Origin of the sequence: Winogradskyella sp. PE311, assembly GCF_046545555.1 — a bacterium.
In the GTDB taxonomy this organism is placed as follows: domain Bacteria; phylum Bacteroidota; class Bacteroidia; order Flavobacteriales; family Flavobacteriaceae; genus Winogradskyella.
On the sequence record NZ_JBHZTH010000001.1, the window covers coordinates 519045 to 576715 of the forward strand.

56 protein-coding genes (2 of these 56 cut by a window edge) are annotated in these 57671 nt (G+C 32.2%); 42 read left to right on the forward strand and 14 right to left on the reverse strand.

From position 1 onward, the window contains the following. From ACFWU4_RS02250 to ACFWU4_RS02275, 6 genes are all read left to right on the forward strand, one after another. Positions 1–342 carry the end of an O-antigen ligase family protein gene (locus ACFWU4_RS02250; RefSeq protein ID WP_411124448.1) on the forward strand. It extends 873 nt beyond the left edge of the window, so only the last 342 of its 1215 coding nucleotides appear in the window; its start codon lies off the left edge, out of view; it ends in the stop codon at positions 340–342. Continuing rightward, positions 339–1424, forward strand: a complete 1086-nt coding sequence (locus tag ACFWU4_RS02255; RefSeq protein WP_411124450.1) for a glycosyltransferase family 4 protein — start codon at positions 339–341, stop codon at positions 1422–1424. Before ACFWU4_RS02250 ends, ACFWU4_RS02255 begins: the two co-directional genes overlap by 4 nt. A 2-nt stretch (positions 1425–1426) precedes the next feature. Next, positions 1427–1978 (forward strand): putative colanic acid biosynthesis acetyltransferase, encoded by a 552-nt coding sequence (locus ACFWU4_RS02260; RefSeq protein WP_411124451.1) that lies wholly within the window; start codon positions 1427–1429, stop codon positions 1976–1978. Positions 1979–1985: 7 nt separating this feature from the next. Continuing rightward, positions 1986–3191 (forward strand): WcaI family glycosyltransferase, encoded by a 1206-nt coding sequence (locus ACFWU4_RS02265; protein WP_411124453.1) that lies wholly within the window; start codon positions 1986–1988, stop codon positions 3189–3191. A 169-nt stretch (positions 3192–3360) separates the two neighbouring features. After that, positions 3361–4716: an exopolysaccharide biosynthesis polyprenyl glycosylphosphotransferase gene (locus ACFWU4_RS02270; protein WP_411124455.1), complete on the forward strand. Its 1356-nt coding sequence runs from the start codon at positions 3361–3363 to the stop codon at positions 4714–4716. Between the two features lie 7 nt (positions 4717–4723). Beyond that, positions 4724–5491 (forward strand): glycosyltransferase family 2 protein, encoded by a 768-nt coding sequence (locus ACFWU4_RS02275; RefSeq protein WP_411124457.1) that lies wholly within the window; start codon positions 4724–4726, stop codon positions 5489–5491. Here ACFWU4_RS02275 and ACFWU4_RS02280 read toward each other — a convergent pair. Continuing rightward, positions 5481–6788, reverse strand: coding sequence for a phenylacetate--CoA ligase family protein (locus ACFWU4_RS02280; protein WP_411124459.1), 1308 nt, complete (start codon positions 6786–6788; stop codon positions 5481–5483). The genes ACFWU4_RS02275 and ACFWU4_RS02280 overlap by 11 nt on opposite strands. Before the next feature lie 83 nt (positions 6789–6871). On the opposite strand from ACFWU4_RS02280, the gene purD reads away from it, so the two are divergent. Next, positions 6872–8143, forward strand: a complete 1272-nt coding sequence (purD, locus tag ACFWU4_RS02285) for a phosphoribosylamine--glycine ligase (protein ID WP_411124461.1) — start codon at positions 6872–6874, stop codon at positions 8141–8143. On the opposite strand, the gene ACFWU4_RS02290 is transcribed toward purD, so the two are convergent. Further along, positions 8138–8365, reverse strand: coding sequence for a DUF6341 family protein (locus ACFWU4_RS02290; protein WP_411124462.1), 228 nt, complete (start codon positions 8363–8365; stop codon positions 8138–8140). The genes purD and ACFWU4_RS02290 overlap by 6 nt on opposite strands. Before the next feature lie 74 nt (positions 8366–8439). On the opposite strand from ACFWU4_RS02290, the gene ACFWU4_RS02295 reads away from it, so the two are divergent. Beyond that, positions 8440–9357, forward strand: coding sequence for a DUF6427 family protein (locus ACFWU4_RS02295; RefSeq protein WP_411124464.1), 918 nt, complete (start codon positions 8440–8442; stop codon positions 9355–9357). Here ACFWU4_RS02295 and upp read toward each other — a convergent pair. Beyond that, the gene (gene upp, locus ACFWU4_RS02300; protein ID WP_411124466.1) at positions 9346–10005 is read right to left on the reverse strand and encodes a uracil phosphoribosyltransferase; all 660 of its coding nucleotides are present in this window, start codon (positions 10003–10005) and stop codon (positions 9346–9348) included. The genes ACFWU4_RS02295 and upp overlap by 12 nt on opposite strands. A 70-nt stretch (positions 10006–10075) precedes the next feature. Here upp and ACFWU4_RS02305 point away from each other — a divergent pair, with 70 nt between their 5' ends. Together ACFWU4_RS02305 and ACFWU4_RS02310 are read left to right on the forward strand one after the other, a co-directional pair. Next, positions 10076–10684: a DUF4254 domain-containing protein gene (locus ACFWU4_RS02305; protein WP_411124468.1), complete on the forward strand. Its 609-nt coding sequence runs from the start codon at positions 10076–10078 to the stop codon at positions 10682–10684. 53 nt (positions 10685–10737) lie between these two features. Further along, positions 10738–11769, forward strand: coding sequence for a glycosyltransferase family 9 protein (locus tag ACFWU4_RS02310; protein ID WP_411124470.1), 1032 nt, complete (start codon positions 10738–10740; stop codon positions 11767–11769). Here ACFWU4_RS02310 and ACFWU4_RS02315 read toward each other — a convergent pair. Together ACFWU4_RS02315 and ACFWU4_RS02320 are read right to left on the reverse strand one after the other, a co-directional pair. Continuing rightward, positions 11758–12201 (reverse strand): hypothetical protein, encoded by a 444-nt coding sequence (locus tag ACFWU4_RS02315; protein ID WP_411124472.1) that lies wholly within the window; start codon positions 12199–12201, stop codon positions 11758–11760. The genes ACFWU4_RS02310 and ACFWU4_RS02315 overlap by 12 nt on opposite strands. Before the next feature lie 212 nt (positions 12202–12413). Next, positions 12414–13472: an FAD-binding oxidoreductase gene (locus ACFWU4_RS02320; RefSeq protein ID WP_411124473.1), complete on the reverse strand. Its 1059-nt coding sequence runs from the start codon at positions 13470–13472 to the stop codon at positions 12414–12416. 110 nt (positions 13473–13582) lie between these two features. Here ACFWU4_RS02320 and ACFWU4_RS02325 point away from each other — a divergent pair, with 110 nt between their 5' ends. The 23 genes from ACFWU4_RS02325 (at position 13583) to ACFWU4_RS02435 (ending at position 34839) form a co-directional block, all read left to right on the forward strand. Next, on the forward strand, positions 13583–13915 hold the full coding sequence (locus ACFWU4_RS02325) for a PadR family transcriptional regulator (RefSeq protein ID WP_411124475.1): 333 nt from the start codon (positions 13583–13585) through the stop codon (positions 13913–13915). After that, complete coding sequence (locus ACFWU4_RS02330) at positions 13916–14545, forward strand: hypothetical protein (protein WP_411124477.1); 630 nt, start codon at positions 13916–13918, stop codon at positions 14543–14545. 3 nt (positions 14546–14548) lie between these two features. Then, positions 14549–15244: a hypothetical protein gene (locus ACFWU4_RS02335; protein ID WP_411124479.1), complete on the forward strand. Its 696-nt coding sequence runs from the start codon at positions 14549–14551 to the stop codon at positions 15242–15244. A 61-nt stretch (positions 15245–15305) separates the two neighbouring features. Next, entirely contained in the window at positions 15306–16784 is a 1479-nt protein-coding gene (locus ACFWU4_RS02340; RefSeq protein WP_411124481.1) for a DUF5687 family protein, read from the forward strand. 20 nt (positions 16785–16804) lie between these two features. Further along, the gene (locus ACFWU4_RS02345; RefSeq protein WP_411124483.1) at positions 16805–17527 is read left to right on the forward strand and encodes an ABC transporter ATP-binding protein; all 723 of its coding nucleotides are present in this window, start codon (positions 16805–16807) and stop codon (positions 17525–17527) included. Between the two features lie 187 nt (positions 17528–17714). Beyond that, positions 17715–20321, forward strand: a complete 2607-nt coding sequence (locus ACFWU4_RS02350) for a tetratricopeptide repeat protein (RefSeq protein WP_411124484.1) — start codon at positions 17715–17717, stop codon at positions 20319–20321. A 13-nt stretch (positions 20322–20334) separates the two neighbouring features. Continuing rightward, positions 20335–20784 (forward strand): bactofilin family protein, encoded by a 450-nt coding sequence (locus ACFWU4_RS02355; protein WP_411124486.1) that lies wholly within the window; start codon positions 20335–20337, stop codon positions 20782–20784. Next, positions 20720–20983 carry an AtpZ/AtpI family protein gene (locus ACFWU4_RS02360; protein ID WP_411124488.1) on the forward strand — a complete coding sequence of 88 codons (264 nt, stop codon included), beginning with the start codon at positions 20720–20722 and terminating at the stop codon, positions 20981–20983. Before ACFWU4_RS02355 ends, ACFWU4_RS02360 begins: the two co-directional genes overlap by 65 nt. 5 nt (positions 20984–20988) lie before the next feature. Continuing rightward, complete coding sequence (locus tag ACFWU4_RS02365; RefSeq protein WP_411124489.1) at positions 20989–21384, forward strand: hypothetical protein; 396 nt, start codon at positions 20989–20991, stop codon at positions 21382–21384. A gap of 146 nt (positions 21385–21530) precedes the next feature. Beyond that, positions 21531–22634, forward strand: coding sequence for a F0F1 ATP synthase subunit A (gene atpB, locus ACFWU4_RS02370; protein WP_411124491.1), 1104 nt, complete (start codon positions 21531–21533; stop codon positions 22632–22634). Positions 22635–22653: 19 nt separating this feature from the next. After that, a complete protein-coding gene (gene atpE / locus ACFWU4_RS02375) occupies positions 22654–22863 on the forward strand; it encodes an ATP synthase F0 subunit C (RefSeq protein ID WP_034042296.1) in 210 nt (69 codons plus the stop codon). A 73-nt stretch (positions 22864–22936) separates the two neighbouring features. Next, complete coding sequence (locus ACFWU4_RS02380) at positions 22937–23431, forward strand: F0F1 ATP synthase subunit B (protein ID WP_411124493.1); 495 nt, start codon at positions 22937–22939, stop codon at positions 23429–23431. Between the two features lie 5 nt (positions 23432–23436). Further along, entirely contained in the window at positions 23437–23973 is a 537-nt protein-coding gene (gene atpH, locus ACFWU4_RS02385; RefSeq protein ID WP_411124495.1) for an ATP synthase F1 subunit delta, read from the forward strand. A 27-nt stretch (positions 23974–24000) separates the two neighbouring features. After that, complete coding sequence (gene atpA, locus ACFWU4_RS02390; RefSeq protein WP_411124497.1) at positions 24001–25581, forward strand: F0F1 ATP synthase subunit alpha; 1581 nt, start codon at positions 24001–24003, stop codon at positions 25579–25581. Positions 25582–25629: 48 nt separating this feature from the next. After that, on the forward strand, positions 25630–26490 hold the full coding sequence (atpG, locus tag ACFWU4_RS02395; protein ID WP_411124499.1) for an ATP synthase F1 subunit gamma: 861 nt from the start codon (positions 25630–25632) through the stop codon (positions 26488–26490). 241 nt (positions 26491–26731) lie between these two features. After that, positions 26732–27265 carry a hypothetical protein gene (locus tag ACFWU4_RS02400; RefSeq protein ID WP_411124501.1) on the forward strand — a complete coding sequence of 178 codons (534 nt, stop codon included), beginning with the start codon at positions 26732–26734 and terminating at the stop codon, positions 27263–27265. Positions 27266–27380: 115 nt separating this feature from the next. Next, entirely contained in the window at positions 27381–28838 is a 1458-nt protein-coding gene (locus ACFWU4_RS02405; protein ID WP_411124503.1) for an oligosaccharide flippase family protein, read from the forward strand. A 10-nt stretch (positions 28839–28848) separates the two neighbouring features. Next, a complete protein-coding gene (locus ACFWU4_RS02410; RefSeq protein WP_411124505.1) occupies positions 28849–29598 on the forward strand; it encodes a DUF6090 family protein in 750 nt (249 codons plus the stop codon). Positions 29599–29693: 95 nt separating this feature from the next. Beyond that, positions 29694–30128 carry a dUTP diphosphatase gene (gene dut, locus ACFWU4_RS02415; RefSeq protein ID WP_411124507.1) on the forward strand — a complete coding sequence of 145 codons (435 nt, stop codon included), beginning with the start codon at positions 29694–29696 and terminating at the stop codon, positions 30126–30128. A gap of 145 nt (positions 30129–30273) precedes the next feature. Continuing rightward, entirely contained in the window at positions 30274–31293 is a 1020-nt protein-coding gene (locus tag ACFWU4_RS02420; protein ID WP_411124509.1) for a sugar nucleotidyltransferase, read from the forward strand. A 124-nt stretch (positions 31294–31417) separates the two neighbouring features. Then, the gene (locus ACFWU4_RS02425) at positions 31418–32779 is read left to right on the forward strand and encodes a tetratricopeptide repeat protein (protein ID WP_411124511.1); all 1362 of its coding nucleotides are present in this window, start codon (positions 31418–31420) and stop codon (positions 32777–32779) included. Positions 32780–32815: 36 nt separating this feature from the next. Continuing rightward, on the forward strand, positions 32816–33616 hold the full coding sequence (locus ACFWU4_RS02430) for a DUF4292 domain-containing protein (RefSeq protein WP_411124513.1): 801 nt from the start codon (positions 32816–32818) through the stop codon (positions 33614–33616). Further along, entirely contained in the window at positions 33616–34839 is a 1224-nt protein-coding gene (locus ACFWU4_RS02435; protein ID WP_411124515.1) for a murein hydrolase activator EnvC family protein, read from the forward strand. The genes ACFWU4_RS02430 and ACFWU4_RS02435 overlap by 1 nt, the downstream gene beginning before the upstream one ends. A 5-nt stretch (positions 34840–34844) precedes the next feature. Here ACFWU4_RS02435 and ACFWU4_RS02440 read toward each other — a convergent pair whose 3' ends face one another. Together ACFWU4_RS02440 and ACFWU4_RS02445 are read right to left on the reverse strand one after the other, a co-directional pair. Then, positions 34845–35354 carry an acyl-CoA thioesterase gene (locus ACFWU4_RS02440; protein WP_411124517.1) on the reverse strand — a complete coding sequence of 170 codons (510 nt, stop codon included), beginning with the start codon at positions 35352–35354 and terminating at the stop codon, positions 34845–34847. Between the two features lie 61 nt (positions 35355–35415). Then, on the reverse strand, positions 35416–36354 hold the full coding sequence (locus tag ACFWU4_RS02445) for an SPOR domain-containing protein (RefSeq protein ID WP_411124519.1): 939 nt from the start codon (positions 36352–36354) through the stop codon (positions 35416–35418). Between the two features lie 106 nt (positions 36355–36460). Here ACFWU4_RS02445 and dprA point away from each other — a divergent pair, with 106 nt between their 5' ends. Then, on the forward strand, positions 36461–37564 hold the full coding sequence (dprA, locus tag ACFWU4_RS02450; protein WP_411124521.1) for a DNA-processing protein DprA: 1104 nt from the start codon (positions 36461–36463) through the stop codon (positions 37562–37564). Here the strand turns inward: dprA and trpS are convergent. Beyond that, a complete protein-coding gene (gene trpS, locus ACFWU4_RS02455) occupies positions 37561–38532 on the reverse strand; it encodes a tryptophan--tRNA ligase (RefSeq protein ID WP_411127212.1) in 972 nt (323 codons plus the stop codon). The two genes, dprA and trpS, sit on opposite strands and share 4 nt — an antisense overlap. Positions 38533–38655: 123 nt before the next feature. Between trpS and ACFWU4_RS02460 the strand changes: the two genes are divergently transcribed. Continuing rightward, complete coding sequence (locus tag ACFWU4_RS02460; RefSeq protein ID WP_411124523.1) at positions 38656–39417, forward strand: lysophospholipid acyltransferase family protein; 762 nt, start codon at positions 38656–38658, stop codon at positions 39415–39417. A gap of 57 nt (positions 39418–39474) precedes the next feature. On the opposite strand, the gene ACFWU4_RS02465 is transcribed toward ACFWU4_RS02460, so the two are convergent. The 4 genes from ACFWU4_RS02465 to recA all read right to left on the reverse strand — a co-directional run bounded on the left by ACFWU4_RS02465 (position 39475) and on the right by recA (position 43144). Next, entirely contained in the window at positions 39475–41049 is a 1575-nt protein-coding gene (locus ACFWU4_RS02465) for a hypothetical protein (protein WP_411124525.1), read from the reverse strand. A gap of 2 nt (positions 41050–41051) precedes the next feature. Beyond that, entirely contained in the window at positions 41052–41597 is a 546-nt protein-coding gene (locus ACFWU4_RS02470) for an RNA polymerase sigma factor (RefSeq protein ID WP_411124527.1), read from the reverse strand. A 30-nt stretch (positions 41598–41627) separates the two neighbouring features. Next, the gene (locus tag ACFWU4_RS02475) at positions 41628–42041 is read right to left on the reverse strand and encodes a hypothetical protein (protein WP_411124528.1); all 414 of its coding nucleotides are present in this window, start codon (positions 42039–42041) and stop codon (positions 41628–41630) included. 98 nt (positions 42042–42139) lie between these two features. After that, positions 42140–43144, reverse strand: a complete 1005-nt coding sequence (gene recA / locus ACFWU4_RS02480; RefSeq protein WP_411124530.1) for a recombinase RecA — start codon at positions 43142–43144, stop codon at positions 42140–42142. Positions 43145–43807: 663 nt separating this feature from the next. Between recA and ACFWU4_RS02485 the strand changes: the two genes are divergently transcribed. From ACFWU4_RS02485 to ACFWU4_RS02510, 6 genes are all read left to right on the forward strand, one after another. Beyond that, on the forward strand, positions 43808–44878 hold the full coding sequence (locus tag ACFWU4_RS02485) for a rhodanese-related sulfurtransferase (protein ID WP_411124532.1): 1071 nt from the start codon (positions 43808–43810) through the stop codon (positions 44876–44878). Between the two features lie 149 nt (positions 44879–45027). Next, positions 45028–46212 (forward strand): stage 0 sporulation family protein, encoded by a 1185-nt coding sequence (locus ACFWU4_RS02490; RefSeq protein WP_411124534.1) that lies wholly within the window; start codon positions 45028–45030, stop codon positions 46210–46212. Continuing rightward, positions 46196–46702, forward strand: a complete 507-nt coding sequence (locus ACFWU4_RS02495; RefSeq protein WP_411124536.1) for a gliding motility lipoprotein GldH — start codon at positions 46196–46198, stop codon at positions 46700–46702. Before ACFWU4_RS02490 ends, ACFWU4_RS02495 begins: the two co-directional genes overlap by 17 nt. A 2-nt stretch (positions 46703–46704) precedes the next feature. After that, positions 46705–49065, forward strand: coding sequence for a penicillin-binding protein 1A (locus ACFWU4_RS02500; protein ID WP_411124538.1), 2361 nt, complete (start codon positions 46705–46707; stop codon positions 49063–49065). Positions 49066–49138: 73 nt separating this feature from the next. Further along, positions 49139–49840: a CoA transferase subunit A gene (locus tag ACFWU4_RS02505; protein WP_411124540.1), complete on the forward strand. Its 702-nt coding sequence runs from the start codon at positions 49139–49141 to the stop codon at positions 49838–49840. Positions 49841–49842: 2 nt separating this feature from the next. After that, positions 49843–50496 carry a CoA transferase subunit B gene (locus tag ACFWU4_RS02510; protein WP_411124542.1) on the forward strand — a complete coding sequence of 218 codons (654 nt, stop codon included), beginning with the start codon at positions 49843–49845 and terminating at the stop codon, positions 50494–50496. Between the two features lie 200 nt (positions 50497–50696). Here the strand turns inward: ACFWU4_RS02510 and ACFWU4_RS02515 are convergent, their stop codons facing one another. Then, positions 50697–50825 (reverse strand): hypothetical protein, encoded by a 129-nt coding sequence (locus tag ACFWU4_RS02515; RefSeq protein WP_411124543.1) that lies wholly within the window; start codon positions 50823–50825, stop codon positions 50697–50699. 1 nt (position 50826) lies between these two features. Continuing rightward, positions 50827–52518: an ABC transporter ATP-binding protein gene (locus tag ACFWU4_RS02520; RefSeq protein WP_411124545.1), complete on the reverse strand. Its 1692-nt coding sequence runs from the start codon at positions 52516–52518 to the stop codon at positions 50827–50829. 222 nt (positions 52519–52740) lie between these two features. Here ACFWU4_RS02520 and ACFWU4_RS02525 point away from each other — a divergent pair, with 222 nt between their 5' ends. Next, positions 52741–57671, forward strand: partial view of a M14 family zinc carboxypeptidase gene (locus ACFWU4_RS02525; protein ID WP_411124547.1) — the 5' portion only. Its footprint extends 289 nt past the window's final position; only the first 4931 of its 5220 coding nucleotides appear in the window; it begins with the start codon at positions 52741–52743; its stop codon lies beyond the right edge, outside the window.

Here is a 57671-nt window from a genome sequence, read left to right on the forward strand (position 1 = left end):
ATGATTGGAGTTGGCATCGGTGATGTTAAACAAGCTTTAAATGATTGTTATTTATCAAATGAAGAAGTTTTTAAAGGAAAATATTTTAACTCTCATAATCAGTTTCTGAGCGTTTCGTTAGCTTCAGGTTTTGTTGGTCTTCTGGCCTTCTTAACGATGTTTTATCATAATATTAAAATAGCAATAAAAAATAAAAGTTTTGTGCATACATCAATTACTATACTTTTTATAACGATAATGTTCACTGAGAATATTTTAGAAAGACAAGATGGTGTAATGCTTTTTTCCTTTTTTATCAATTTCTTTGCATTTCAAAAGATAGAGCAGAAAACTTCGGAATGAAAAAAATACTATTAATTGGGCCATTGCCAGAGCCAACTACTGGTGTCTCTTTAGCAAATAAAGTGGTTGCTGAAAATTTAGATAAAGACGAGGCTTACACTATCTCTACAATTAATACATCTTACGATAGATTTGACGAAAATATTGGAGCCTTTTCAATTTCAAAGGCATTATTTTTTATAAAGCAGAATTTTTTAGCGTATAAAATTTTTGGCGTAAACGCAGTTTATTTAACCCCTGGGCAAACCTTTTTTGGGGTCATTAAGTATGCGTTTTTCATTCTTTTATCTAGAGTATTGAATAAAGAAATTATAATACATATCCATGGAAATTATCTTGGCACAGAATACAGTTTACTTAAAGGTATAAAGAAAAGGTTGTTTAAGTTTTTATTATCAAAATCTAATAAAGGTGTAGTTCTCTCTGAATCGTTAAAGGGCAATTTATCACCCTTTATACAACAAGATAATATTTATGTACTCTACAACTTTGTAGAGGATTATTTATTTAAAGAGAAAAGTGTACCAGACAAACAAGAAATATTAATTCCTAAAATTATTTTTTTAAGCAATTTAATGGAAGAAAAGGGGATTTTTGATCTATTAGATGCGCTAAGAACTCTTGAAGATTCCGGTTTTAATTTTGAAGCAAAAATTGCTGGTAATATAGATAAATCAAATCAGGCAAAATGTAAAACCTATTTCACTAAATTAAAGAAGGTAAGTTATGTTGGTGTAGTTAAGGGAGGGGAAAAGAAATCATTACTAGAATGGGGTAATATTTTTATTTTACCTACTTATTATAAAATGGAGGGACAGCCAATATCTATTTTAGAAGCGATGTCTACCGGAAACATAGTCTTAACTACTAAACACGCCGGAATACCAGATATTTTCACAGATTCAAAAAACGGGTTTTATGTTGAAAAAAGGAACCCAAATGATATTGCTAATAAAATTAAACAAGTAGCTGTTAATGATGATCTTTCAAGAGACATAATTGATCAAAACTTAATATTTTCTGAACAAAAGTATAGAGTTTCTAATTTTATTAATAATCTTAAGACTATTTTTGAAGCTTAATAATGACTGAGAATATTCAAAACCTTAATAATTATAAAAACCCAGATGGTTTTAGAGGCAGGTCTAAATGGACTGTTCAGCTATGGTGGATTGTGTATGCTTTATTTTTTAAACTTTCGCCTCAGGTAATGTATGGTTGGCGACGTTTTTTACTAAGATCGTTTGGGGCAAAAATTGGAAAGAATGTAATTATACGACCATCAGCCCAAATTACATATCCTTGGAAAATTTCTATTGGTGATTTTAGTTGGGTTGGTGATGAGGTTGTTCTTTATTCTTTGGGCGAAATAGAAATAGGTTCTAATACTGTTATTTCTCAAAGAAGCTATATATGTACAGGTTCTCACCATTATAATTCGGAAAATTTTGAGATTTATGCTCAAAAAATCAAAATAGGGAATAAGTGTTGGTTAGCCTCAGATGTTTATGTTGCGCCTTCAATTACTATTAATGATTTTACGGTAGTTGGTGCTAGGAGTAGTGTGTTTTCTAACTTACCAGCGAATAAAGTATGCGTTGGGAGTCCTGCAAAGCCTATTAAAGATAGAATATAAAAAATTTGTGAAAATTAAAAACATAACTTTTATAAGCCTTAATTACGCGCCAGAGGATACAGCTATTGGCTTATATTCCACGCAATGGGTAAGTTTTTTAAAAGATGCTGGGTTTAAAGTTACAGTAGTTACAGCGTTTCCTTATTATCCAAAATGGGAGATTTCTGATGGTTACAAAAAGAAAAAGGTATTTTTACAAGAAGAGTTATTTGGCACTAGAGTTTTGAGATATAAGCAGTACGTCCCCAAAAATCCTAATTTTTTAAAGCGAATAATACATTTATCCGATTTTACTTTTGGATCATTCTTCAATCTTTTTAAGATTAAAGAATGTGATTTAGTGATTTCAGTTGTTCCTTTTACTACCTCTGTATTATTAGGTTATATTCAAAAAAAAAGATTCAAATCGAAGTTATGGGTTCATGTTCAAGATTTTGAATTTGATGCGGCACTTCAGACTGGTGTTGGAAAAAAGAAAAATATTATTTTTAAAGCGCTTTTTAAATTAGAAAAGTGGTTGTTTTCAAAAGCAGATTTAGGAAGTACAATAAGTCACAGTATGCTTAAAAGATTTTCAGAGAAAACTACTTCTGAACAATTTTTTTTACCAAACTGGATTGATGAAGAAAAAATAAATCCCCTAAATTCTGAGCCGCACAAGTACTTAAGTTCTAACAAAATTAAAATCTTATATTCTGGTAATATTGGAGATAAACAAGATTGGGATGTTTTTATCAAATTTTGTAACGATATTAATCCAGGTATTTACGATGTAGTTGTTGTGGGTGATGGAGCAAAAAAAGATTGGTTGTTAGAAAAAATTAGCGCCTTTTCAAATGTTCATTACTATCCTCCTGTACCTTTTGAAGAATTATCTGATTTATTATGCAGTGCGGACGTACATATTTTATTTCAAAAACCAGAAGTAATAGATACAGTTATGCCTTCTAAAGTCCTAGGTATGATGGCAAGCGCAAAACCATCAATTATAATAGGAAATGAAAACTCTGAAGTAAAATCTATTTTTGAAGCTTCAGATGCTGGCTTATATTTCTCTAAGTACAGCTCTATTCTTGTTACAGATTTGCAACACCTTACAAATAACAAGGAAAAGCTACAAAAACAAGGCGATAAGGCGCGAAGCTATGTAATTGAAAATTTTTCGAAAGACAAAATATTGTCTAATATGTTAGAAAAGTTGAAAGAATTATAATGAGTGCTACCTAAAAAACAAATTTTCTATTTTTTCACTTTCTCCTAATTTTGCAAATAATCTTGTATATATTCGGTTTTTATTCTAAATTTAAATTAGTAAAATCATTAACCAATTAAAGCTATAAACTCAGGAAAAAAACTACTTTTGCTAACTATTTTTGCACGATTTGAGTTTATTTAAACACGGAAGATATTCAGGGTATTTAAGACCTATTTCATATATACTTGACTTAAGTATTATTAATGGAATAGCTATCATCTATTTAATACAGGGGAAAGACCCTATTATATTTACATTATTTATATCTATTGGCTGGGTACTTTTATCTGTTTACTCAAAATTTTATGAAGTTTATAGATATACAAGACCAGTAAACATTCTGTCTTTAATTATAAAACAGCTAGTTCTATTTTTACTTTTTGTATTTGCTTTTTCTGGCCTTTATCATGAGTTAACCCTATACCCTAAACCCATTATAAAGTACACTTTTATTTGCTTTTTAATAATTACAGTACTAAAGTTTACAATCTACTACTTACTTCAAAAATATAGAGTTTCATTTGGTGGTAACTTTAGATCTACGGTAATATTTGGCCTTAATAAAAAGACAATGGCCCTAGAGAACTTCTTTAATAAGAACTTAGAGTATGGTTACATACATAAAAAGACTTATAATTTTAAAAATAAAGATATATCCTTAAATGAATGTTTTGAATATATTTTAGACGAGGATATTGATGAACTTTATTGCTCTATCTCTGAACTTACAAATTCAGAGATTGCTGATATTGTGGATTTTGCTGATAATAATTTAAAAATTCTAAAATTTATACCAGATAGTAAAGAGATATATTCAAAAAAACTACGTTACGAATACTATGATTACATACCTATTCTTACCCTTAGAAATATTCCGCTTGAAGATTCTGTCAACACTATCTTAAAGCGTGGTTTCGATATTTTATTCTCTAGTATGGTTATTATATTTATTTTGTCTTGGCTAACGCCACTTATAGCCATTTTAATAAAATTAGAATCTAAAGGAACAGTGTTTTTTAAACAGTCTAGGAATGGTTTTAACTTTAAAGAATTTGATTGTTATAAGTTTCGTTCAATGACACCTAATAGGAATGCTAATTTATACCAAGCCACAAGAGATGACCAGCGTGTAACTAAAGTAGGTAAGTTTATAAGAAAAACAAGTATAGACGAGCTTCCGCAGTTTTTTAATGTATTGTTTGGTGATATGTCTGTAGTTGGACCAAGACCTCACATGGTTAGTCATACCAATATGTATGCAAAAAAGATTGATAAGTTTATGGTAAGACATTTTGTTAAACCAGGTATTACAGGTTTAGCTCAAGTAAGTGGTTTTAGAGGTGAGGTAGAGACAGATAAAGATATTATAGGACGTGTAAAATATGATATTTTCTATATAGAAAATTGGTCGCTATTGTTAGATATTAAAATAATTTCTCAAACATTTCTTAACGCTGTGAAAGGAGAAGATAAAGCTTATTGATTATTAGATGAAACCTCTTGTTTCTATTATAACACCAATGTATAATAACGAAGATGTTATTAAGGAGACTATAGATAGCGTAAGTAATCAGTCTTATTCTAATTGGGAATTAATTTTAGTTGACGACTTTTCTTCAGATGAAACAGTGAAAACAGTGCAACCACTAGTTTTAGAAAATTCAAGAATAAAACTTTTTCAACACTCTAAAAATAGAGGAGCTGCAAAAGCCAGGAACTTTGGAACAGAGATGGCTAAGGGCAGCTACATAGCCTTTTTAGATGCCGACGACCTTTGGTGCAGTAACAAATTAGAACTACAATTAGAAGCGCTAAAAAGAGCTGATGTTTGTTTTGGCAGTTACGAACTTGTAGATGCTAACACAAAGCCCTTAAAAGTTAAGGTTAAAGCCATAAAATTACTTTCATATAAAAAACTAATAAAGGCAAATTATATAGGAAATTTAACAGGTATATACAATAGCAGTAAATTAGGTAAGATTTATACAAAGGATCTAAAAAAACGTCAAGATTGGTTATTATGGTTAGAAGCTTTAAAAAGAAGTAAAATGCCAGCAATAGGTATATCCGATACAATTGCCTACTACCGTATTACTGAAGGATCACTATCTTCAAATAAGGTTAATTTAATTAAGTATAATTTTGATGTTTATAGAAATGGTTTAGGGTTCTCTTTTCCCAAATCAATACTATACATGATAGGCTTTCTTTTTGAGCACTTAATCGTTAAGAAGCGATTAATAAAAACTATACCCTAGAAATAAATTGTTTTAATTTTCCTGCCTTGGTTCGTTTTAATTGTTTTACCCGTTCAAAACTTACTAAAATTCCAGTTTCTAAATAACGTTTTACTTCAGAGGATATAAGTTCCTTTTTTTCCACAGAAAGTGCCTCCTTGCTTACATAAAAGATTTTAAATGTATCTAACGTGGGTTGTTCAATGATAAATTCAGAAACATTACCATCATTTTCTATTACACTTTTAGTGATATAATAGAATGTTAATCCGGCAGCCTTTTTTCCACTTGGTAAAGTAACAATATCATTTGTTCTGCCAGTTAAAGATTTTAAAATTGGTTTTCTATTCGTGCTTGTTTTAGATAAAACACCAATATCACCAATATCATAACGAATAAAAGGATGTGCTTTATTGTAAAAAGAAGTAATTACTATTCTCCCTTCTTTTCCATATGGTAAAACATTATCGTTTTCATCCAAGATTTCTATATACAACGTTTCGCTATTAACCTGCCACTCGCCTTTTTTGTTTTCAAATGCTATTAAATCTAATTCAGACGCACCATATTCATTTATAATTGGCACGCCAAACTGTTTTTCCATCAAAGCTTTATCATCTTCAAACAACATTTCAGAAGTAACAATACATACTTTTAGACTTGGACAGATATTGATGAGAATAATGTCTTTTTGTTTTAAGTATTTAGCAAACTGAACTATTGGACTTGTGTAGCCGTTTATATATTCAAAAGCAGATCTAGTAAATCTAGAAAGCGCATTATCAAAAGCGGAAGAGCTCAAATCAAAAACTGAGAATCTAAATCGATTACCCAGCCAATCCTTTAATCGTTCTTTGTAATAGCTTTTTTTATCTAGAGGTATACCATAAAAACGAGCTTGTTTAGAAGAATTTATGTCAATATTATACCATGAAAAGCGATCCATTATTTCTGCCCATGTCATTGCATGGCACCATTTGTCTTTAGCAAAAACAAAAGGATGTCCAGAGCTGCCAGACGTTTTATTTATATAGACATTTTTAGAGGTAAACCCATCACTTAATCGTTTTTCTATTGGTTGCTGTAAATTGTGCTTTGTTATTATGGGTATAGTACTCCAATCATTTACATCAGCAGTTCTCCCATGTGATTTATAAAATGAATTATGCTTTAGATGATAAGTTATAATTTCTTTTTTCTTTTTCTCTACATAAACGTTAAACTCTAAATCATTTTGCCCTTTAATATCAGATAAAACGGTTTTTGCTTTGTTTATATCAAAGCCATTTACTTTCAAAGAAAAATCAAATAGTCTCAAGAGAAATGTCTATTTAAGGTTTATGTAAATTAATTGTTTTTTCAACTGAAAACCAATTATTTTTGCCCAAACAAAATTTAACCATGAATATTTTAATATTAGGCTCAGGCGGAAGAGAACACACATTTGCATGGAAAATTGCCCAAAGCAAACGTTTGAATAAACTATTTGTTGCGCCAGGTAACTCAGGAACTGAAGCTATTGCTGAAAATTTAAATTTATCGGTTACAGATTTTGAAGGGATTAAAACAGCAGTAATTCAAAAAAATATTGATTTGGTTGTGGTTGGTCCAGAGGATCCCTTAGTACAAGGTATTCATGATTTCTTTTTGCAAGATGAAGCTATAAAACACATTTCTATAATAGGTCCTCAAAAAGCAGCGGCCGAATTAGAAGGGAGTAAAGAATTTGCAAAAGAATTTATGATGCGTCATAATGTCCCAACGGCTGCGTATCAAAGTTTTACCAAAGAGACTGTAGAAGCTGGGTATAAGTTTTTAGAGTCTTTAAATGCGCCTTATGTATTAAAGGCAGATGGATTGGCTGCAGGAAAAGGTGTGTTGATATTAAATGATTTAGATGAAGCAAAAGCGGAATTAAAAAGTATGCTTGTAGACGCTAAATTCGGTAATGCTAGCAATAAAGTTGTTATTGAAGAATTTTTAGATGGTATAGAATTAAGTTGTTTTGTTTTAACTGATGGAAAGGATTATAAAATATTACCAACAGCAAAAGACTATAAACGAATTGGCGAAGGAGATACGGGTTTGAATACAGGAGGAATGGGTGCAATTTCACCGGTTCCATTTGCGACAAAAGATTTTTTAGATAAAATTGAAAGTAGAATAGTTAAGCCAACAGTAGAAGGATTAAAGAAGGACAACCTTCCTTATGTAGGCTTTATATTTATAGGAATTATTAAAGTTGGTGATGAGCCAAAAGTTATTGAGTATAATGTTAGAATGGGTGATCCGGAAACCGAAGTTGTTCTTCCTAGACTTAAAACTGATTTGGTAGAAATTTTGCAGGCTATGGCTAATCAAACCTTATTTGAAGTTAAAATAGAAATTGATGATCGAGCAGCTACTACAATTATGTTAGTTTCTGGTGGCTATCCCGAGACTTATGAAAAAGGTAAAAAAATTACAGGATTGGATACTATTGAAGATTCTATCATTTTTCATGCAGGCGCAAAATTTCTGGATGGCAATGTAGTAACTTCTGGTGGTCGAGTTATGGCTATAACATCTTATGGTGAAACTTACCATGAGGCTATAAAAAAATCCTACCAAAGTATAGAAAATCTAAATTTTGATAAGATGTATTATCGAAAGGATATTGGGTTTGACTTATAAATAAGAGTGTGCAGAAACACTTTTATCCTCCTCATTATTGTCATTATATTTTTTCAATTGAAGCATCCAATAGGTAAATGCTACAAAGCCTATTGCCATAAAAATCCAAGACATACCATTGGCAGCAAACCAGTTGCTTAGCTCTAATTCTCTTAATTCATCAAATGGGGTAAATAAGCCTCCAACAAATAAATCTTGTATTCCGTAAAAGAAATCTTTCATAAGTTTATAAATTTACAACGCAAAAGTACAAAAAGAGGTGTTATAATCCAATTGAAGTATTTTAAATAATACCCATGATCACAAGCATTTTTAGTAAATCTAAACCGATAAACTTCATTATAATATTGATTTTTATCATTTTAACGTTTGTTTTCACAAACATTAGCTTGCTATTCAATGATTTAGATACAACTTTAAAGGCAGTTTTTAAATTAGTTATTGCAGTTTTTTTTATTTTTCTCTTAGATTTTATTGTCTCAAAAAATAGTATTACAAAAAAAAATAGTTATGCTATTATGACTTTTGGATTGCTTATCGGAATGTTTCCAGAAGCTCTAAAACACTCAGATTTATTGTTTTCAAACCTATTTGTACTATTCGCTTTAAGACGACTCATTAGTTTACATTCTAACCTAAGTATAAAGAAAAAACTGTTTGACGCGGGCTTTTGGATAATGCTAGCAGCATTATTTTATTTTTGGGCAATATTATTTTTCTCTTTAGTTATAGTTGCTTTAATTTATCATTCTCAAAATGATATAAAGAACGCCATAATTCCATTTATGGGTATTGCAGTAATTTTAGTTTTATTAGTCATTTATAATGTTTTTGTTTATAATGTTTATATACAACCAACCAATTTTGAACTTTATGCAAGTCTAGACTATACACCATATAATAGTGGGGAAAACATTTTAAGATTTACTGTTTTATTCACATCCTTTATATGGGTAATCGTGTACTTCTTCAGAACTTTACAAGACAAGAACAAAAAGTTAAGACCTTCTTATTTTTTAATTGCTTGGTCCTCAATTATTGCTTTGTTGGTTGCGGTAATTTCACCTCTAAAAAATGGAAGTGAATTTATATTTTTGTTTGCACCATTCTCAATAATTATGGCAAATTATATCGAAGTCATTTCAGAACGTTGGTTTAAAGAAGTGTTTGTAGTGCTATTAGTTATTACACCGATTATTGGATTATTGTTGTAGTTTATTACCAAAAGCTAAATCACCAGCATCACCTAGACCAGGAATAATATAACCTTTATTATTAAGAGTGTCATCTATAGCTGCAATCCAGAGATGGGTGTCTTTACCAAAAGCTTCAGAAACATAATTAACACCACTTTGAGCGCCAATAACGCCAACTAAATGAATTTCTTTTGGGGTTCCAAATGGTTTCAAAGCTTCAAAAGTTGTTACCATAGATTGGCCAGTTGCCAGCATAGGATCTGCGAGTATTAAAGTCTTACCCTCTAAACTTGGGCATGCTAAATATTCAACTATAATTTCAAAACTTTCAGGATTATCTTTATGCTGCCTATAAGCTGAAATAAATGCGTTTTCTGCACCATCAAAATAATTTAATAGACCATTGTGAAGCGGTACACCTGCTCTTAAAATAGAACAGAGTACAATATCGTTTTTGTGAGTAACCGTATTAGAAATGCCTAAAGGGGTTTCAATATTTTTGTCTTCAAAATCTAAAGATTTGCTTAACTCATAACCTATAATTTCACCAATACGCTCAATGTTTCTTCTAAAGCGCATACTGTCTTTTTGTATAATTTCATCTCTTATTTCAGCAATAAAAGTATTTAGTATCGAAGGGGTTTTAGATAAGTTATGAATTTGCATAGAATAGCTTTAGTTGAGATGCTAAGTTAATAATTCAAACTATATTTGCATATTCAAAATTATTTTAAGCATGTTTTCAGAAAAAGCGAACACTATATTTCAAGATGTTATAAAAACCTATAAGGTTTTAAATACAGTAGATCAGCCATTTAAAAATAAGTTTGATAAAAATGACGACTTAATAGCGCACTTGTTATATAGAAAATCTTGGATTGATACTGTTCAATGGGCTTACGAGGATATTATTAGAGACCCAAATATAGATCCTGTTGCAGCCTTAAAGCTAAAGCGAATGATTGATGCCTCTAACCAAGACAGAACAGATACAGTTGAGTTTATAGATAGCTATTTTTTAGAAAAATATAATGATGTCGATGTAAAGCCTAATGCAAAAATTAATTCTGAAAGTCCGGCTTGGGCAATAGATCGCCTATCGATTTTAGCCCTTAAAATTTATCATATGCATATTGAAACTGTGAGAGAAGATGCTAGTGAGGCTCATAAATCAGCTTGCCAAATAAAACTAAATGTTTTATTAGAGCAACGTACAGACTTAAGTACTGCTATTGATGATTTATTAGAAGACATTTCTAGTGGTGATAAATACATGAAGGTTTATAAGCAAATGAAAATGTATAATGATGATGAACTAAATCCTGTTTTAAGAGGACAAAAGTAATGCGTTAATTACCTGTCAGTCTGAGCTTGTCGAGGACTTTTTAATTGAGCTCGATGCAACACCCAAAACACATACTAGTTATTAGGTTTTCTGCCATGGGAGATGTGGCGATGACAGTGCCTGTTTTAAGAGCATTAACAGAGCAATATCCCGATTTAAAAGTTACAGTACTTACCAGAGTTTTTTTTAAACCGTTTTTTAATGATTTAAAGAATGTTGAGTATTATTCAGCAGATCTCAAAGGAAAGCATAAGGGTATTTTAGGACTTTATAAACTTTCAAAAGAACTAAAAGATTTAAATTTTGATGCTGTTGCAGATGTACATAATGTTTTAAGAACTAAAATTTTAAAATTCTTTTTTACAGGAAAAAAAGTTGTGCAACTAGACAAAGGCAGAGCTGAAAAGAAGGCACTTATTGCTGGTAAAACATTTAAACAATTAAAAACAATGCATCAACGTTATGCTGATGTCTTTGAAGGTTTAGGTTGTAAAATTGACTTATCAGACCCAAGTTTTCCTAAACCAAAAACACTATCTACAAAATTAAAAGGGTTTATATCTAATAAAGAATTAAAGACGATTGGTATTGCACCTTTTGCTGCACACAAGAGTAAGATGTATCCTTTAGACCAGATGGAAGCAGTAATTTCTAGGCTTTCTCAAAAAGATAATATTATTCTGTTTGGTGGAGGAGAAGAAGAAATCAAAACTTTAAATCAGTTTGAAGAAAAGTACAATAATGTTAGTTCAGTAGCAGGTAAATTGAGTTTAGAGGAAGAGCTCATAATTATTTCTAATCTAGATGTGATGTTATCTATGGATTCTGGGAACGCACATTTAGCAGCAATGCTTGGTAAAAAAGTAATTACTATTTGGGGTGTAACACATCCTTTCGCTGGCTTTGCTCCTTTTAATCAGCCATATGATTATGCACTTTTAGCTGATAGAGAACAATTTCCGTTGATACCAACTTCAGTTTATGGTAACAAACAACCTGATGGTTATGAAAATGCTGCCAAAAGCGTTGCTGTAGATGTGGTTGTAAATGAGATAAATGAATCTTTTCAACTCTCAGAATACTGACTTGTAATAAGGTGTCATTTTAAATGATTCACTACCAAATTTATTATGAATGATGATTTCCTCAATCTCTAAATCAATATATAAAATTGCAAAAGAGTTTTTAGAATTTTCACAACAGTAATCATTATAACTTTTTGACATTGACAACTGTATGTTGCCGAAATCTGTGTTATAAACTTTTTTAGTGTTTAAATCTAGGACTAAAACATTATCTCTTTTTACAGAAGCTGGGCCTGCTGCCCAACAGTCATCTTTAAAAATCAATAAGAAGTTTTTCTTAAAAATTTCAATATGATGACAAATCCCCTTACCAGTTGAGGTTTTTGGACTTTTGGATTCAAAGCTTATTATTTTTTTGTTAGAAAACCAGAATTCTGTTTTTCTATCAAACTTCATTCTTTTTAAATTGATGTCTTCATAATTAGTTTTCAAAATTTTATTTTCAAAAATTCTTGAAGATTCATAAAAGGATAGATATCTAAAATCACTCCTAATGTTGTTCGTGTCACCAAAATTGTAAGTTTTTGGCGCGCAACTAAAGAACAAAAGCAGTATTATAGATAAAATATACGTATAATTTTTCACGCTTTTAAAGAAAAGTATTTTCTTTCCTAGGGGTAGATTAAAGATATACTTTTTATTTTTTACACATCATCATAATCAACAACAATACTATTTGAAGTAGGACATGCCTGGCACGTTAAAATTAAGCCTTCTGCAACCTCACCCTCTGTAAGTATATTATTTTGTCGCATTGTGGCTTCTCCCTCTATTACTTTTGCAATACAACTGCTGCATATACCACCTTGGCAAGAATATGGCGCATCGATATCTTGTTTTAGAGACGCTTCAAGAATAGTTGTTTCTTTAGACATACTAAATTCAAATTCTTCCTCATCAACAATGACTTTAATTTTTGAATCTCCCGATAGTATTTCTGTTTCAGAATTAGATTCAGTTTCGACGGGTGCTGTAAATAATTCGAATAAAATGGACTTTTCTTTCACGCCATTTTCAACCAATACATCTTTAACAGTATGTATCATTTGTTCTGGTCCACAGAGGTAAAATTTCTCTATGCTAACACCTTTGTATTTGTTTTTTACAATAAGGTTAACAGTACTTTTTTCTATACGACCAAAAAGGGCATCTGCTTCTTGTGATTGACTATAAATAAAATGAACATGAAAACGATTACCGTAAACGGTCATTAACTCTAGTAAATCTTTTACAAACATGGCGTCTGCTATAGACTTATTTCCATAAACTAAGATAAAATTGCTAAAAGGCTCGTCTTCTAAAAGTGTTTTGGCAATGCTAAGAATTGGGGTTATTCCGCTACCTGCTGCAAAAGCAGCAATAGTTCTAGTTTTTACTTCATTTGCTTCAAAAACAAAGCGTCCATTAGGTTCTGCAACCTCTATGGCGTCGCCAGTTTTGAGTTCTTCATTAGCATAAACAGAAAAGGTTCCGTTCTCAACAGCTTTAACTCCAACTGTAACCTCTCCGCTATTTTTTGAAGAACAAATAGAGTAATCTCTACGTATATCTTCTCCATTAATTGTAGTTTTTAAAGTGATATATTGACCAGCTTTAAAATCGAAATTTTCTTTTAAATTTTCAGGTATATCAAAAGATAAAGCAACTGATTTATCCGTTACTTTTTCCACCGATTTTATATTTAGCGAATGAAATTGAGCCATTAAAAATAATTTTATACAAAAATAAGAAAGCGGTCTTTTTTTAGCTAGAAATTAAGATTAAAATAATACCTAAGTTTATTATGCATAAGAAAATTATGTATATTTGCTGTATGAGTAATTCAAAATTATATAAGGGCAGTTTAACCACTATCATCCTTAAGTTGCTTAACGAGCAAGATAAAATGTATGGTTATGAGATTACCCAAAAAGTAAAAGCTTTAACAAAAGGCGAGCTTAATATTACAGAAGGTGCTTTATATCCGGCATTACATAAGTTAGAAGCAGAAGGCCTGCTAGATGTTGAGGTAGCAAAAGTAGATAATCGTTTGCGCAAGTACTATAAACTTACAGAAACAGGAACAAAAGAAACGGTTAATAAGCTCGAAGAGTTAGCAGAGTATATTAAGACAATGCAAGTGCTAGTAAACCCTAAATTGGCTTAAATGAAACTTACTCCAGAAAAGATAAAAATAGTAGATGATTTTTTAATAAATCAAAATATTAAATACCTAGATATTCGTTCTGAGCTATTAGATCATTTAGTTACTGAGTTTGAAGAGCACTCTAATTACGGTTTACTCGAAGATTATCTTCACGGTAAAATAAAATTCATAAAAGAATTTGCAAAAAAACAACAAAAAACAATTCACTGGACTTATCAAAAACAATTATGGGTTCAATTTGCTAAGTTCTTCTTTGAACTTAAGTATATATTACTCTTGGCTGTTTTAATTAGCCTAGGTTATGTTTTATTACAATATGTAACTCTAAAAACATTTACGTTTGTTTGCTTTTTCTTCTTGGCTGCTTTAGTTCTCTATCCATTATTTTATCAAATAAAATATAGTAAAGCAGTTAAAAAAGTACAATCGATGCAATCCTTATTTACGGTTACTTCGCTACCATCAGTTTTTTTGTACATGTTTAACGTAGTTAATGATATATTAATTGAGAATTTTGTTTTAGGACTAATCTATTTTTCATTTGCAATAGTATTAGGAATCTCTGCTGTGATAATTATTGAAAAAGACAGAAAAAGAGTTTTAAAAAAATATTATCAACTCATAGGTTAGAAAATGAAATTAGCAGAACCTCAAATAAACCAACTTTACACGTTTACACAAAAGCACTATGTAGACTGGTACGATGTGCAAACAGAACTTGTTGATCATTTGGCAAACGGCATAGAGGAACAATTGGAACAAAACCCTAATACAACTTTTGAATCTGCACTAAATTCAGAATTCAAAAAGTTCGGAATCATGGGATTCAACGATGTTATTGAAGAAAAAACAAAGGCCTTAAATAAGTATTACAGAAAATTAGTTTGGACGTATTTTAAAGACTTCTTTAAGTTGCCTAAGATTATTCTAACGTTATTTTCAGTTTGGTGTTATTACAACCTCTTATTAATTATTGAAAACAGATTTTTATTTCTACTAATTACCTGTGTAGTTTTAGTGGTAGTTCCTATTTGGTTTTTTTACAACCAAGCAAAACGGGTTAAATACTTAAAAAAACAAACAGGAAAAAAATGGTTATTTGAGTCTACTGTAATGCAATTGGGTGGTTTATCGCAAATTTTTAATATAGGCATATATGCGTCTGTAATTTTAGATGTAGAACGAAGAACCCTAAGCACTACTGCACTCATTATATTTTCATTAGTTATAGTCTTATTTGCTTTAGTGCTCTATATTTCGATCTTTATAGTAGCTCCGAAACTCCGAAAAGCTATGGCAAAGCAGCATCCTGAGTATAAAATTGTATAACTTGTGTAACATATTGAATTAGTTTTATACTAATTCAAAGTAATAACTAACCAAAACCACTATGATAAAGCATTTTTTAAATCTAGAATGGAAGCAATATTTTCGCTCATCCTATTGGCAAAAAAGTATTGCGATAAATATTCTTATGGTGTTTTTTGCCCTTTATTTTATTGCTATGTTTTTAGGATTGGGATTTGGTCTTCTCTTTATTTTAAAGAAAGCATTTCCTGAACAAGACGCTTTTGTAATTGCCAATGGCTTTTTATTTTATTGGATTATTGGAGACTTAATGATGCGTTTCTTTCTGCAGAAACTACCTGTAATGAGTGTAAAACCGTTACTAACTTTACCCATAAAACGTTCAACAATTGTTAATTTTGTTTTAGGCAAATCTGCAATTTCCTTTTTTAATTTTTTACCACTCTTTGCGATTATTCCGTTTAGCATAATGCTTATTAGAGAAGGTTATGGGACATCTATGGTTTTAACCTGGATGTTTACCATGATTATTACCGTACTGATAATAAATTTCTTAAACTTTATTATTGAAGCTTTTTCTGCTGAAAAAGAATTATCCTTCCTTCCTATAATAGCGGTGGCAGGAACATTATTTGGATTAGATTATTTTAATATACTTCCAATGAAATCTCTTATTGGAGATGGTCTCATCTATATTGCGAATAACCCGATTTTCATTTTGATTCCTCTAGCAATATTAGCAGTTTTTTACACTTATAATTTTAAAATACTTAGGGATAAGCTGTTTTTAGATAGCTCGTTAAAATCTAAAGTAACTGAAGTAAAAGCGGCTGATTTATCTTGGACAAATCGTTTTGGTGACATCGCCCCTTTTATGCAATTAGATTTAAAGTTAATATGGCGAAATAAACGGACTAAATCTATGGCGATGCTTTTAGTAATTGGTGTACTTTATGGTTTGTTCTTTTATCCGCAACCTATGTATAGAGAGATGGAATTTATGTTTGCTTTTATAGGCATATTTTCTACCGGATTTTTTCTAATCAATTTTGGTCAATTTATTCCTGCTTGGGATAGTGGATATTATAAAATGCTAATGAGTCAAAATATAAAGTACGAGCAGTATTTACGCTCTAAATTTATACTCATGGTAATGAGTGTAGCAATCTTATTCATTCTAGGAATTCCTTACGTTTATTTTGGCTGGAAAATTTTAATAGCACATTTTGCAGCAGCTGTATATAATGTAGGAGTAAACTCTCACGTCATTTTATATGGTGGTTCTTTCAACAGAAAAAAAATAGACTTAGATAAAAAAGCTGCGTTTAATTATCAAGGAACAGGCGCTGTACAATGGATAATAGGCATCCCTTTAATGATTCTGCCTATGGGATTATTTGCACTTGTCAATTGGTTAGTAGGTTTTGAAGCAGCAATAGCATTATTGATGATTCTGGGTATTCTAGGCATAGTTCTTCATAAAAAACTAATGAAAGTTATTACCAAAAAATATCTCGATTCAAAATATAAAATGATTAACGCGTTTAGTCAAGATAGTTAATAATATACAAGACACAGATTATGATACATACAAAAGACCTTTCAAAATCATATAGCGGAACAACAGTTCTTAATGTAGAAGAGTTAAACATTCCTAAAGGCCAAAGTTTTGGTTTAGTTGGAAATAATGGAGCAGGAAAAACCACTTACTTTAGTTTACTACTCGATTTAATTAAACCAACAACAGGAAGTATCACCAACAATAGCGTAGTTGTTGATCAAAGTGAAGAATGGAAACCTTTTACCTCGTCATTTATAGATGAAAGCTTTTTGATTGGCTACCTAACACCAGAAGAGTATTTCTATTTTATAGGTGACTTAAGAGGTCAGAATAAAGCAGATGTAGATGCTTTAACTTCTAAGTTTGAAGACTTTTTTAATGGCGAAATCATTGGTAAGAAAAAATACCTCCGAGATTTAAGTAAAGGAAATCAAAAGAAAGCAGGAATTGTAGCGGCATTAATTGGCAACCCAGAAGTGATTATTTTAGACGAACCTTTTGCTAATCTAGATCCAACAACTCAAATCCGTTTAAAGCAAATTTTAAAGAATTTAGCAGAAAAACAAGGTGTAACTGTATTGGTCTCTAGTCACGATTTAATGCATGTTACAGATGTATGCGAGCGTATTGTTGTTTTAGAAAAAGGAAATGTGATAAAAGATTTAGAAACTAACCCTGCAACATTGAAAGAACTCGAAGCTCATTTCGCGAGTGGAGCAATGGTTTCGTCGAAAGAAGAATAGAAATTAGATTAAAACAAGTGAGCCCGTAAATAAATTAATATTTACGGGCTTTTTTGTGAAGTTAAAAAATGCGCCACCTCGAAAAACCTTTAAATAACAGCTAAAATTCAAAAAGATGCTTATTTTTACCACGTAACACACTAAAAACCTAACATTTTAGTTATCTATTAATCAAATAGAACCAACGTTGAGAACCTATCATAAATTAATATTATCTCTTTTTTGCGTAGCATTTATAGCCCAAGGTTGCTCGCGAAAAAAAGACACTTTTATCAACAGAAATTTCCATGCTTTAGGTACTAAATACAATATTCTTTACAACGGAAATATAGCTTTAGAACGAGGCAAACTAGGTGTAAATGACGAATTCACTGAGAATTTTTGGGAGCTTTTGCCAATAGAACGTATGAAGATTAGTGAAGATGTTTTTCTTCCAGGACAAAGTAAAAACGCAGATTTTGAGCGTGCAGAAGAAAAGGCTATTAAAGCCATTCAGAAGCATGGGATGAATATAGATGGTAAAGAAAAGAATTATCAAATAGATGAAGCTTACTTGCTTTTAGGGCAGTCAAGATATTTCGATCAACGTTTTGTGCCAGCCCTTGCAGCCTTCAATAATATCCTAAACAAATATCCGACAAGTGATAAAATCAATCAAGTAAAGATTTGGCGCGAAAAATCTAATATGCGATTAGATAATAATGTTGGTGCAATAAAAAAATTAAAACGATTACTAGACGAAGAAGACATTGAAGGCCAAGATTTAGCTGATGCTACAGCTGCACTTGCACAAGCTTATATTAATTTAAAATCTAAAGATAGCGCGCTAGTACAATTAGGCATTGCAGCAGAAAACACAAAAGTAAAAAGCGAGAAAGCACGCTATCATTTTATAAGAGGTCAATTATATAATGAATTTAAGGAAAAGGACAGTGCTAATATGGAATTCGATGCTATTATTGATATGCATAGGCAAATTCCCAGATCTTTTTATATAAATGCACATCTTGAAAAATCTTATAATTTTGATGAATTAGATGGCGATGTTCTAATGTTTCAAGAATACCTAACAGAACTTGAGGAAAACAGAGAAAACAGACCCTTCTTAGACAAAATATACTATCGTATAGCAGAATTCCATCGTAATAAAGAATCCGATAGTTTAGCAGAGGTTTATTATAACCAATCTTTAAGAAAAACAACGTCAGATAAATATCTGAAGAGTCTTAACTACGAGACTTTAGGCAATATGTATTTTGATAGAAATATATACAAGACCGCAGGTGCATATTACGACAGTACATTAACTGCAATGGTTCAGAATACTAAGCCTTACAGAATAATAAAGAAAAAGCGAGAAAACTTAGAAGATGTTATTTATTATGAAGGAATAGCTCAAACAAACGATAGTATTTTGCACATTATTAGTCTTCCAAAAGAAGAACAACTCGCATTATATACAAAATATGCCGAGGAATTAAAAGCGAAAGCAATAGCGGAAGAAGAACGTAAGGAAGAAAGTCAAAGAAAACAACAAAGAATATCATCATCTGCAGGTAATTCTAACGATATTAACTCTAACGGTAGAGGAAATAGTAAAAGTCCAGTTCCCGGAGGTTTTAGTCCAAGGAGTACGACTAATAACTTTTATTTTTATAACCCAACAACTGTAGCGTACGGTAAAAACGAGTTTTTAAAATTATGGGGAGAGCGTAAATTGCAAGATAATTGGCGACTTTCAGACCAACGAATAGGAATTCAACAAACTAAAAAAGAAGGAATTCCTATAGCTTCTGGAGATGATGAACGCTATAACCCAGAAATTTATATAGCCTCCCTTCCAACAAACAAAACTGAAATTGATAGTATCGTGACAGAACGAAATTTTGCATATTACCAACTAGGTATTATATACAAAGAGAAATTTAAGGAGTTGTCTCTTTCTAAATCTAGATTCGAAGATTTGCTGAAAAACAATCCGGAGGAGCGATTAATTTTGCCTTCAAAATATAATCTTTATAAGATATATATTGAACTTGGGTTAGATAGAAAAGCAGAGACTATAAAATCTGAAATTATCACTAGTTATCCAGATTCTCGTTATGCAGAAATCTTACTAAACCCAGAATCTGCTTTATCCAAAGATGAAAATAGTCCTGAGGTAATCTATACAAACCTTTATAAAAAGTATGATGACCAAAAATATGCCGAGGTTATTGCTGAAGCTGAAACGCAAATTAAACGTTTACAAGGTGATGATTTTGTGCCAAAGTTTGAAATCCTGAAAACTTCAGCTAGAGGTAGATTATATGGATTTGAAGCTTACAAAGAAGGTATAAATTACATTGCTTTGACTTATGCTAATTCTGAAGAAGGTAAAAAAGCACAAGAGATATTACAAAATGCTATTCCTGTTTTAGCTAAAAAGGATTTTGTACAAGATGATAAACCAAAGTATTTTAATGTTGTATATCAGTTTCAAAATGGGTCTGGTGAAGATATAGGTGATTTTATTAAAACACTTAACGAAGAGATTGAGAAGAAGATTAAATATTTTGACTTAACTACATCTCACGATGTTTATGATGAGAATACGACCTTTGTTGTTGTTCATGGCCTAAAGAGTATTCAAGGAGCAAGTGGTTTTGCGCAACTGTTACTAACTAACGAAAAAGATGAAAGAGGGCGAACTATTAAACCTAAAATCACCAAAGAATATTTTGCAATTTCTTCTCCAAATTATGCTATTATTCAACGCCACAAAAACTTAAATGCATATTTAAAATTAGAATAAAACCCAAATCATTATGTTCTCTTCAGACAGCAAAAAATTCAAACAATCTACATCTATGGAAACAAGTACGCAACAAAATATTATAGCACAAGGCACCAAAATTGTTGGTGATATAGCAAGTAAAGGCCCATTTAGAATAGATGGAACGGTTGAAGGTAATGTTAAAACTACTGGTAAAGTGGTTATTGGTAAATCGGGCTTTATAAAAGGTACATTACAAGGTGAGAATGCTGATTTTGAAGGTAAATTTTCAGGAAAATTAATTCTATCAGGCACACTTTCTTTAAAATCTACTGCTCATATAGAGGGAGAGGTTCATATCACTAAATTAGCTGTAGAACCTGGTGCGACTTTTAACGCAACATGCAGTATGAAAGGCACAGTAAAAGCACTATCTAATGAGCCAACTATACAGAAATCAGCGCAACAACAAACAGACCAAAAAGCAGAGCGCCAAGCTTAATAACTACGCACTTTTTTCGGGTATTGCAATACAAATGATTGCTATCATTGGGGTAGGAACTTTTATAGGTTATAAATTAGATGAGTATTATCCAAACCAATATAATCTCTATACACTAGTTTTATCTTTAGGCTCGGTTATTATGTCTATTGTTTATGTAATTAGACGTATAATTGTAAACTCTAAAGAAGATAATTAGTCTACATGGAAGATTTTAAAAAAAGACAGATTACATTTTTGTTGCAGCTTGTTGGTTTTAGCATTTTATTGTTTGCCATACATAGTTACTTGCTTTATTATTTTGCAAGTGCTATTTTATTCTTTTTTCCAACCTGGCAAATTTACACGTTTCATATTATAGTTACACTAGCTTTCTATTCGCTTATTAACTATAAGTTTTCTAATGGCAAAAAGGACATCTTCAATTTATTTATGGTAATGACATTTTTAAAAATGATATTAGCGATATTATTTCTTTTGCCTTTATTACTATCAGATTATGAAAACAAACAGCCAGATGTTTTTAATTTTTTCATTGCGTATTTCTTGTATTTATTTTTCGAAGTTTTTGCAATAACCAAATTTCTTCAAAAAGCATAAGATTATTTTTTTAAAAGCTCTATGAATCAATGGTTTTACACGACAAGTGACTATTGAAAATTATAGAGAAATTATTGCTTGTAATTTCATTTAATGTTCGTACATTTGCACCGAATTTAAAGCAAGGTATTTTTAAGCCCATAAGAATGAAAATAAGCACCTTTAAAAACATAATATTATCAGCGTTATTTCTGAGCGTATTTAATATTGGTTTTGCCTCTGAAATCAAAGAAGGAGGAGACGAAGAAAAATTCGATCCTAAAGAGATGATCTTACATCACGTTAAGGATGCCTACGGAATGCACATCGCTACCCTAAACCAAGGTAAAGAAAATGAAACACATATTACGATCCCTTTGCCTGTTATGGTATACACGGATAAGGGTTTAACGACGTTTTCATCTTCAGCATTTCATCATGATTATCATGGACATGAAATTGTAGAAAGAAATGGCCAGCGCTTTGTAAACGTACATGAAAAGGTTTATGTATTAGACGAAGGAGCTAAAGAGGTTGCCTATGATGCAGAAGGGCATCCAACAAATGCACATAGACCGAAGTTTGATTTATCAATTACCAGAAACGTATTTATGATGTGGGTTTCAATAGCAGTGTTGTTTTTAATATTTTTAACTGCTGCACGTCGATATAAAAAATCTGAAGACAATGTGCCATCTGGTATTGCTAGTTTTGTAGAACCTTTAATTGTATTTGTAAGAGATGAAATAGGTAAACCTATGATTGGAGAGCATAAGTATAAAAGGTATATGCCATACTTATTAACCATCTTTTTCTTCATATGGATAAATAACATTTTTGGATTAATACCGATACTTAATGGCGCCAACTTAAGTGGAAACATTGCGTTTACATTCACTCTTGCGGCCATAACATTTATCATTACAACATTTAGCGGTAACAAAAACTACTGGAAACACATATTTTGGATGCCAGGAGTACCAGTGCCAATGAAAATATTTTTAATGCCAATTGAGATTATAGGAATGTTTGTAAAACCGATCTCATTAATGATTCGTTTGTTTGCTAACATTACAGCAGGTCATGTTATCATTTTAGCATTAATGTCATTAATATTTGTATTTAAGTCTTATGCAATTGCGCCAGTATCTGTAGCATTCTCATTGTTTATTACAGTTATTGAAGTTATTGTAACGGCTATACAAGCCTATATATTTACAATATTGTCAGCCCTTTATTTTGGGATGGCAACAGAAGAAGAACATCATTAATTAATTTAAATTTTATATTATGACTATTACTGGAATTGCAGCTATTGGAGCTGGTTTAGCAGCTATTGGAGCTGGTGTTGGTATTGGTAAGATTGGTGGATCAGCTATGGAAGCTATGGCTCGTCAACCAGAAATGCACGGAAAGATTCAATCTTCTGCATTAATCTTAGCAGCCTTCGTAGAAGCGGTAGCACTATTTGGTGTTGTTGTTGCTTTCTTACAAGGGTAAGACATTAAAATACAGAAGTAACGGTTGGTTGCTTCTGTATTTTTAAAATTTAAGTTATTTTAAAAAAAACAGAATGGATTTAATTACACCTGAATTAGGATTAGTCTTTTGGACGTTAATTACATTTTTAATATTACTTTTTATACTAAGAAAGTTTGCATGGAAACCTATCCTTGGCGCTGTTGAGGAAAGAGAAGATGGCATCAAAGATGCTTTAGCGTCTGCTGAAAAAGCAAAACTAGAAATGCAAAATCTTCATGCAGATAACGAACGTATTTTACAAGAAGCACGTGCTGAGCGCGAAGCGATGTTAAAAGACGCTCGTGATATGAAGAATAAGATTGTTGCTGATGCAAAAGACGAAGCACAAGCCCAAGCAAGTAAAATGATTGAGCAAGCTCAAGTAGCAATAGAAAGTGAAAAGAAAGCAGCTATGGCAGAATTAAAAAGTCATGTTGCAGGTTTATCATTAAGCATTGCTGAAAAAGTAGTACGTGAAGAATTATCTAACAAAGACAAGCAATTAAAATTGGTTGAAGATATGTTGGGTGAAGCAACTTTAAACTAAGATAGATGTCAGGATCAAGAGCAGCAATACGTTATGCAAAAGCAGTTTTAAGCTTAGCAACAGATAATAAATCTGCTGAAGTGGTCAATGGTGATATGAAATCTATCACTAATGCTATTTCTCAGAGTGAAGATTTAAGTCAAATACTTCAAAGTCCTGTAGTAAGATCTTCAGATAAGAAAGCGGTATTAACATCAGTATTTAAAGACGCTAATGTTGCTACAACGAATCTTATAGACACTTTAATTTCAAATAAAAGACTAGCACTTTTAAATGATGTAGCTGCTAGTTTTACTCAGTTGTATGATCAGATGAGAGGAACACAAGTAGCAACTGTTACTACGGCGATACCTCTAAGTACTGATTTAAAGACCAAAGTATTGGCTAAAGTAAAAGAACTTACAGGTAAGGAGGCAGAAGTTGAAAATATAATAGATGAAAGCATTTTAGGTGGTTTCATTTTGCGAGTTGGTGATATTCAGTATAATGCTAGTATCGCTAATAAACTCGATAAATTAAAAAGAGAATTTACATTAAATTAAGATAATATCTATCTAATATAAATAAAGATGGCAGAAGTAAAACCAGCTGAAATATCAGCAATCTTAAAACAACAACTTTCAGGCTTCGAAGCAGGAGCTTCATTAGACGAAGTAGGAACAGTATTAACTGTAGGTGATGGTATTGTGCGTGCTTACGGATTAGCTAATGCTCAATATGGAGAATTAGTTGAATTCGAAGGAGGTGCAGAAGGTATCGTACTTAACCTTGAAGAAGATAACGTAGGTATTGTACTTTTAGGTACTTCAGTAGGAGTAAGAGAGGGCTCTACAGTAAAACGTACAGAACGTATCGCATCTATTAAAGTAGGTGAAGGTATTGTTGGTCGTGTTGTAGATACTTTAGGTAACCCTATAGATGGTAAAGGACCAATTACTGGTGAAACCTATGAAATGCCTTTAGAGCGTAAAGCACCAGGTGTTATTTATAGAGAGCCGGTAACTGAGCCAATGCAAACAGGTATTAAAGCAATTGACGCTATGATTCCTGTGGGTAGAGGACAACGTGAATTGGTAATTGGCGATCGTCAAACTGGTAAAACAGCTGTTTGTATTGATACTATTATTAACCAAAAAGAATTTTACGATGCGGGTGAGCCTGTATATTGTATCTATGTTGCTGTAGGCCAAAAAGCTTCAACAGTAGCTTTAATTGCTAAAACTTTAGAAGAAAAAGGAGCTTTAGCTTATACAACAATAGTAGCTGCAAATGCATCAGATCCTGCTGCAATGCAGGTATATGCACCAATGACTGGAGCATCTATTGGGGAATATTTTAGAGATACTGGTAGACCAGCTTTAATTGTATTTGATGATTTATCAAAACAAGCCGTTGCTTACCGTGAGGTATCTTTATTACTAAGACGTCCTCCTGGACGTGAGGCATATCCTGGTGATGTATTTTATTTACACTCAAGATTATTAGAGCGTTCTGCAAAAATCATTAATAATGATGCAATTGCCAAAGAAATGAATGACTTACCAGAGTCATTAAAGCCATTAGTAAAAGGTGGTGGTTCTTTAACTGCATTACCAATTATTGAAACACAAGCAGGTGACGTATCGGCATACATCCCAACCAATGTAATTTCTATTACAGATGGTCAGATTTTCTTAGATGGTGATTTATTTAACTCTGGTGTACGTCCAGCAATTAACGTGGGTATTTCTGTATCTCGTGTTGGTGGTAATGCACAGATTAAATCAATGAAGAAAGTATCTGGAACATTAAAATTAGATCAAGCTCAGTACCGTGAATTAGAAGCGTTTGCTAAGTTTGGATCAGATTTAGATGCAGTTACTTTAAATGTAATTGAAAAAGGAAAGCGTAATGTTGAAATTTTAAAGCAAGCGCAGAATGATCCTTTTAGAGTAGAAGATCAGGTTGCTATTATTTATGCAGGTTCTAAAAACTTATTAAGAGATGTTCCTGTAGAGAAAGTAAGAGAATTTCAAAGAGATTACCTAGAGTTTTTGAAAGCTAAGCATAGTGATGTTTTAAGTACTTTAAAAGCTGGTAAATTAACTGATGAGGTTATTGATACATTAACAAATGTGGCAAAAGATCTTTCAGGAAAATATAGAGCATAAAACCTTAATGTCATTCTGAATTTGTTTTCAGAATCTCAATAATAGACTATGGCAAACTTAAAAGAAATACGTAACAGAATATCATCAGTATCTTCAACAATGCAGATTACTAGTGCCATGAAAATGGTTTCTGCTGCTAAGTTAAAGAAAGCTCAAGATGCTATTACTGCTATGCGTCCTTACTCTAATAAGTTAACTGAGTTACTTCAAAGTTTAAGTGCAACTTTAGATGCAGATTCTGGGAGTAAGTATTCTGTTCAAAGAGAAGTTAATAATGTTTTAATAGTTGCTATTACTTCAAATAGAGGGTTGTGTGGTGCTTTTAACTCTAACATTATAAAACAGACGAATGTTTTAATAAACGATGTTTACGGCGACAAGAACGTCTCTGTACTAGCTATTGGAAAGAAGGCAAATGATGCTTTTGTAAAGCAGAATAGAGTTATAGCTAACAAAAGCGAAGTCTTTGATGATTTAACCTTTGATAATGTTGCTGATATAGCTGAGATGCTTATGGAGAAATTTGCTGAAGGTGATTTTGATAAAATTGAATTAGTATATAACAATTTTAAAAATGCTGCGACACAAATTGTAATGACTGAACAGTTTTTACCAATCGTGCCGATGGAAGGGGAAGCTAATACTAATTCAGATTATCTTTTTGAACCATCTAAGCAAGAAATTGTTGAAGCATTAATTCCTAAATCATTAAAAACACAATTGTTTAAGGGCATAAGAGATTCTTTTGCTTCAGAACATGGTGCTCGTATGACAGCGATGCACAAGGCAACAGATAATGCAACTGAGTTGAGAGATCAACTTAAGTTAACATATAATAAAGCAAGACAAGCGGCTATTACTAACGAAATCTTAGAGATTGTTGGTGGAGCTGAAGCGCTTAATAATTAAGAATAAGTCAAATTTTAAATTGAAGTTGAAGTATTGAATAACTACTAAATTTCTGTCACAACAGAAGACTTTTTATAAAATTCAAAAAACCTAGCTATCATCAGCTAGGTTTTTTCTTGTCTTAACATCTCAATTAAGAATACACCTACAAAATAAATCTCTTCATCGTTATATAACGAATTTTAAGGTGATTATTACAGTTTTTGTATATATTGCCATTCCAAATCTTAACCTATATCCCATGAGACTACTTAAAATGGCTACCTACGCCATAATTTTCGGAGTTATTTTATCAACGACTTATCAATGTGCAAGTCCAAAAGCAACTACAGCTACTTTCGAGGAGCAAGCACCATTTAAAGTTAAACCCGCTTACTTTCAAGAATGGTATGCAGGTATTAAAGTTGGTGGAACAGGAATCAATATATTTCTTCCCATTACCGATATTGCTAAAAATGTTCAAATTGATCAAGTTTACTTTAGAAACCTTAAAGGAAAATTAACTAAGAAAAATGGTAAATACTATGCTCTGCTTAAGAACACTTCACAAAATTACACTTTTACGAAGTCAGAGGCACCTGCAGATTATCCATTTGTAATCGGTGATAACGAGTGTGCTATTAGTTATAAAGAAAACGGTGCCACTAAATACATTAAGGTTATAGGTTTAAATGAAGTGGCGGGTACCTATTATGAAAACGGACCACCATCGATTTACACTAAAAGTGAATCAACTGGTATGGCATCTTTAGATGATGAGGAAGACGATAATTAGAAATTATAACATTACATACATTTTAAGCCTTACATTTAGTAAGGCTTTTTTATTTCATCGAACCAAAAGACCCATTAATATTTAATACTTTTGGGTGACATTATAATTTATTAGATTGAGCGGATTCAAATCACTTTTTAAGCAAACATTTATATATGGTTTAGCAACTGTATTACCTCGAATGTTGAGTTTTATTTTAGTTCCGCTTTATACCAACCCAGAGGTATTATCTGTAGAAGAGTATGGTCGTGTTTCCTTTATATTTGCCTATTTTGTCCTTTTTAATGTGGTATTGGCCTACGGCATGGAAACTGCTTTTTTTAGATTTTTTAATAAGGAAGATAATCAGGAAAAAGTGACTAGTACTTCCGCGATTTCATTAATTATTAGTTCATTTGCATTATTAGGTATCGCTTTTCTGTTTAGACATCAAATTTCCTTATTAATAAATATAAATCTAAAGTATCTCAACTTAGTTTTTATTATTCTTTTATTCGATGCTTTAGTTATTATTCCGTTCTCTTGGTTACGAGCAACTGCAAGACCTATGCGTTATGCAGTGATTAAAATTTTTAATGTGGCTGTCAATTTAGGACTCAGTATTTTCTTCCTTTTGTATTTGAAAGATTTAGCAGAAGGGAATTCATTTTTTAATAGTATTTATGAAGCAGATTTTGAAATCAGTTATATTTTTCTTTCTAATGTAATTGCTAGTGGATTAACATTACTTCTATTGCTTCCGTTTTACAATAAAATCAAATTTAAATTTGATATTGCGTTATGGAAAAAAATGATGCGTTATGCCATGCCAGTACTTATTGCAGGTATCGCTTACTCTGTAAATGAAACCTTCGACCGTATTTTATTAGAAAAGTTATTACCAGCAGATGTAGCCGAAAAGCAAATAGGAATGTACTCAGCCTGTTACAAACTGGCCGTGTTTATGACCTTGTTTGCAACCGCATTTCGTCTAGGTATAGAACCTTATTTTTTTAGTCATTCCAAATCAGTAAACCCACAAAAAAATTATGCTAAGATTTTAGAGTATTTTATTGCTTTAGGTTCAATTATTCTTTTAGTTGTCGTTGTTTTTGCAGATCTTTTAAAGCCTTATATTATTCTAAGTGAATCTTATTATGAAGCCATGTGGATTTTACCTTTTATTCTTTTGGCTAACTTTTGTTTAGGGATATATCATAACCTCTCAGTTTGGTATAAAATTACGGATCGCACTAAATTCGGTGCCTATATTTCAATATTTGGTGCTGTCATAACATTAATTCTAAATTATATACTAATTCCTATTATAGGTTTTAAAGGCTCTGCAATAGCGACGTTATCTGCCTATGCACTTATGATGTTAGTCTCATTTTACTTAGGAAAAAAATATTACCCGATTCCCTATAACCTAAAAAAAATAAGCTTATATCTATCGATTTCCATTCTATTCTCGTTCATATTTTTCTATAACTATCGCGAGAATTATATTATAGGAATTACAATGTTAATCGTATTTTTGGGTATCGTTATTCTATTGGAAAAGAAGCAACTAAAACAAGTCTTAAAAAGCTGAATTATTATTAATGATTAAATTCTTCAATAAAATAAGAAAGCAAATGCTCATTGAAAACAAAATGGGTCGCTATCTCAAATATGCTATCGGAGAAATCATTCTAGTAATGATAGGGATTTTGTTAGCATTACAGGTCAATACATGGAATAACAATAAAGAACTTAAAAAAGAAGAACAGAAAATTATTAAAAGCTTACTTGGGGAATTTAAAGAAAACCTCGAGAAATTCGATATAGCTTATAAGTTTCATCAAAACCGTAAAAAAGGAATGGAGTACTCACTATTAGCAGATTTAAAGCCTTTATCTGCTGATAGTTTAATTTCAATGCTACAGAAGGTAAATGGTAATTATACGTTCGATCCTTTCCAAGGCATTTATAATTCTGTAATTAACTCGGGTAAAATAGAGTTAATATCTAATGATGCTTTAAAAAGTAAAATAGCCAGGCTTCAAGACTTAATTAGAGATTATCAAGAAGAAGAAAAAGGATCTCAATTGACTTCAACACAAAGCCTCTATCCTTATGAGGTAGGACAACCTTTATTTAGTTTCAGATATTTAAAAAGTGATGGTAATAATGAAGAAGCATTAGAAATTAAAAAAAATCTTATTAACTTTTTCGAATCTCAACAGTATAATAACATAATTCTTCAATTAAGCGGTTGGATGAGACCTATTTTTGAAGAAGGCCCAGTTTTAAGAGGAGAAATGGTATCAATAATTAATTTATTAGAAGAAGAAATCGACAAACATAAATAGAATAATTTGTCCCCTCGAGCGCAGTCGAGAGGTTACTTTAGAAGTAAGAAAGATATAATTAGTTCTCGACTGCGCTCGAACAGACAGAAAGAAACATGAAAATTAAAATAATAAACAAATCAAGACACGATTTACCACATTACGAAACCATAGCCTCAGCTGGTATGGATTTACGTGCAAGCATAACAGAATCTAGAATTCTTAAACCATTAGAACGTACCATAGTTGGTACAGGCTTATTTATAGAATTGCCAATAGGGACAGAAGCACAAGTAAGACCAAGAAGTGGTTTAGCTGCGAAAAAAGGAATTACAGTTTTAAATGCACCAGGAACAGTAGATGCTGATTATAGAGGGGAGATAGGAGTTATCTTAGTAAATTTGTCTAATGAAGACTTCACTATAAATAATGGTGAGCGTATTGCTCAGTTAGTCATTGCAAAACACGAACGTGCTGAATGGGAAGAAACAAAAGAATTATCCTCAACTGAAAGAGGAGAAGGTGGTTTCGGAAGTACTGGTGTCAAATAAAGAGAATGTCCGGTCGTGTATTAACGAGATTGAAATATATTTTGATTGAAGTTAGCTTACGAAGTAAGTCGAGACCTTAAACATAAAATAAAGTTTAACAATAAATAGATTTCCACTTTTTTGGAAACAAAATACAAGTTTTTCGATGAAAATAATAGTCCCAATGGCAGGCAGAGGATCTCGCCTTAGACCACACAGTTTAACAGTACCAAAACCATTAATCCCAGTTGCAGGTCAACCCATTGTACATCGTTTAGTAAAAGATATTGCTAAAGTATTAAAGCAACCCATAGAGGAAATCGCTTTTGTTTTAGGAGATCCAGCATTTTTTGGAAATGATGTGGTTGAAAGTTTAACTGAACTTGCAGAAGGTTTAGGAGCAAAAGCATCCATTTATAGACAAGACCAGCCTTTAGGAACTGGCCATGCCATTATGAGTGCAAAACCATCTTTATCTGGTCCTGCAGTAATTGCTTATGCAGATACGCTGATTAGAGCTGAGTTCGATTTAGACCCAACAGCTGATAGTGTTATTTGGACAAAGCGTGTTGCTAACCCAGAGGCCTATGGTGTAGTGAAGTTAGATGAAAACGAAAGCATTGTTGAGTTGGTAGAAAAACCAGAAAGCTTTGTAAGCGACCAAGCTGTAATAGGTATTTATTATTTCAAAGATGTTGCTGTTTTAAAAGAAAAGCTTCAAGAGATATTAGATGAGAATATTATGAATGGTGGGGAATATCAAATTAATGACGGTATTAAACGTATGATGGCTGATGGTAGAGTTTTTAAAACAGGCTCTGTAGATGAGTGGATGGATTGTGGAAACAAGAATGTAACACTCGAAACTAATGCTAGAATGTTAGGATTTTTAACTTCAGATAATGTTGAGCAATTAGTACATGATTCAGTAATATTAGAAAACTCAAACATCATTGAGCCATGCTTTATCGGAGCAGGTACAGTTTTACGCAATACATCAGTAGGACCAAACGTTTCTATTGGGAAAGATTGCGTATTAGAAGACTCGAGCGTTAAAAATAGCCTAATTCAAAACCAAACAACTATTAAAAACGCTAATTTAGACGAAGCCATGATTGGTAATCATGTAAAGTATAATGGTAACTTCACTAAGATTAGTATTGGTGATTATACACAAATGGAATAAAAATTAGTTGTCATTTCTGCACAGTCGGGAATCTTATCTAAGTTTGGAATAACTTTTGAAAACTATAATGTCATTTAGAGCTTTTCAACTGTCGCGCAAGACAAGATAAAGCGAAGAATCGTATATGAAATTGAATAAAAAAATAGCAAGACTTTCAATAGCACTTCTTTTAGTGCCGATGCTTACTATTGCCCAAGTCAATTTTAACAAACCGCCAGACGACGACTTAGGAAATGTAGAAGACGAATTTCAAGAACATTTTTTCGAAGCCATAAAACAAAAAGGAATAGAGAATTATGATCGAGCCGTTGAATCACTGTATAAGTGTCTAAATTTAGACAGTAAAAGACCAGTGATTTATTTTGAACTAGGTAAAAACTATAATAAACTTAAAAATTTTGGTGCGGCAGAGGATAACCTCAAAAAAGCCATAAGTATGCAGCCAGATAATGAATGGTTTTTAGATGAGCTTTATGATGTTTACTTTCAACAAGACGATATTAACAACGCTATAAAAACGATTAAACAACTGGTTAAATATCATCCAGATTACAAAGAGGATTTAGCAGCACTTTATATTAGGGAAAAACGCTACAAACAAGCCTTAGATCTTTTAGATGAACTCGATGAAGAGTTAGGTGTTAGCGAACCCAGAGACAACATGCGTAATGATATTTATAGTATTACAGGTAATGCAGATGATCGTATAGAAAATTTAGAAGAACGGATAGCTAATAACCCTAATAATGAAGAAAATCATTTAAAACTAATTTATAGATACAGCCAAACAGGTGATAAAAAGAATGCTTATAAAGTAGCTAAAAATCTCTTAAAAATAAAGCCAGACTCTAAATTTGTCCATTTAGCATTGTATAAATTTTATTTGCAAGATGATAAAGTTGAAGAAGCAATTAGTTCTGTAAAAATTGCATTAACAAGTCCAGTTATAAATGCAGACGCGAAAGCAAAAGTTCTAAAGGATTTTGTTTCATTTGTAGCTAAAAATCCAGAATACGAAAGTGATTTGGTTGATATCACAGCACTCATTGATGATAGTAAAGATGCTCAAACTCATGAGGATTTAGGTAGATACTATCTCAAAGCAGGCGATAAAGTAAAAGCATTAGCTAATTTTAAAGACGCTTTAAAACAAGACCCTAATGACTTTAAACTCATTAAAGACGTATTATTACTTCAATTAGATGTTGAGGACTTTAAAGCCGTTGTAAAAGACAGTGGTGACGCGTTAGAATTATATCCTGCACAACCAATCTTGTATTTGGTTAATGGAGTAGCAAATAACAAACTTGGTAATAGCAAAAAAGCGATTGAGAATCTCGAAATGGGATTAGATTTCTTAATTGACAACCCAAATATGGAAAGCGATTTTTACTCTGAGTTGAGTTTGGCCTACAAAGCACAAAATAATATTAACAAATCTGAGACGTTTGCTAAAAAGGCACAAGCCCTAAAAGCACAACAATAACAAATTCCTGCGAAGGAAGGAATCTCAAAGAATAGAATGAGAAAAGAACAAAATAATAAAACGATTCAATTTACAAAAGTCATCTCAGTACTCATTTTGATGCTATTTCTAACAAATTGTAAATCAGCTAAAAGTGTTATTGCTTCTGGTGAAGCCAGTAATAATCTATCTGCCAAGCAAGTGATTAAGCAACATCAAAAGAATGATGCATATTTTAAAACTATGCAAGCTAGAGTAAGAATAGATCTAATCCAAGGAGATAAAGAACAAGGTTTAACTTTTAGTTTTCGGATGGAAAAAGACAAGGTGATTTGGTTGAGTGCACCATTGGGTCTAGCAAGAATGATGATTACACCAGAAAACGTTCGATTTTATAATAAACAAGACAACGAATATTTTGATGGTGATTATGCCTTACTTAGTGATTTTGTAGGTATAGATTTAGACTTCAATAAAGTTCAGAATATATTATTAGGTCAGGCTGTTTTTGGTCTGAAAGATCAACCACATACGGTTTCAGTTAATGAAAATTCGTATGCGCTGCAACCTAAAAATCAGAGTACACTTTTAGAGTTATTTTATTTAATTAATCCATCGCATTTTAAGATGGATAGTCTGCAATTAACACAGCAATTAAAAAAACGCATTCTTCAAGTAGATTATAAATCTTATCAAGATGTAGATAAACAAGTTTTACCAAAAGACGTTAGGATAATAGCGGTAGACAATGCTGATGAAGTGGCAATTAATTTAGAGTTTAAGTCAGTATCTTTAAATCAAGAGTTGCGATTTCCTTTTAATATACCAGAAGGCTATAAAGAAATAGTAATAAAATAATGAGTTCTAAACGATTTTATATTCTTTTTGTTGTTGGGTTTTTAGCTTCCTCTACATCATTATTTTCACAGAGCGACAAGCAGAAAAAACTAGAAGCACAGCGTCAGCAAGTTTTAAAAGAAATGAAGCAGATAAATGCTTTATTATACTCTAAAAAGAAAGAACAAAAATCTGAAATTACACTAATTGAAAATCTTAATGCTAAAGTTAGTGCAAGAGAAAACCTTATTAGAATAACTAACCAACAAGCCAATTTACTTACACGACAGATAAATTCTAATCAAAAAGAAATTACAAGTTTAAGAACGCAATTACAAGAGCTTAAAGATGATTATGCAGCTATGGTAGTAAAGTCTTATAAAAGTAAATCTGAGCAAAGTAAAGTGATGTTTTTATTGTCTTCAGATAATTTTAAACAAGCGTACAAAAGGCTTCAATATATTAAACAATACGCTAATTATCAAAAGGAACAAGGCGAATCTATAAAGACAAAAACTACAGAATTACAAGCGTTAAATATTCAGTTATCTAAGCAAAAAGAAGATAAACAAAAACTAATTGAAGAAAATAGAATAGCTAAGCGTGAGTTAGAAAAAGAAAAACAACAACGCGAAATATTAATGGCTTCTATAAAGTCTGACATGAGTAAATTTTCAGCACAGATTAAAAAGAAACGACAAGAAGCAGATCGTATAGATAAAGAAATAAATAGATTAATTAGAGAAGCTATTGCTTCTTCTAATAAAAAAGCAGGAAAAAAGACATCTACAGGTAAGTTTGTTTTAACACCTGAAGCTAAAAAATTAGCATCTAATTTTCAAGCTAATAAAGGTAAACTAGGATGGCCAGTGTCTAGAGGTGTTATTAAGGGTAAATTTGGAAAAACCCGCTCTTTAATCGATAATACTGTTGAGGTAAATAACTCTGGTGTAAAAATAGCAACAGAGAAAGATGCCGAGGTTAAAGCAGTATTTAATGGTGTGGTACACAAGTTGTTTATCGTTAAGAATGCTAATTCTGGGATTATGATTCGCCATGGTAATTATTTTACAGTGTATTACAACCTTTCCAAAATTTATGTAAAATCGGGTCAAAAAATAAGTACAGGCGAAGTAATTGGGCAGGTATTTACAAGCAGAGTAAATGGGGAAAGCTTATTAGACTTTAGACTATTTAAAGACAAGCAGAAACTTAATCCGCAATATTGGTTGTCTAAGTATTAAAATCTCTATTCAAAAAGCGCTTTTAACTCAGTAGCATCATCAGGCTTTATTTTCCCAGCTAAAAGTAAACTCAATTGTTTACGTCTTAGTGCGGCATCAAAACGTTGTCTTTCTAATTCAGTTTCAGGCACTAGTGCAGGTACTTTTACAGGTCTCCCAGTTTCATCTACAGCAACAAAGGTGTAAATAGCTTCATTAGCTTTAATGCACTCTCCAGACTCTCTGTCCTCAATCCAAACGTCCATATAAACCTCCATAGAGCTTGTAAAAGCACGAGAAACTTTTGCTTCAATCATTACAACACTGCCTAATGGCACTGATCTATTAAAAGCAACATGATTTACTGAGGCAGTAACAACAATCCGTCTAGAATGACGTCTTGCGGCAATACTTGCGGCACGATCCATTCGAGCAAGCAACTCGCCACCGAATAAATTATTAATAGGATTCGTTTCACTAGGTAAAACTAAATCAGTAACTATTGTTTTAGACTGAAAGGCAGTTCTTGATTGCATAAAGCTTTAAAATTTATGCAAAGATAAGATGCTTTTGGGTAAATAAATAGATAAGAAAAGGTTAATCGAGCTTCTTAATTAATAACCAAGCATCTCTGTTATGTTCGCGACGGATTTTATAAAGGGCGTTTTGTGCTTCTGTTCTTGTTTCAAAACTAGAATAAACCACTTCATGCAAACCATAACGATTAGTCCCAATTTTTCTGGCTTTGTAACCTTTAGCTCTAAGCTGCTTTATTTTTTTATCTACATTAGCTTCAACTCTAAATGCGCCAGCAACAATATGGTAGTTGCCAGTTTGTTTCTCTAATGAAAGTGTAGCAGCAGGCAAGGGGTTACTAATAAAGAAAGTAGCTTCTTGTACTTTTGCATCTAGCTGAACATTAGCCTCTTCTTGCGCTAACTGATTGTGAGTTTCAATAGAATTGTTATAATAGTTAGCACCAAAATATCCACCTAATCCTAAAACAATAACTGCAGCCGCAGCGTATTTATACCAATTAGTATTAGATCGCTTTTCTGGTGTAAAAGCTAAAGGTGTCGTTTCTTCAATAGCTTCTACAATATGTTTATGGGTTTCGCGTTTAACATCGACTGATGTGAAATGAGATAAACCAAAGGAAGTCGTTAGATAGTTAATACTGTTAGTAGGGTTAAAAACTATATTGCCTTCTGCATTTAAAACTAATTCGCCAATATTTTTAAACTGTATTGTTTCTCCTTGTATTAAATAAGATTTAATAGCTTTTACTTGCTTAGAAACTTTCACAATAGCAGTATTATAAGGGATTTTTTCAATTTCGGCAATATAATTTCCTAGTAAACCATCATTACCTTGTAATTGTTCATTAAACGAGAGCACTTTTTTTGGAGGGTAAAATGTATGTGTTGAATCATGAACCTTAGCTGAAACACGATTAGTTAAAAATGCACCAAACTCTGGCACTGTAATACAGTCGTACCGATAAAGCAAATCACTTATGTATGTTTCTAATTGCATAGTTGAACAAAGTTAAAATTTTTTGAAAACGATAAAAGTTTGAAAGGATTTAGTTATTAACATCAAAAAAATTAGTTTCTTGTAATCTTTAAATCAATGTATTAAAATGACAGATCAGCAACTAATTTTTGCTTTAGCCTTACAACACGTGCCAAAAATTGGCGGTACAACAGCTAAAAAGCTTATTAATCATTGTGGATCTGCGGAAGCTGTCTTAAAAGAGAAAAAATCTAATTTATTAAAAATCGATGGCATTGGAACTATCACTATTGAGGGGTTGTTTAACAAAACGCACCTTGAAGATGCGGAAAATGAATTACGATTTATTAAGGAGAATGATATTATTACTCATTATTTTACTGAAGATAGTTATCCTGAAAAACTAAAACATTGTATCGATGGACCACTAGTATTATTTCAATCTGGGAATATTGATATAAAACAACAACGTATTATAAGTATAGTTGGTGCTCGAAAAATTACCACTAGTGGTATTGCCTTTTGTGAAAAATTGGTAGAGACCTTGTCAGCTTATAATCCCATTATAGTTTCAGGTTTTGCTTACGGAACTGATATTACGGCGCATAAAGCAGCTGTAAAACATAAGCTACAGACCATTGGTTGTTTGGCTCATGGCCTTAACCAAATTTATCCTAAGGTGCATAAAAAGTATGTAGCTGATGTTGAAAAATATGGCGGATTTTATACCGATTTTTGGAGTACAGATGCTTTTGATCGGAATAATTTTTTAAAACGAAACAGAATTATTGCTGGTCTTAGCGAAGCTACGATTGTAATAGAGTCCGCTGAAAAAGGTGGTAGTTTAGTAACAGCAGATATAGCGAACTCCTATAACAGAGAGGTGTTTGCTGTACCTGGGCGAACAACAGATAGCCAAAGTGTAGGTTGTAATAATCTTATAAAGTTTCAGAATGCACATTTATTGTCTAACCCTTTAGATGTTCCGTATATGCTCAACTGGGAATTAGAATCTGATAAAAAACCAGCAGTACAAAAACAACTATTTGTAGAGTTAGAACCTGATGAAAAAATAATATATAATTTTCTAAAAACTAATAATAAAGAAGTATTAGATGTTATTGCTATAGAATGCGAAATGCCAACCTACAAAATAGCAGGTATTTTACTTAATATGGAACTGAAAGGTGTTGTAAGGCCTTTACCTGGAAAGTTGTTTGAGGTTATTTAATATCCAACTTTATCTCTAACACGCTTCAAAACATCATCTGCAACAATCTTAGCTTTAGCAGCACCTTTAGCTAAAGCAGTATCAACCTCGTTAAGATTATTCATATAATAGTTATAACGTTCTCTAGGTTCAGCAAAACGCTCCAAAATCAATTCATATAAAGCTTGTTTAGCATGGCCATAACCATAATGACCAGCTTCGTAATTAGCTTTCATTTCAGTTATTTGACTATCTGATGCTAATAAACTATAAATAGCAAAGCAGTTACAATTTGCCCAATCTTTAGGGTCTTCTAAAGGCGTGCTATCTGTTGCAATAGACATTATTTGTTTGCGCAGTTTCTTTTCTGGTAAGAAGATATTAATGATATTACCTTTACTTTTGCTCATTTTAGCACCATCAGTGCCAGGAATTAACATGGTATCTTTTTGTATATCTGCTTTAGGTAAAACAAAGGTTTCACCGCCCATTTTCGCATGGAAACGCGAGGCAACATCACGAGTCATTTCAATATGTTGCTCTTGGTCTTTACCAACAGGAATGATCTCAGCGTCATACAATAATATATCAGCTGCCATCAACATTGGGTAGGTAAATAAGCCACCATTAACATCGTCTAACCGATCTGCTTTATCCTTAAAACTATGTGCTAACTCCAAACGTTTAAAAGGAAAGAAACAGTTAAGGTACCATGATAATTCAGTAACTTGTGGTACATCGCTTTGTCTGTAGAAAACAGTTTTTTCAATATCTAATCCGAAAGCCATCCAAACTGCCGCCGTAGAATAGGTGTTATTACGTAAGGTTTGAGCATCTTTAATTTGGGTTAAAGAATGTAAATCTGCAATAAATAAATAAGAGTCATTAGCTTTATTTTCTGCTTGTTCAATTGCTGGTAAAATTGCACCTAAAATATTTCCTAAATGTGGTGTTCCTGTACTTTGTATGCCTGTTAGTATTCTTGCCATGTTTACCTCCCACGAAAGTGGTAGTCTCATTAAATTAAACTTAATTTTTAAACGAAGTACAAAGTTAATTTTTTTGATAGAACTATAAGACCGTATTTAATTTAAATACTTAGTTTTGAAAAGATGAAGATTTTTAAATATCCATTTTGGGTTTTATATCGTATTTGGTTTTACATTCTTGTGTTAATACCTATTATCGTACTTTTTCCTATGTTAATTATTTCTATCTCTAGAGAACAATGGTATCCTCTTTTTTTTCGATTGGCTCGTATTTGGTCTAAATTTATTTTAATAGGTATGGGTTTTGGCTATAAAATTTATAGAGAAGAACCTCTTGAGCTTAATAAAAGCTATATGTTTATTGCTAATCATACATCCATGGCGGATATTATGCTAATGTTAGTAGCCTCTAAAAATCCTTTTGTATTTGTTGGCAAACAAGAGCTTGCTAAGATTCCTTTATTTGGTTTTTTTTATAAGCGCACATGCATTTTAGTTGATAGAAGTAGTGCAAAAAGCAGGCAGGCTGTTTTTCTTAGAGCCCAAAGGCGCTTAAAACAAGGACTTAGCATATGTATTTTTCCCGAAGGAGGAGTTCCAGACGAGGCGATTTTATTAGATAGTTTTAAAGATGGTGCTTTCAGATTAGCTATTAATCATCAAATCCCAATAGTGCCAATTACATTTTATGATAATAAGAAAAGATTTTCTTATACTTTTTTTAGTGGAGGACCTGGTAAAATGAGAGCAAAAATTCATAAATTTATAAAAACGAAAGGCTTATCCTCTGAAGACACGAAGAACTTAAATTCAAAGTCAAGAGCTATTATTTTTAATGAACTAACTAATATTAAAAAAAATAAAAAGCTACCCAACCACGAGTAGCTTTTGTTATTATTGCATTCATCATTGCTTTTTGCGTTTGCAATAACCTAATCTAACCTAAAACTTAAAACTTAATCCTGTATATACTCCAATAAAGAATGGCCTAAAATCGCCAGATGTATTATTAAAAGTATTTATTTGATACTTGAACTGAGGTTCAAGATTTATATTCCATTGTTTAGACAAGTTATAATTAAAGCCCAATCCAAAGTTGGCACTAAAACTTGTAGAGTTAATATTACTTGCTTCACCAATTAAGGTTGTTGCACCGTTTAAGTCAGCATAAATTTCATTCTGATTTAGAAAGAATGTACTAAACCCACCTATGACATTAACTCCGAATTTTTTATCTAATAATCGATACTCTAACTCCAATGGCACTTCGATAAATCCGAAACGTTGATCTAAATCTCCAGTTATTTTGGCATTAAAAATTTCAGGGGTTGATGCTCTGTTTAAAACGACATTACTTACAATTGATACACTTGCACCTTCCTTAAATTTTATATTTCCTTGAGTTTCAGAATTCCTTGAAGCCGTTGAAGACCCTGAAAATGCTAAAACATCAGAAGTTGTGTAATTAAGGTTAACACGATTAACACCAGCACGCACTTTTAGTTTTTTAGAAAGAGCGTAACTACCAGTAATACCGTAACTCATATTAATATCACTACTTTTCGTATTACCATTAAATTGGTTGTGTATTGGAGAACCTTCGCCTAGAGAGGCAAAATAAACAGGCGCAACATTAGGCGCAATGCTCCACCTGTTTTCTTCTTCTTCTTTTTCTTCTTCAATAATATTTTTCTGAGCAGCAATAGCTTCCTTTAGAGATTCTTTTTCGAGATTCTCTATTATTTCATTTTCTTTATAATTTTCTGCGATCTTCTCACTAGATGTTTTTTTGTTAGAAGATGTTGTATCTATTTTATTAGAATTTTCAGCAACTGCCGAATTATTTTCTTTAACGCTATTTTTGATTGTAGATTTTAGTTCTTTATCATTTACTAATTTGGAAGTATTATTATTTTTTGAGTTGTTAGTTTTATTGTTTGATGCTAAGCCTACATCCTTATTTTTATTAGTAGATTTTTGTAGATTGTTTTGATTATTTAGCGAAGAAGACTTTGCACTTTTATTAGTTGCATTAACTACAGCCTTATTATTAGGATAGTTCTTTGGGGAAGTTAGAAAATTAGAGTTATCTTTCTCCTTATGAGAATTTTCCATTTGCCTTTCATCCTTCTTAGATTTATTATTTTTATCCGACCCTACTAATTCTAACTTCTCAGAATTAAGTGTTTCTTTAATTTTATCCTTGTTGTTTTTAGAAGGAGTGTTTGTAACTTCGTTTTTATTATTTTCAGTCTCACTATTATTTTTAGTGTTAACGATAGTATTATTTTCTGTTGTATTATTATCAGAATTAAAAACAGGGATGCCAATAGTAAGTAGCAGTGCTATTGTGGCTGCAACACCACCGACTTGCCACCATATAGGTATAACACGACGCTTTTTCTTCTTGTTAGGAAGACTTTCGCTTATGCGATTCCAAACAGCATCGTTTGGTGCAACTTCAAAATCTTTAAACTTTTCTTGAAAAAGCCTATCTATATTTTTCTTTTCGTTCATTATTATAATGATTGCGAATTTAAATTCGCTTTATAATCTTCTATTTTATCTCTTAAAATTAATCTAGCTCTAGCTAAATTAGATTTTGAGGTTCCAGTAGAGATATTAATCAATTCACTTATCTCTACATGAGAATAGCCATCTAAAACATATAGATTAAAAACTAATCTGTATCTATCTGGCAATTCTTGAATGATTCCTAATAAAAAATCAATACTTAAATTATCATCATTTAAATCTACAGAGACATCTTCAATATTACCTTCATTTATAATGTCATAAACTCCAACGTCTTGTCTATAGCGTTGCAATGATGTATTTATTGCTATACGTTTTAACCAACCTTCAAAAGAACCTTTATTCTTATACTGACTTATTTTACTAAATACAGTTATAAACGCGTCATGCAGATTATCCTCTGCTTCAGCATAATTTTTAGAATACTTAAGACAAAGTGAAAACAATTTACTTGCATATTGCTTGTATAATTGACTTTGAGCTTCAGCATCTTGTTTTATGCAATTTTTAATGAGTCCTTCTAAACTCAAATTAGTGTTGGTTAGTTAATTTTTCGATTATTATTCTACAACAGGCACCTCAACTAGTAAGTATTGATCTTGCCCTTGTCCATCTGATCCTTGATAAAACTTAAATACATAAGTTTCTGTAGAAACAACTACTAAATCAAAATTAACAGTTATAAGTTCTGGTACTTCATTGCATTCTATGTTTGTATAAACTGTATTTACAACAGCAACCGTTCTTTCATTGTCGTCGATTCCATAAATAAAATCATTAAACTCGTAACAGTCATTTGGTCTGTTATATGATACAGATATTTCATAGGTTTCTCCATGAATAAATTCTTCAGGCACCTCAACACTTTGTATAGGTACTATTTCGAAGAAAAAATTTTGAGAATCATCATCTTCAATATTACAAGATGTCATTGTTGCAAAAATTAGCGCAGCAAAAATTATTATTCTTTTCATTACATAAGTATGTTTAATTATTATATAGATGCCGAAAGTGTAAAAGGGTTGCGTCTAAAAATAAAAAAATCCTGTTTTTAACAGGATTTTTTTATAACTTACTGATTATCATTTATTAAGGATCGAACTTTTTCTTCTAATTCATCCATTAAATCTGGGTTATCTTTAATTAAGGCTTTAACAGCATCTCGGCCCTGGCCAAGTTTTGTATCTCCATAGCTAAACCAAGAACCGCTCTTTTTTACAATCTCATGAGCTACTGCTAAATCTAATATTTCACCTACTTTAGAAACTCCTTCACCGTACATAATATCAAATTCTGCAAGTCTGAATGGTGGAGCTACTTTATTTTTAACAACTTTTACTCTAGTTTTATTACCCATTACATTACCATCCGTGTTTTTAATCTGCGTAGAGCGACGAATGTCTAAACGAACAGAGGCATAAAACTTTAGCGCATTACCACCAGTAGTAGTTTCTGGGTTTCCAAACATTACACCAATCTTTTCACGTAATTGATTTATGAATATTACTGTACAATTAGTTTTACTAATGGAGGCTGTTAATTTTCTTAATGCTTGCGACATTAAACGTGCATGCAAACCCATTTTAGAATCTCCCATTTCACCTTCAATTTCACTTTTTGGTGTCAAGGCCGCTACAGAATCAATAACCACAATATCAATTGCTCCTGATCTTATTAAATTATCTGCAATTTCTAAGGCCTGTTCTCCATTGTCTGGCTGAGAAATAATTAAGTTATCAATATCAACACCGAGGTTTTCTGCATAAAAGCGGTCAAAAGCGTGTTCTGCATCAATAAATGCTGCAATACCACCAGCTTTTTGAGCTTCAGCAATAGCGTGTAAAGTCAAAGTGGTTTTTCCAGAAGATTCTGGACCATATATTTCAATAACTCTTCCCCTTGGATAGCCACCAACGCCTAAAGCAATATCTAAACCTAAAGAACCAGAAGGAATAGCATCAACATCTTCAATTGCCTGATCGCTCATTTTCATTACAGTTCCTTTACCATATGCTTTATCTAGCTTGTCTAAGGTTAATTTTAATGCCTTTAGTTTTGCTTCTTTTTCACCACTCATTTTATTCTTTATTTGTAATTATTGTATCCTCAAAAATACCACTTATTTTACTTTTTTCAATTTTATAACGCAACCATTTAACAATTTTTACATCTATCTTTTAAATGGCATAGAGAATGCCGTTAGAATTATTAATCCTAATTCAAATTCCGAAAAATGAAATTTTTTCAAAAAACTATTTTTAACTCCACCATTGGCGTTTCTGTAACAATCTGCTTAAATGGTATTTGTAAAGCAGATGGAGGCTAACTTAAATAAAATAGATAAATATATTTTTTATTAATTAAGAGTTAGTCCTCAAAAAAGCACCTTCTAAATTTAGCAAGGTGCTTTTTTGTTACAGTCAAAAAAATAATTTTTCAATTTATGACGCAACCCTTTTACACTTTTTACATCTACTAAATGAAAAAGGAAAAAATTGCTATTAAAAGTTAAGAAATTAGGAGCTGTGCCAGTTCTTCTTTTCTAACTTTTACAGAGTAAAAGACGTTTGGCTGTTGATTTTTTTTTCGACAGCCATGTAGTCGATGTAGCTCTTTTTTAAATTAGTTTTAAGTTAGTAGTTGTTAGAAAAGCACTCTGAAATATTTCAGAGTGCTTTTTTTAATACAATTTCTACAAAAATAATACCTTTGTGCTTTAAACTTAAAACATTAGTATAGCATGCAACTGTACAATAACCTAAGTGCTAAAGAAAGAGCAGAACTAATTGAAAAAGCTGGTAAAGAACGCTTAACAATTTCTTTCTACAAGTACGCCAAAATTGGCAATACCGAAATTTTTAGAAATCATATGTTTCTTTCTTGGGATCAGTTAGAGGTCTTAGGCAGAATCTATGTCGCTAATGAAGGAATTAATGCCCAACTTTCTGTACCTGCAGAAAATTTTAAATTTTTTAAAAATCACTTAGATACCATATCATTTTTAGAAAATGTAAGACTAAATGTTGCTATTGAGCATAATAATTTCGCCTTTTTAAAACTCAAGGTAAAAGTGCGTAATAAAATCGTTGCGGATGGTTTAAATGACAAAACATTTGACGTTACTAATAAAGGAGTACATGTAAATGCAGAAAAATTTAATGAACTCATAGAAGATCCAAGCACTGTTTTGGTGGATATGCGTAACCATTATGAAAGCGAGATAGGACATTTTAAGAATGCCATTACTCCAGATGTAGATACGTTTAGAGAATCCTTAGATTTAATTGAAGAAGATTTAAAAGCTCATAAGGAGGATAAAAAACTTGTAATGTACTGTACTGGTGGAATTAGATGTGAAAAAGCCAGCGCGTATTATAAACACAAAGGTTTTAAAAATGTATTTCAGTTAGAAGGTGGAATTATCAACTATGCAAGACAAGTAGAGTCTAAAGGACTTGAAAACAAATTTATAGGTAAAAATTTTGTTTTTGATGAACGTCGTTCTGAGCGCATAAGTGATGATGTTATATCTAATTGCCATCAGTGCGGCAAACCTGCAGATATGCATACCAATTGTGTAAATGAGGCTTGCCATTTACTGTTTATTCAATGTGAAGAATGTAAAGAAAAGATGGATAATTGTTGCTCATCAAATTGTCAAGAGATTATAAAACTATCTTACGAAGAGCAAAAAGCCTTGCGAAAAGGACAAGGAAATAGTAACGATATTTTTAAAAAAGGTAGGGCAGACCATTTACCTTATAAAAAAGACTTGAGAAACATTTTCGAAACATTTAAACCAAAAGACTAGATTATATTTTTAGAAAGCTCATATTTTTTTAAAAAGACTAAAAAAACACACGGTTATTTAACTCAAGAAATAATCTTATCTTTACTCATTAATAAATTATGAATCCTTATATCTAGCATTTACTGTTTAGATTTAATATATAAAATTTTATGGCTTGTAACAGTTGCTCAACTGGAGAAGATGGCCAACCAAAAGGATGCAAAAACAATGGTACTTGTGGTACCGATAGCTGTAATAAGCTAACTGTTTTTGATTGGTTAGCTAATATGTCGCTTCCTAATGGACAAGAACCTTTTATAGGTGTCGAGGTGCGTTATAAAAATGGAAGAAAACAATATTATAAAAATTCTGAAAATCTAACTTTAAGCATTGGAGATATTGTAGCTACTCAGGCAAAATCTGGCCATGATATAGGTATGGTTACGCTAACTGGCGAATTGGTTCGTGTGCAGATGAAGCGTAAAAAAATCAACATTGAAGATGCAGAAAATGTTTTAAAAATTTATAGAAAAGCATCTCAAAAGGATATTGATATTTGGTCTAAATCTCGTGACAAGGAAGAGCCAATGAAGGTTAAAGCGCGTCAGTTTGCTATAGATTTAAGCCTTAAAATGAAAATTTCTGATATAGAATATCAAGGAGATGGCAGTAAAGCAACATTTTATTATACAGCTGAAGAGCGTGTAGATTTTAGAGAATTAATAAAAGTTTTTGCGCGTGAGTTTAGAACACGAATAGAAATGCGTCAAGTTGGCTTTAGGCAAGAAGCAGCGAGACTCGGCGGAATTGGTTCTTGTGGGCGAGAGCTATGTTGTTCCACTTGGTTAACCGATTTTAGATCTGTAAGTACATCTGCAGCACGTTATCAGCAATTATCTCTAAATCCATTAAAACTAGCTGGTCAATGCGGAAAACTTAAATGTTGTCTCAATTATGAATTGGATGCCTATTTAGACGCATTAAAGGCTTTTCCTAAAAATGACACAAAACTTTATACAGAAAAGGGTAATGCTGTTTGCCAAAAAACGGATATTTTTAAGGGTCTTATGTGGTATGCTTACGAAGGAGAATGGATGAATTGGCATATTATTACTACAGAACAAGCCAATGAAATTATTGCAAAAAATAAGAAAAAAGAAAAGGTTGCGAGCCTAGAAGAATATGCTGCTGAGCATATACAAGACACTAAAACTGAATTTGAAAACGTTGTAGGTCAGGATAGTTTAACACGCTTCGATAGTCCAAAATCCAAAAACAAACGTAAAAACAATAGGAATCGTAACAAAAATAGAAACAGAAACCGTAATCAGAAGCAAAATGCTAAGAAAAAATAGCAGGCTATTACTTTCAATTTTAGGTATACTTTTAATTACTAGTTGTGATTCTAAAGCTGTTTATGATGTTTATAAAACAGTTCCGAGCGAATGGAATAAAAATGACATAGCTAATTTTAAATTTAAAGCTCCAGATACAATTAATAACTATAGTCTATTTATTAATTTGAGAAATAATAACGATTATAAATTCAATAATTTATTTCTTATTGTAGCCTTAAACTACCCAAATGGTAAAGTAGTTAAAGATACATTAGAATATAAAATGGCTGCGCCTAATGGTGAATTGCTAGGTGAAGGTTTTTCTGATATTAAAGAAAATAAATTATGGTTTAGAGGTTATAAGGCACCATTTAGATTTAGTGAAGATGGAGAGTATGAAGTTAATATTGAGCATGCTATGAGAGATAATGGGGATGTTAATGGCATTATAAATTTAGAGGGTATAACAGATATTGGTTTTAGAGTAGAACATGCTTTAAAAAATTAATTATGGCAAAAAAGAAAATATCACAATCTAAGTCTAAAACTATAGATTACGCAAAATACGTTCGTTGGTTTTGGATGACTTTTACAGGTGGAATTTTGGCTGTTATTTTATTATTTTTATTAGCGTCATGGGGTGCTTTAGGCGATATGCCAGATCACACGCTTTTAGAAAACCCGGAAACTAATTTGGCTACTGAAATAATCTCTTCAGACGGTAAAACACTTGGTAAGTTTTATTTTAACGATAATAGAACACCGGTTGATTACTCGGATTTACCTAAAAATTTAGTAGACGCATTGGTTGCTACAGAAGATGCGCGTTTTTACAGTCATTCTGGTATAGATGGTAGAGGAACATTACGTGCTTTTTTCTTTTTAGGAAGGAGGGGTGGTGCAAGTACTATATCTCAACAACTCTCCAGACAATTATTTGTAGGTGTTGCTTCACAAAATATCTTTGAGCGATTAACACAAAAAATTAAGGAATGGGTTATAGCTACTCGTCTTGAGAGACAGTATACAAAGGAGGAAATCATAGCAATGTATTTTAACATCTATGACTTTGGTAATAACGGTGATGGTATCCGTTCTGCAGCTAGAATATATTTTGGAAAAGAACCTAAAGATTTAGACTTAAAGGAATCAGCTATGTTGGTTGGGATGTTTAAAAACTCTTCACTTTACAACCCTCGTAGAAATCCTGTTGGAGTAAGAAATAGACGTAACGTTGTTCTATCTCAACTTCATAAATATGAGTACATTAATGAAGTTTCAAAAGATTCCTTACAGCAGACAGAATTAGATTTAAATTATTCTCCAGAATCTCATAGAGAAGGTATTGCTACATATTTTAGAGAATATCTTAGGGGTTTTATGAAAGAATGGGCAAATGATAATAATAATAGAAAGCCAGACGGTAGTAAATACAATATCAATAGCGATGGATTAAAAGTTTTTACAACTATAGATTCTCGAATGCAAAAGTATGCTGAAGATGCGGTTGCATTGCATATGCCAAGACTTCAAGCAGAATTCGATCTTCAAAACACACCAAAATTTAATAAAACAGCACCTTTTAGAGAACTTGATCAATCGGAAATCAATAAATTAATGAAGGATGCAATGCGACGTGGTGAAAGATGGAGAATTTTAAAAGGCCAAGGAAAATCTGATAAAGAAATTGAGGCGTCTTTTGACCAACCTGTTGAGATGACAATTTTTAAATGGATAGATGGTAAGGCTGATGAGGTAGACACGATTATGAAACCGATGGACTCAATGCGCTATTATAAATCATTTTTAAAACCAGGTATGATGTCTATGGATCCATTAACAGGGCATGTTAAAGCTTGGGTGGGTGGAATGAATTATAGACATTTTCAGTACGACATGGTTAAGCAAGGAAAACGTCAGGTTGGTTCTACGTTTAAACCTTTTGTTTATGCCACTGCTATGGATCAGTTGCAATTATCGCCTTGTGATTCGTTTCCTAGAACGCCTATTACTATTGAAGCTAATAAATACGGAAACCCTGAACCGTGGACAGTTAAAAATGTAGATGGAAATTATTCTGGAAAACAAACGCTTAAAGATGCTTTAGCGAGCTCGACGAATACAGTTACCGCACGTTTAATGAATGAAATTGGTCCACAACCCGTTGTAGAGATGGCTAAAAAATTAGGAATTACGTCTGAAATTTTACCAGTACCAGCCATTGCTTTAGGTACAGCAGATATTAGTGTTTATGAAATGGTTGCTGCTTATTCCACATTTGCAAATAAAGGAGTTTATAACAAGCCAGTTATGGTAACGCGTATTGAAGATAAAAACGGGACCGTATTATACCAAGTTGCACCAGAGAGTAAAGATATTCTGAGTGAGGAAGTAGCTTATGTAACTGTTAACCTTATGGAAGGTGTTACGCAAGCAGGTTCAGGTAGACGTTTACGGCATGAAGGTTTTGACAAGTGGAGTAATGTCTATAAAGAAATTATTACAGGATATCCTTATAAATTAAAAAACCCAATCGCAGGAAAAACAGGAACTACCCAAAACCAAAGTGATGGTTGGTTTATGGGAATGGTACCGAATTTAGTAACTGGTGTTTGGGTAGGTGCAGAAGATAGAGCCGCCCATTTTAGAACAACAACTTACGGACAAGGTGCAGCTATGGCACTACCGATTTGGGGTTTATATATGAAGTCTTGTTATGCAGATAAAACACTTAATGTTTCAACTTCTGATTTCGAAAAACCTTCTGAGCTTAATATTAGAATTGACTGCGAAGTTAAAGATGAAGGTGACTTAGGCCAAGATTCCGATACTGTAGATGATGATGTAGTTGAAATCGATTTTAGACCCTAGGTTATATTCCATATATTTTAGTATAAAATTTTAAAGGATAATCGTATTTTTCAATTACTAAATTTATCAATTTATGATTAACAAAAAAGTAGCTAACGTATCTGATGCACTTCACGGTGTAATGGATAACATGACCTTTATGTTTGGTGGTTTTGGTTTATCTGGTATACCAGAAAATGCGATAGCCCAATTAGTAAAGCTCAATATCAAAGGGTTAACTTGTATTTCTAATAATGCAGGTGTAGATGATTTTGGTTTAGGATTACTTCTACAACAAAAACAAATAAAAAAGATGATCTCTTCTTATGTAGGGGAGAATGATGAATTTGAGCGACAGATGTTATCTGGTGAGTTGGATGTAGAATTAATACCTCAAGGAACACTGGCTGAACGAGCAAGAGCTGCACAGGCAGGATTCCCTGCTTTTTATACTCCTGCTGGTTACGGCACTGAAGTTGCAGAAGGAAAAGAGATAAGAGAGTTTAATGGGAAAATGCATGTGTTAGAATATGCTTTTAATGCTGATTTCGGATTTATAAAAGCTTGGAAAGGAGATGCTGCAGGTAATTTAATTTTTAAAGGTACAGCAAGAAACTTTAATCCAAATATGTGTGGTGCTGCTAAAATAACGGTTGCCGAAGTAGAAGAGTTAGTGCCTGTAGGAGAATTAGATCCAAATCAAATACATATACCTGGTATTTTTGTTCAACGTATTTTTAAAGGCGAGCTTTTTGAAAAGCGAATAGAACAGAAAACGGTAAGACAACCTAATTAATTATGCTAGATAAAAATGGAATTGCTAAACGTATAGCAAAGGAAGTAAGAGATGGTTATTATGTTAATCTAGGAATTGGTATTCCTACATTAGTTGCCAATTTTGTTAGACAAGATATAGAAGTTGAGTTTCAAAGTGAAAATGGGGTTTTGGGTATGGGACCTTTTCCATTTGAAGGAGAGGAAGATGCTGATATTATTAATGCAGGTAAACAAACAATAACAACGTTACCTGGTGCATCTTTTTTTGACTCTGCCACAAGTTTTTCAATGATTAGAGGCCAGCATGTTGATTTAACTATTTTAGGTGCTATGGAAGTGTCAGAAAACGGTGATATTGCGAATTGGAAAATACCAGGTAAAATGGTAAAAGGCATGGGTGGAGCTATGGATTTGGTAGCCAGTGCAGAAAATATAATTGTAGCAATGATGCATACCAATAGAGCTGGCGCATCTAAGTTATTAAAGTCATGTTCATTGCCGTTGACAGGTGTTGGTTGCGTAAAAAAAATAGTAACAAACATGGCTGTTATTGAGGTTACAGAAAAAGGTTTTCTTTTATTAGAACGAGCACCAGGTATTTCTGTTGAAGAAATAAAAAATGCAACAGAAGGTCATTTGATTATTGAAGGTATAGTTCCAGAAATGGAATTGTAGAGTATAAGAAATTCTAAAAATCTGCCACAAATTATTTGTGGCTTTTTTTGTAGGAAAAATAGACGAAACAGATTACATGTGTTAAAATAAAATGTATTTCATCGAATAAATAAGTGTTTAGACGATATTATTGAAATATTATTGCATATTCGTCATCCCAAATTAAACTAAAATCCTTTTTTGCCCCAAATTAACTAGACCTAATTACTTATGAAGAGTAAATCAAATCTACCAGAACCTACTTTAGAAGAAAACGTTTTGTTTTCTAACTTAAAAAATACAGCGAGAGTAATCTCAGGTGTTTTAAAGTTAACTAAGAAAATATTCATGCTATAACCCCTTAGGTATAGCATGAATTAATTTTTTAGTATAAGTTTTTTTAGGGGATGAGTAAATATCGTCAGCTTCTCCTAGCTCTTCAATTTTTCCTTTATTCATAACTAGTAATTGATCCGCCATGTATTTTACCACGGCTAAGTCATGTGAAATAAATATATACGTAAAGCCAAATTGTTCTTTTAGATCATTTAAAAGGTTTAATACTTGAGCCTGAACGGATATATCTAGAGCAGAAACGGATTCATCACAGATAATTAGTTGAGGTTTTAATGCTATTGTTCTGGCAATGCCTATACGTTGACGTTGGCCTCCGGAAAACTCATGTGGATATTTGTAAAAATCTTCACTACTAAGGCCTACTTTGTCTAAAATGTCCATGACCTCTTTTTTTCTATCTATATAAGAAACACCAATTTTATGTACTTGCATTGGCTCAATTATACAATTTCCAACAGTTAAGCGTGGATTTAAAGACGCAAAAGGATCTTGAAATATAATTTGAATATCTTTTCTAAGCGCACGCAATTCTGATGTGTTTATATTCGTAATATCTTGACCTTTATATTTAATAATACCTTCAGTGGCTTTATCTAATTGAAGAATTGCACTACCAAGAGTAGATTTACCACAACCAGATTCTCCAACAAGTCCAACTGTTTCACCGGGATAAACTTTAAAACTAACTCTATCAACTGCTTTAAACGGAATACCCTTTGTAAAAAAACCTTTTTTAGCTAAGTAGCTCTTTTCGATATCAATAAGTTCTAATAAAGGATCTTGATTATATAATTCTTTATGTTTTTTATTGCGTTGTGCCTTAGAAATAGTTGTATTCTTAACAGTTTCATTTAAAAAGTCAGAAATAGTCGGAAGCTTTTTTAATCTATATTGAGTTGAAGGTCTTGAGGCAATAAGAGCTTTAGTATAAATGTGTTTAGGATTGCTAAATAGAATTCTCGTATCACCTTGTTCTACTATTTCACCTTTGTACATAACCATTACTTTATCTGCCAATTCTGAAACTAGAGATAAATCATGCGAAATAAACAAAATACTCATTTCTGTTTCTTCTTGTATTTCTTTTAATAATTCTAAAATTTCTTTTTGCACTGTAACATCGAGTGCGGTTGTTGGTTCATCAGCAATGAGTAGCTTAGGTTTACAAGCTATTGCCATAGCGATCATAACACGTTGTTTTTGTCCTCCAGAGATTTCGTGAGGATAAGATTTTAATATGCGTTTAGGATTAGGGAGTTTAACTTTTTCAAATAAAGTTAGTACTTCAGATTTTATTTCATTTGTAGAATAAAGCGAATGTTGTTTTAATATTTCTTCAACTTGCGCTCCACATCGCATAGATGGATTTAAAGAACTCATAGGTTCTTGAAATATCATCGCTATTTCACGTCCCCTTAACTTTTGAAATCCTTTATCGGATATCTTAACTAAATCTGTATTATCGTATAAGATAGACCCTGAAGTTATTTTCGAAATTTTTTGCGGTAGCAAGCCCATTAATGCGAGTGAGGAAATAGATTTACCAGATCCAGATTCACCAACTACAGCGGTAATACTATTTTTAGTTAATTGATATGAAATAGAATGGATTAACTCTATTTCTTTTTTTTTGTTAAAAAAAGAAATAGAAAGATCCTTAACTTCTAACAAAATAGGACTTGGCATATGTAAAAATAGTCAATTTTGACAATCAAAAAACAGTAAAAACCAACGATATCCTAAATATTTATAAAAAATACCGTTTTGGTAAAAGTCTAATTATCAAAAAGTTGGTTTTGTGACAAATTATTAATTGTGCATTTCATCGATTATTTATGCGTTTTATGGATAAAATTTAAATTAAATAATATATTAGCGCTCAATTAAATATCATTTAATCCTTTAATAATGAGAAAAATTACCTACCTAATTGTGCTGTTTTTTATAGTGGCACAAAATTCTTTTTCACAAAATGGTCATTCTAGAATTACAATTGATAACCCAAGTCAAACAACTTTAAATATACTTGCACAAGAAGGTATAGATTTAAGGTGTGGTGTAAAACACGAACATCAAAGTTTAACTTTAGACATTTCTGATGTAGATAGAAATGTTTTACAACAGCATGGCATACCATATACAACACAAATAAATGATTTACAAACGTTCTACAATCAAAGAGCAGTAAATTCACTTCCATCTGCCATGGCTGCGTCACAGCTCGAAGATGCAAATACTAGGGCTCATAGAGCTATGGCAAATAATACACAAGGGAGATCTTCAATAGCATCAACAGTTTTAGATAACTATCTTCAATATAGCGAGATAGATGAAAAGGATTGGACAAAACCATTGAATTTCGAATTAGGTTCAATGGGTGGTTGTTACACTATTAGTCAGGTTGAAGCAGAATTAGATCAAATGAGAACATATTCTCAAACTAATAGTTTAGATATAGTTTCTGTGAAACAAGATGCTTCTCCAACGGGGCAAACTACTTGGGGAAATCCATCAGGTACAATTACTAACAATGGCTTAACTTATACTGGGCAAGGTACGTCGAATTGGGACCCTCAAACTATTTATTATATAAGAATAACAGGAAACGAAAGTACTACATCAGAAGGAACAAAACCACAATTACTATTTACTTCGATGATACACTCTAGAGAGGTAAGTGCATTAATGGGTAACATGTATTTTATGTGGTACCTTATTGAAAATTATAATACAGATCCTGCTATTCAAGAATTAGTAGATAATAATGAATTATACTTTATACCAGTCGTTAATCCAGACGGATTACGTTGGAACGAGCATGTTAGTTCATCGGGTGGAGCAATGCAACGAAAAAATTTGAGACCTAATACTGGTGGTACAGGTAATACTTCTGTGAATAGGGGTGTAGATTTAAACAGAAATTTTGATTATTTCTGGGGTACTGCAGGAACAGGTTCTTCTGGCACACCGTCGAGTGATTCTTACAGAGGACCAAGTGCAGCTTCTGAGCCAGAAACCCAAATTATGGTTGATTTTATTTTAGCTAGAAATTTTAAGACAGCTATATGGAATCATACATTCGCAAATTCTATTCCTCATCCTTATGGAGGGAATCCATCTTTTGTTTCTGGAAAAGAAGACGAAATGCATGAGATGCATGCAGATATGACAAAATATAACAGATATGTTTCTGGGGCAACGATATTTACTCCAGCTAATGGAATTGCTGATGATTGGATGGTAGGCGGAAGCGCAGATACTAATGGTTCTACAGGCTCAGGTCAAAGTATTTTAGCTACAACTCCAGAGCATGGAGGTACTGGCTTTTGGCCATCAACTGGTGATATTATCCCTATTGCAAAACGTTCGGTACGTATTTCTTTAGCTGGCGCCTATTATGGTGGTAAATACGCAAAGTTCCATGATTTAACACAGAGTGATATATCAAGTCTATCTTCTAATTTAGATTTTGCTATTGAGCGCGTAGGGCAAACAGCTAGTGATTTTACGTTGAGTGTAACTCCAATTTCGGCAAATATCACTAATATAACGTCACCTTCTACGCAAAGTGGTATGTCAATTTTAGAGCAACGTAATATTTCAGCAGCTTTAACATTAGACCCAAGTATTCAGGCAAATGATAAAATTGAGTATAATGTTACACTTTCAAATAATGATGGTGTGTTTTATAATGTTAATGTAGAAAAATATTATCAACCTGCGCTTATATTCTCAAGTAATCCAGATGTTGATGGCTTAACAGGTTGGACAAGCAGTGGTTGGACGAACACGACTTCAGATGCTTATTCTGGAAGTAATTCTCTTACTACAGGGTCTTATTCAAATAATTCAACTGAGACACTAACTACCTCTAGCGGATATGATCTTTCAGGTTCAGAAGAAGTATTAGTGCAGTTTTATAGTAAATGGGATGTCGAAAGGAATTTCGATTTTGCTGAGCTTCAAGCTTCTACTGATGGATCTAATTGGGTAAATTTAAACGGAAAATATTCAAAACCAGAATCATCATCAAGTACCAATGATCATAATGCAAAAGGTACTACAGATGAGGCGTTTCAAGGTAATAACGCTTCAGGACATATATACGATGGTGATAGAATGGATAAGTGGATTATGGAAGAAATTGTAATTGATGCTTCTAATAATTCATCAGTATTTGGTGCTTCTAATGTATTTTTTAGATTTAGATTGCGATCTGATTCTGAAAACGAATTCGAAAATTATTCTGCTAATGCAGAAGGCTTTTCTATAGATGATTTTAAAGTTATAGGAATTCAAATTCCATGTGCTATTTCAGTACCAACTGGCTTGGCTTCTAGTAACATTTCAACCTATACCGCAGATTTAAGTTGGGATAATATTCCATCTGCAACTTACGATGTTAGGTATCGCGAAACTGGTACAACTCCTTGGACAGATGTATTAGGTTTATCAACATTTAACTATTCAATAGCAGGTTTAGATCCGTTAACAGAATACGAAGCTCAAGTTAGAACTGTCTGTACATCAACCACTTCTAGTTATACAAGCTCTGTAGTATTTACGACTATAGATATTATAACATGTACAGGTCAACTAATTACATCTTTTCCATATACAGAAACTTTTGATTCTGGTATAGGGGATTGGACACAAGATGCCGGAGATGATGGTAATTGGTTAGAAAATTCTGGTGCGACAGGATCTGGTGGAACAGGTCCTTCTGATGATGTAACTGGAGGAAGTAATTATTTATTTTTAGAAGCATCTTCTAATGGTACACCTGGAGAAGTTGGTGCGAATGCAACTGTCCTATTAACAAGTCCTTGTTATGATCTTACGAGTTTGAGTAGTGCGAATTTTTCTTTTTATCATCACATGTTTGGTGATAATCTAGGTACTATTAATTTGGAAATAACATCAGATGACGGAGCTAACTGGACAAATATATTTTCGAGAACTGGTGATAGTGAAGATGCATGGAGATTACAAAATATAAATCTTAGTAGTTATTTAGGTGAGGTTGTTAAGTTCAGATTTACTGGTATTACAGGAGGAGGATTTAGTAGCGATATTGCTATAGATCAAATTAGTTTGAGCGAACTTCCTGTAGCTTGTGCTTCAACTGCAACTGATACGCAGGAGCTTTTAAGTATAATGGATGTGAATTTCAATACTATAGCTAATACGAATACAAGCGCAGATGTATATTCAGATTTTACATCAATATCAACAACTGTTTCTAAAAACACATCATATAATATTTCTATAACACCAAGATATAACGTTGGTACAAATAATGCCGTGGGTTATGCTGTATGGATTGATTATAATGGGAACGGGGATTTTACAGATAGTGGTGAAGATGTATTCTCTGTAGCACCTGTTACAGGAGGTAATGCTGTTAGTGGGTCTATTACAATTCCTTCGAACATAACTACAGCTAGTGTAAGAATGCGTGTATCAATGAAATTTAATGGCACACCTACTTCTTGTGAAACTTTTCAATACGGCGAAGTAGAAGACTATACGGTAAATTTATTTAACGGTTTATTGTATAGCGGGAGTGCATGGACACCTAATGGACCGAATGGCACAACGGGTTCTGAAGATATTATGGTATTAGATGGTGTTTTTAATGTAAACTCTGATATTAATATTAACGATGTCTTAGTTGCCTCTGGTGCAGAGATTAGCGTAGATAAAGCAAATGCAATTACTGTAAATGGTAATATTACCAATAATGGAGAGTTTGTAATGAACTCTGATTCAAATGAGTTTTCAAGTTTGTTATTAGAAGGTAGCGCAACAGCAAATTTAAAATACAAACGTCATGTTAATTCTAATACGAATAGAAATGATTTAATTGCCGCACCTTTTACTGGTGAATCGTTTGTGTCTTTTATAAATAACAACAATAATGTTTTAGCAAACCCTACAGTAACACAGTATTTATTTGGACCATTTGATAAAACTGCGAGTGATTATTTAACCTATTCTAGTACAGAAACAACAAGTTTAGATCCAGGAAAAGGTTATAGGGCTGCATCGACTAATAATGATACATTTACATTTACAGGTGCGCCTACTTCATCAGCTTTAAATGTACCTATTTTTAAGACAGGGTCTGTATATGAAATATGGAACCTCATAGGTAATCCATATCCTTCATATATTAAATTAGAAGATTTTTTAAATGCTAATATAGGAGAGTTTGATTCTGAAAGCGTTGCCGTTTACGGTTATGACGCTGATAATGTAGATGGGAGTTATTGGACAATATGGAACCTCGCTTATGCTGCTTTAAATCCAAATACATTTATTGCACCAGGACAAGGGTTCTTTGTTTCATCTAAAGATGGAGGTGGAAATATTTCATTTACACCATCAATGAGAACAGCAGGTTCTTCAGATGATTTTATTGCTGGTAGATCTACAAGTTCTATTGAGCATGGAACGTTATTGATGAGCTCTAATACTTCAGAATTTAGTACAGATTTATATTTTACAAATAACGCTAGTTTAGGTTTAGATATGGGATATGATGCAAGTCATTTTAATGGGGCACCTTCAAGTTTTTCAATCTATTCAGAGCTTATTGAAGAAAATACAGGTCGAGATATGGCTATACAGGCCATTAGTTTTGCTGATATTGATAACAATCCAATAATACCATTAGGTGTTAACGCTAATCAAGGCGAACAGATTACAATTAGTTTAACCAATTCTACTCTTAATTATAATATTTATTTAGAAGATGTATTAACAAGTACCTATACGCTTTTAAATACTACAGATTATACGTTTACGCCCACTACAGATGTTTCAGATACAGGACG

Bases quoted from the DNA above. Each gene is read 5' to 3' on its own strand.
- ACFWU4_RS02255 (WP_411124450.1), top strand. From the start codon at position 339: ATGAAAAAAATACTATTAATTGGGCCATTGCCAGAGCCAACTACTGGT.
- ACFWU4_RS02260 (WP_411124451.1), top strand. From the start codon at position 1,427: ATGACTGAGAATATTCAAAACCTTAATAATTATAAAAACCCAGATGGT.
- ACFWU4_RS02275 (WP_411124457.1), top strand. From the start codon at position 4,724: ATGAAACCTCTTGTTTCTATTATAACACCAATGTATAATAACGAAGAT.
- purD (WP_411124461.1), top strand. From the start codon at position 6,872: ATGAATATTTTAATATTAGGCTCAGGCGGAAGAGAACACACATTTGCA.
- ACFWU4_RS02290 (WP_411124462.1), bottom strand. From the start codon at position 8,365: ATGAAAGATTTCTTTTACGGAATACAAGATTTATTTGTTGGAGGCTTA.
- ACFWU4_RS02295 (WP_411124464.1), top strand. From the start codon at position 8,440: ATGATCACAAGCATTTTTAGTAAATCTAAACCGATAAACTTCATTATA.
- upp (WP_411124466.1), bottom strand. From the start codon at position 10,005: ATGCAAATTCATAACTTATCTAAAACCCCTTCGATACTAAATACTTTT.
- ACFWU4_RS02305 (WP_411124468.1), top strand. From the start codon at position 10,076: ATGTTTTCAGAAAAAGCGAACACTATATTTCAAGATGTTATAAAAACC.
- ACFWU4_RS02310 (WP_411124470.1), top strand. From the start codon at position 10,738: ATGCAACACCCAAAACACATACTAGTTATTAGGTTTTCTGCCATGGGA.
- ACFWU4_RS02320 (WP_411124473.1), bottom strand. From the start codon at position 13,472: ATGGCTCAATTTCATTCGCTAAATATAAAATCGGTGGAAAAAGTAACG.
- ACFWU4_RS02325 (WP_411124475.1), top strand. From the start codon at position 13,583: ATGAGTAATTCAAAATTATATAAGGGCAGTTTAACCACTATCATCCTT.
- ACFWU4_RS02330 (WP_411124477.1), top strand. From the start codon at position 13,916: ATGAAACTTACTCCAGAAAAGATAAAAATAGTAGATGATTTTTTAATA.
- ACFWU4_RS02335 (WP_411124479.1), top strand. From the start codon at position 14,549: ATGAAATTAGCAGAACCTCAAATAAACCAACTTTACACGTTTACACAA.
- ACFWU4_RS02340 (WP_411124481.1), top strand. From the start codon at position 15,306: ATGATAAAGCATTTTTTAAATCTAGAATGGAAGCAATATTTTCGCTCA.
- ACFWU4_RS02345 (WP_411124483.1), top strand. From the start codon at position 16,805: ATGATACATACAAAAGACCTTTCAAAATCATATAGCGGAACAACAGTT.
- ACFWU4_RS02355 (WP_411124486.1), top strand. From the start codon at position 20,335: ATGTTCTCTTCAGACAGCAAAAAATTCAAACAATCTACATCTATGGAA.
- ACFWU4_RS02360 (WP_411124488.1), top strand. From the start codon at position 20,720: ATGAGCCAACTATACAGAAATCAGCGCAACAACAAACAGACCAAAAAG.
- ACFWU4_RS02365 (WP_411124489.1), top strand. From the start codon at position 20,989: ATGGAAGATTTTAAAAAAAGACAGATTACATTTTTGTTGCAGCTTGTT.
- atpB (WP_411124491.1), top strand. From the start codon at position 21,531: ATGAAAATAAGCACCTTTAAAAACATAATATTATCAGCGTTATTTCTG.
- atpE (WP_034042296.1), top strand. From the start codon at position 22,654: ATGACTATTACTGGAATTGCAGCTATTGGAGCTGGTTTAGCAGCTATT.
- ACFWU4_RS02380 (WP_411124493.1), top strand. From the start codon at position 22,937: ATGGATTTAATTACACCTGAATTAGGATTAGTCTTTTGGACGTTAATT.
- atpH (WP_411124495.1), top strand. From the start codon at position 23,437: ATGTCAGGATCAAGAGCAGCAATACGTTATGCAAAAGCAGTTTTAAGC.
- atpA (WP_411124497.1), top strand. From the start codon at position 24,001: ATGGCAGAAGTAAAACCAGCTGAAATATCAGCAATCTTAAAACAACAA.
- atpG (WP_411124499.1), top strand. From the start codon at position 25,630: ATGGCAAACTTAAAAGAAATACGTAACAGAATATCATCAGTATCTTCA.
- ACFWU4_RS02400 (WP_411124501.1), top strand. From the start codon at position 26,732: ATGAGACTACTTAAAATGGCTACCTACGCCATAATTTTCGGAGTTATT.
- ACFWU4_RS02410 (WP_411124505.1), top strand. From the start codon at position 28,849: ATGATTAAATTCTTCAATAAAATAAGAAAGCAAATGCTCATTGAAAAC.
- dut (WP_411124507.1), top strand. From the start codon at position 29,694: ATGAAAATTAAAATAATAAACAAATCAAGACACGATTTACCACATTAC.
- ACFWU4_RS02420 (WP_411124509.1), top strand. From the start codon at position 30,274: ATGAAAATAATAGTCCCAATGGCAGGCAGAGGATCTCGCCTTAGACCA.
- ACFWU4_RS02425 (WP_411124511.1), top strand. From the start codon at position 31,418: ATGAAATTGAATAAAAAAATAGCAAGACTTTCAATAGCACTTCTTTTA.
- ACFWU4_RS02430 (WP_411124513.1), top strand. From the start codon at position 32,816: ATGAGAAAAGAACAAAATAATAAAACGATTCAATTTACAAAAGTCATC.
- ACFWU4_RS02435 (WP_411124515.1), top strand. From the start codon at position 33,616: ATGAGTTCTAAACGATTTTATATTCTTTTTGTTGTTGGGTTTTTAGCT.
- ACFWU4_RS02440 (WP_411124517.1), bottom strand. From the start codon at position 35,354: ATGCAATCAAGAACTGCCTTTCAGTCTAAAACAATAGTTACTGATTTA.
- ACFWU4_RS02445 (WP_411124519.1), bottom strand. From the start codon at position 36,354: ATGCAATTAGAAACATACATAAGTGATTTGCTTTATCGGTACGACTGT.
- dprA (WP_411124521.1), top strand. From the start codon at position 36,461: ATGACAGATCAGCAACTAATTTTTGCTTTAGCCTTACAACACGTGCCA.
- trpS (WP_411127212.1), bottom strand. From the start codon at position 38,532: ATGGCAAGAATACTAACAGGCATACAAAGTACAGGAACACCACATTTA.
- ACFWU4_RS02460 (WP_411124523.1), top strand. From the start codon at position 38,656: ATGAAGATTTTTAAATATCCATTTTGGGTTTTATATCGTATTTGGTTT.
- ACFWU4_RS02465 (WP_411124525.1), bottom strand. From the start codon at position 41,049: ATGAACGAAAAGAAAAATATAGATAGGCTTTTTCAAGAAAAGTTTAAA.
- ACFWU4_RS02475 (WP_411124528.1), bottom strand. From the start codon at position 42,041: ATGAAAAGAATAATAATTTTTGCTGCGCTAATTTTTGCAACAATGACA.
- recA (WP_411124530.1), bottom strand. From the start codon at position 43,144: ATGAGTGGTGAAAAAGAAGCAAAACTAAAGGCATTAAAATTAACCTTA.
- ACFWU4_RS02485 (WP_411124532.1), top strand. From the start codon at position 43,808: ATGCAACTGTACAATAACCTAAGTGCTAAAGAAAGAGCAGAACTAATT.
- ACFWU4_RS02490 (WP_411124534.1), top strand. From the start codon at position 45,028: ATGGCTTGTAACAGTTGCTCAACTGGAGAAGATGGCCAACCAAAAGGA.
- ACFWU4_RS02495 (WP_411124536.1), top strand. From the start codon at position 46,196: ATGCTAAGAAAAAATAGCAGGCTATTACTTTCAATTTTAGGTATACTT.
- ACFWU4_RS02500 (WP_411124538.1), top strand. From the start codon at position 46,705: ATGGCAAAAAAGAAAATATCACAATCTAAGTCTAAAACTATAGATTAC.
- ACFWU4_RS02505 (WP_411124540.1), top strand. From the start codon at position 49,139: ATGATTAACAAAAAAGTAGCTAACGTATCTGATGCACTTCACGGTGTA.
- ACFWU4_RS02510 (WP_411124542.1), top strand. From the start codon at position 49,843: ATGCTAGATAAAAATGGAATTGCTAAACGTATAGCAAAGGAAGTAAGA.
- ACFWU4_RS02515 (WP_411124543.1), bottom strand. From the start codon at position 50,825: ATGAATATTTTCTTAGTTAACTTTAAAACACCTGAGATTACTCTCGCT.
- ACFWU4_RS02520 (WP_411124545.1), bottom strand. From the start codon at position 52,518: ATGCCAAGTCCTATTTTGTTAGAAGTTAAGGATCTTTCTATTTCTTTT.